This is a genomic window from Intestinimonas sp. MSJ-38 (assembly GCF_018917925.1).
Lineage (GTDB): Bacteria > Bacillota > Clostridia > Oscillospirales > Butyricicoccaceae > Pseudobutyricicoccus.
The window spans coordinates 1-46,990 of the sequence record NZ_JAHLPO010000019.1 but is presented as its reverse complement, the minus strand read 5'-3'; the positions used below and the strand labels follow the sequence as shown (position 1 = coordinate 46,990).

The 46,990-nt window shown below is 55.9% G+C and carries 32 protein-coding genes, 1 rRNA gene and 1 pseudogene; 29 read left to right on the top strand and 5 right to left on the bottom strand.

Annotation, left to right across the window (positions count from 1 at the left end):
• The coding region (locus tag KQI26_RS11455) for a helix-turn-helix domain-containing protein (protein WP_216504520.1) at window positions 1-248 on the bottom strand (248 nt) is incomplete at its 3' end.
• Window positions 249-490: 242 nt separating this feature from the next.
• Between KQI26_RS11455 and KQI26_RS11450 the strand changes: the two genes are divergently transcribed.
• Complete coding sequence (locus tag KQI26_RS11450) at window positions 491-682, top strand: hypothetical protein (RefSeq protein WP_216504519.1); 192 nt, start codon at window positions 491-493, stop codon at window positions 680-682.
• Window positions 683-743: 61 nt separating this feature from the next.
• On the opposite strand, the gene KQI26_RS11445 is transcribed toward KQI26_RS11450, so the two are convergent.
• On the bottom strand, window positions 744-1,301 hold the full coding sequence (locus KQI26_RS11445; RefSeq protein WP_216504518.1) for a hypothetical protein: 558 nt from the start codon (window positions 1,299-1,301) through the stop codon (window positions 744-746).
• A gap of 359 nt (window positions 1,302-1,660) precedes the next feature.
• Between KQI26_RS11445 and KQI26_RS11440 the strand changes: the two genes are divergently transcribed.
• The 14 genes and pseudogenes from KQI26_RS11440 to KQI26_RS11375 all read left to right on the top strand — a co-directional run bounded on the left by KQI26_RS11440 (window position 1,661) and on the right by KQI26_RS11375 (window position 27,121).
• Window positions 1,661-2,083 carry a hypothetical protein gene (locus tag KQI26_RS11440; protein WP_216504517.1) on the top strand — a complete coding sequence of 141 codons (423 nt, stop codon included), beginning with the start codon at window positions 1,661-1,663 and terminating at the stop codon, window positions 2,081-2,083.
• A 109-nt stretch (window positions 2,084-2,192) separates the two neighbouring features.
• Entirely contained in the window at window positions 2,193-2,576 is a 384-nt protein-coding gene (locus tag KQI26_RS11435; protein WP_216504516.1) for a helix-turn-helix transcriptional regulator, read from the top strand.
• 190 nt (window positions 2,577-2,766) lie between these two features.
• Window positions 2,767-3,411 carry a hypothetical protein gene (locus tag KQI26_RS11430; protein WP_216504515.1) on the top strand — a complete coding sequence of 215 codons (645 nt, stop codon included), beginning with the start codon at window positions 2,767-2,769 and terminating at the stop codon, window positions 3,409-3,411.
• Window positions 3,412-3,671: 260 nt separating this feature from the next.
• On the top strand, window positions 3,672-4,823 hold the full coding sequence (locus KQI26_RS11425) for a C40 family peptidase (protein WP_216504514.1): 1,152 nt from the start codon (window positions 3,672-3,674) through the stop codon (window positions 4,821-4,823).
• Window positions 4,824-4,895: 72 nt separating this feature from the next.
• Window positions 4,896-5,165 carry a hypothetical protein gene (locus KQI26_RS11420; protein WP_216504513.1) on the top strand — a complete coding sequence of 90 codons (270 nt, stop codon included), beginning with the start codon at window positions 4,896-4,898 and terminating at the stop codon, window positions 5,163-5,165.
• 348 nt (window positions 5,166-5,513) lie between these two features.
• Complete coding sequence (locus KQI26_RS11415; RefSeq protein WP_253292819.1) at window positions 5,514-6,953, top strand: LuxR C-terminal-related transcriptional regulator; 1,440 nt, start codon at window positions 5,514-5,516, stop codon at window positions 6,951-6,953.
• 180 nt (window positions 6,954-7,133) lie between these two features.
• Complete coding sequence (locus KQI26_RS11410; protein ID WP_216504511.1) at window positions 7,134-13,763, top strand: S-layer homology domain-containing protein; 6,630 nt, start codon at window positions 7,134-7,136, stop codon at window positions 13,761-13,763.
• A gap of 106 nt (window positions 13,764-13,869) precedes the next feature.
• Window positions 13,870-14,286 carry a site-specific integrase gene (locus KQI26_RS11405; protein ID WP_371744141.1) on the top strand — a complete coding sequence of 139 codons (417 nt, stop codon included), beginning with the start codon at window positions 13,870-13,872 and terminating at the stop codon, window positions 14,284-14,286.
• A gap of 343 nt (window positions 14,287-14,629) precedes the next feature.
• Complete coding sequence (locus tag KQI26_RS11400) at window positions 14,630-14,941, top strand: helix-turn-helix transcriptional regulator (protein WP_371744139.1); 312 nt, start codon at window positions 14,630-14,632, stop codon at window positions 14,939-14,941.
• 62 nt (window positions 14,942-15,003) lie between these two features.
• Window positions 15,004-22,206: an S-layer homology domain-containing protein gene (locus KQI26_RS11395; RefSeq protein WP_216504509.1), complete on the top strand. Its 7,203-nt coding sequence runs from the start codon at window positions 15,004-15,006 to the stop codon at window positions 22,204-22,206.
• Between the two features lie 563 nt (window positions 22,207-22,769).
• Window positions 22,770-22,982 (top strand): helix-turn-helix domain-containing protein, encoded by a 213-nt coding sequence (locus KQI26_RS11390; RefSeq protein WP_216504508.1) that lies wholly within the window; start codon window positions 22,770-22,772, stop codon window positions 22,980-22,982.
• 41 nt (window positions 22,983-23,023) lie between these two features.
• Window positions 23,024-23,526, top strand: a pseudogene (locus KQI26_RS11385) (tyrosine-type recombinase/integrase).
• A 401-nt stretch (window positions 23,527-23,927) separates the two neighbouring features.
• Window positions 23,928-26,231 (top strand): S-layer homology domain-containing protein, encoded by a 2,304-nt coding sequence (locus KQI26_RS11380; RefSeq protein WP_216504507.1) that lies wholly within the window; start codon window positions 23,928-23,930, stop codon window positions 26,229-26,231.
• A gap of 26 nt (window positions 26,232-26,257) precedes the next feature.
• Window positions 26,258-27,121: a patatin family protein gene (locus KQI26_RS11375; protein WP_216504506.1), complete on the top strand. Its 864-nt coding sequence runs from the start codon at window positions 26,258-26,260 to the stop codon at window positions 27,119-27,121.
• A 267-nt stretch (window positions 27,122-27,388) separates the two neighbouring features.
• Here the strand turns inward: KQI26_RS11375 and KQI26_RS11370 are convergent, their stop codons facing one another.
• The 3 genes from KQI26_RS11370 to KQI26_RS11360 all read right to left on the bottom strand — a co-directional run bounded on the left by KQI26_RS11370 (window position 27,389) and on the right by KQI26_RS11360 (window position 29,925).
• Window positions 27,389-28,810, bottom strand: coding sequence for a M20 family metallopeptidase (locus tag KQI26_RS11370; RefSeq protein ID WP_216504505.1), 1,422 nt, complete (start codon window positions 28,808-28,810; stop codon window positions 27,389-27,391).
• Window positions 28,811-28,865: 55 nt separating this feature from the next.
• The gene (locus KQI26_RS11365; protein WP_216504504.1) at window positions 28,866-29,048 is read right to left on the bottom strand and encodes a GHKL domain-containing protein; all 183 of its coding nucleotides are present in this window, start codon (window positions 29,046-29,048) and stop codon (window positions 28,866-28,868) included.
• 118 nt (window positions 29,049-29,166) lie between these two features.
• The gene (locus KQI26_RS11360; RefSeq protein WP_216504503.1) at window positions 29,167-29,925 is read right to left on the bottom strand and encodes a hypothetical protein; all 759 of its coding nucleotides are present in this window, start codon (window positions 29,923-29,925) and stop codon (window positions 29,167-29,169) included.
• A 96-nt stretch (window positions 29,926-30,021) separates the two neighbouring features.
• On the opposite strand from KQI26_RS11360, the gene KQI26_RS11355 reads away from it, so the two are divergent.
• The 14 genes from KQI26_RS11355 to KQI26_RS11290 form a co-directional block, all read left to right on the top strand.
• Complete coding sequence (locus tag KQI26_RS11355) at window positions 30,022-30,246, top strand: hypothetical protein (RefSeq protein ID WP_216504502.1); 225 nt, start codon at window positions 30,022-30,024, stop codon at window positions 30,244-30,246.
• A gap of 199 nt (window positions 30,247-30,445) precedes the next feature.
• Window positions 30,446-33,487, top strand: coding sequence for an S-layer homology domain-containing protein (locus KQI26_RS11350; protein WP_216504501.1), 3,042 nt, complete (start codon window positions 30,446-30,448; stop codon window positions 33,485-33,487).
• A gap of 245 nt (window positions 33,488-33,732) precedes the next feature.
• Entirely contained in the window at window positions 33,733-33,972 is a 240-nt protein-coding gene (locus KQI26_RS11345) for a hypothetical protein (protein ID WP_118747155.1), read from the top strand.
• A gap of 124 nt (window positions 33,973-34,096) precedes the next feature.
• Window positions 34,097-37,687 (top strand): chromosome segregation protein SMC, encoded by a 3,591-nt coding sequence (gene smc / locus KQI26_RS11340; protein WP_216504500.1) that lies wholly within the window; start codon window positions 34,097-34,099, stop codon window positions 37,685-37,687.
• A gap of 31 nt (window positions 37,688-37,718) precedes the next feature.
• The gene (gene ftsY / locus KQI26_RS11335) at window positions 37,719-38,624 is read left to right on the top strand and encodes a signal recognition particle-docking protein FtsY (RefSeq protein ID WP_118747153.1); all 906 of its coding nucleotides are present in this window, start codon (window positions 37,719-37,721) and stop codon (window positions 38,622-38,624) included.
• A gap of 17 nt (window positions 38,625-38,641) precedes the next feature.
• On the top strand, window positions 38,642-39,367 hold the full coding sequence (gene rph, locus KQI26_RS11330; RefSeq protein WP_118747152.1) for a ribonuclease PH: 726 nt from the start codon (window positions 38,642-38,644) through the stop codon (window positions 39,365-39,367).
• Window positions 39,364-39,972 carry an RdgB/HAM1 family non-canonical purine NTP pyrophosphatase gene (rdgB, locus tag KQI26_RS11325; protein ID WP_216504499.1) on the top strand — a complete coding sequence of 203 codons (609 nt, stop codon included), beginning with the start codon at window positions 39,364-39,366 and terminating at the stop codon, window positions 39,970-39,972. The genes rph and rdgB overlap by 4 nt, the downstream gene beginning before the upstream one ends.
• Window position 39,973: 1 nt before the next feature.
• Window positions 39,974-40,267, top strand: coding sequence for a YhbY family RNA-binding protein (locus KQI26_RS11320; protein WP_118427815.1), 294 nt, complete (start codon window positions 39,974-39,976; stop codon window positions 40,265-40,267).
• A complete protein-coding gene (gene nadD, locus KQI26_RS11315) occupies window positions 40,251-41,450 on the top strand; it encodes a nicotinate (nicotinamide) nucleotide adenylyltransferase (protein ID WP_216504498.1) in 1,200 nt (399 codons plus the stop codon). Before KQI26_RS11320 ends, nadD begins: the two co-directional genes overlap by 17 nt.
• On the top strand, window positions 41,447-43,132 hold the full coding sequence (locus KQI26_RS11310) for an LCP family protein (protein WP_216504497.1): 1,686 nt from the start codon (window positions 41,447-41,449) through the stop codon (window positions 43,130-43,132). Before nadD ends, KQI26_RS11310 begins: the two co-directional genes overlap by 4 nt.
• A gap of 35 nt (window positions 43,133-43,167) precedes the next feature.
• Window positions 43,168-43,542 carry a ribosome silencing factor gene (gene rsfS / locus KQI26_RS11305; protein ID WP_118427817.1) on the top strand — a complete coding sequence of 125 codons (375 nt, stop codon included), beginning with the start codon at window positions 43,168-43,170 and terminating at the stop codon, window positions 43,540-43,542.
• A complete protein-coding gene (leuS, locus tag KQI26_RS11300) occupies window positions 43,539-45,947 on the top strand; it encodes a leucine--tRNA ligase (protein ID WP_216504496.1) in 2,409 nt (802 codons plus the stop codon). Before rsfS ends, leuS begins: the two co-directional genes overlap by 4 nt.
• Window positions 45,948-46,041: 94 nt before the next feature.
• A complete protein-coding gene (gene rpsU, locus KQI26_RS11295) occupies window positions 46,042-46,224 on the top strand; it encodes a 30S ribosomal protein S21 (RefSeq protein ID WP_118427819.1) in 183 nt (60 codons plus the stop codon).
• Window positions 46,225-46,784: 560 nt separating this feature from the next.
• Window positions 46,785-46,990, top strand: a 16S ribosomal RNA gene (locus KQI26_RS11290); the annotation flags it as partial.

Here is a 46,990-nt window from a genome sequence, read left to right as displayed (position 1 = left end):
TCTTCTTCTACCTGCTTCGGCAACTGCTTTGGCGGACGACCCTTACTGCTGCGGCCACGCCGTTCGATGGCTAACCCTTCCGGCCCTTCTTCCAGGTAGATTCGCTCCCATGATTTGATCCGATCTCTGCTGTTTACCTCAAATCTACGACAGGTTTCGCTGTAACTCAATTTCTCTTCCTGCATGGTTTCAATCACCAGTTTTTTGAATTCTGGTGTATATCGTTTGTTTGGTACTCCTTTTGGCATAGCAAAACACCCCACTTGTTAGATAGTATATCATACTGTCTAACAAGTGGGGTGCAGTTCAAAATGACCTGCCGGAAACCTGTTTTTCTGTTCTGCCGTCCAGCGGTCAGCTTATTATCATCAAAAAAAGCGAGAGTGGCTACCATCCCTCCGAATGGGATACCGGTAACCGCGAGGAAAACCGTGACATCGCCAGCAGTCATAATGCGCGGCGCGGCATCACGGACATTCAGGAGGCCGCCATGCTGGCAGGTTCCATGTTCGGCTGGAACACACCGGGCGCAAACCCGCAATGGTATTTGGACAACGCAAGATATGTGAATTCCAACATCGTCCAAGGTCATATCAAAGACCCAATCATGAGCGTGTACTATCCCGTCAGCAGTTTCTTACTGTGCTATGAGATCATGGGCAACGGGGGCACAAAACTGTAAAGGGCGGTTTTGTGCCCTTTTTTGCTGTCCTAAAAAAAGAAACGGAGGAGCGGTATAGCCATCACTCCGAGGCGATGTCGAGTCCGGCGTCCCCGCCTCCGCCGGGGACGGGGGCGGAGATCTCCGCCTCGCCCGCGATCTCGCTGGCGGTCTTTTCTTCGCCGTTTTTTTCCTCCTCGTCCTCAAAGAGGGAGTCGTACTTCTCGCCGTCTCCCTCTTGCAGCATGGCCGCGGTCTTGGCAGCCATGTAAAGTTCGTGGTTGTATTCCATCAGCCGCTGTTCATCCTCCGGAGGGACTTGGCCGCCGGAGGCGATGCGGCGGTAGATCTCCAGCATCTTGCCCATCTCCTTTGCGGCCTTCGACAGAGCATTGCCCTGCTGCTTTGCAACCTCGGCGTTGTGGATGGCGGTCTCCCGCTCGATGATGCTCTCCATCACGCCCTGGGCCTCGTTGTATTGCGCGTCCACGGCGGACAGCTCACGGGAGATCTCCACACGATCCACATTGGGCGCGCCGCCCTGCTGGCAATTTTTGAGCGCCTGCGACAGGGCGCGTTTCCGTGTCCACAGCATATCCATCTGCGCGGCATATGCCTTCTTCGCATCTTGAATTTTCATTGCGGAACCTCCTGTCTAAATGTTTTTCATATCCTTATTATCGGCAGAAAAGGGTCCGGATTTAAGCCGGAGCACGGAAAACAGGGCAAAAGCTTAACTGATCGTGGGCAAGACCACTGCCGACCGCCCTTCCTCGACAAGACCTTGTGGGAACAAACGCTCCGGTTGAAACCGAGAAGGGGAGAGAACATCATGAAAAAAGTGATTGCTTTGCTGCTGATGTTTGCAACGCTGCTGTCCTTCGCGGACGCCAAGGAGGATCTGGCCGCTGAGGATCTCCATATCCCGGGCACCGGTGGAGGCTGATCCATCGCTGTCAGCGCTTTTATCTGCCCGTGGACAAACTGCCGCAAGAGTTGATGAGCCAAAGGTCGCAGTTCATCATGCTGCCGGATCTGGTGCGTGGAGTACCGGTCATGCCGGTGACAGCGACCTTTGCACAAAACGGGAGCTGCACCATCCAGTTAGAACACGGCAGCTATGTAGTGGGGAAAATGGTCAATCAGGAATACCACATCACCGCTCGCGTTCGCGTCGGCAGTGCCGAGTTTGTCATGGGCGAATGTGAAAAAGCCCCTGTCCCCTTCGTCACATGGCAGCGCAACTGCAAAAACGACGGGGACGGCCTACCCAATTTCTTTTGGGGGCATTACCGCTCTGACCGCAGCTCCTGCATCGAGGATTTCTGTGAACGGGCCGGAAATGAATACAAAAAGCAGATGGAGCGGCAGAGGTGTGTGCCGCATGAGCGAAACCTTGGGGAACATAAAGCCGAACGGTAATGAATGGCCGTAAGTGCGAGAAAAGTCGCATCACCGCTATTGACGCTAGGTCGGCACACCGATATAATGAAAGTATCGCAAGAACCCTTCAGAACAGGAGGCGAGGAAAATGGACTTGCAGACTTTGCTCAATGAGCGGAACCTTTCAAAATATCAGCTATCCAAGCTCAGCGGCGTTCCCAAGACGACGATCATGGATATATGCGCCGGAAGAAGCGATATGGAGCGGTGCAATGCAAAGACGGTGCAAAAGCTGGCGCAGGCGCTGAACTGCACGATGGAGGACATGATGAAATTGTCCTCCACCTATGACGGGAAGGGCCTCCCCAAAGACCGAAGCTATCTGGAATGCGGACTGCCGGAATTTTTGCAGGAGTCCATCCAAGCCATGGTGAAAGCGTGGCAGAAGGTGGACAATGGCGAGAACTATACACTTTGGGACTGCGATTACTGCAATCTGCAAAGCGACATCAACAGTGCGGAGGTCAACTAGATCATCAGCCCAGAGCAGGCGTGGTATCTCCGCGAGAAATATCTGAGAATGGAACGGGAAACGATTGAATGATGAGAACAAGCGAATCATCTGACGAACGGCACGGGAAACCGTGCCGTTTCGCTTTGCCGGGATTATTCTACGATGAATGTCCCGGCCTTATTTTTTAGAACGATAGAGGTGAAAGCGAATGACAGACCGTGAGCCGGTAAACATTATGGGCGTTATCGCCTTTCCAAACCCCAACAAGGATGAGCGCGTGATCCGCTTCATCGACAGCGAATACCACACGCTCTTTACCATCAAGGACGGGGAAAGCATCGTCATTACCCGCTTTGACGGTGAAAAGATGGTTTTCCCTTGCAAGTACATTGACGATTGCCATGTCTGCATCGGTAATTCTGCCTATCATATCTGCGAGTTTGCAGAAATGCAGGAATGTAACGGCAATACCTATGGTCCCAGCGCACCGAAAATCAGCGACGAGATCGGCACCTATGAAATCTATCAGATCCCCGCAACCGCTGATGTGGACTACTATTTCCGGTCTTACGCGGCGGCAAAGGGAAAACTCCAGAGCACTGATTATCAGCGTTCTTACGCCGGTATGTACGCAAAGTTTTCATCGACACACCGATGGAATATGCCTTTTCTCCGGTACAAACCGCTGCACGAAATGAAGTCGGAAACCGGACCATACCTCCGCAAAATTGCGGAGGTCCAAAAAGCGCAGATGCCGCCCCGCAGGAGCGTGGGCGGCAGAAAGCTGCGCAGGACGCGAAAGCCGCCTATCGGCGGAGCCTTGCCGAAAAAAGAACAGCGGAGCGGCACATAGTACCTCCACCGTCCGACCATGGAGGTACAACGGTCCCTCTGCATAAAAGCAATCAGGGCGCATCGGTCAAGGGTGCTCCTGCCCCAAAGAGCGGACAGCCTTCGCCCAAAGCTCCGCGAACCATGCGTATTCGGCGAACTTCCCATACTGCATCGTCCGATACGATCATCACGCGCCGCACAAGGGCGGCGGCGCAGCGCAAGGCACAGCAGACAGTGCTCCAGACATCCGCAAAGAACGGAGGCGGTGGGGCAAAAAAGATGGGCGGCGCAATGGTGCAGGCGGTACAGACGATTGGGAGAGGTATCGCGTCCGCCGCAAGTTCCATCGTGGCGGCGGGCGGCGGAGCGGTGGTGCTGGTGCTGCTCCTGACGGTGATCCTCGTGGCGGCAATCGTGGCGCCACCCTTCGGCATCCTTTTTTCCAACGAAAGCCGGGAGGCAGGCGTTGTGCCGCTCTCCGCTGCGGTGGCGCAGGTCAATTATGATTTCAATGAGCGGCTGGAAACCCTGCAAACGGCAGATGATTATGATTCCATCTCCGTTGACGGACAAGCCGCCGATTGGATAGAGGTGCTGGCAGTGTTCGCGGTAAAGGTTGCTGGAGCCGATGTAGACGCCGCGGACGTGGCCACCATGGATGCCGACCGCATTGCCCGCCTGAAAGCAGTCTTTTGGGACATGACCGCAATCAAAACGGAGGTGGAAACGATCAACCACCCCGGCAGCGGTGATGACGATGGCTGGACGGAGCGAAACCTCTATATCACCATTACCGCAAAAACGGCAGAGGAAATGAAAACCGCATATCACTTCAACCGAAATCAAATTGCGGCGCTGGAGGAGCTGCTGGAGCAGCGGGATCTCCTGCGGGAGCTGATCGAGGATGTGTACTCCGTCAGCGGGGACACGGCGGCGCTGCTCCGCGATCTGCCGGAAGATCTATCGCCGGAGCGCGAGGCGGTGGTACGCACCGCCTGTTCTCTTGTCGGCAAGGTGAATTATTTTTGGGGCGGCAAGAGCCTTGTGTTCGGTTGGGACGCCCGATGGGGCGAACTGCGGCAGGTCACGGCGGCAGGCAGCTCAACCACCGGTACCTATCGGCCCTACGGGCTGGATTGCAGTGGCTTTGTCGATTGGGTGTTCTACAACCAGTCTGGCGGACAGTACATCATCGGTCATGGCGGAGGAGCCACCGCACAGCACAGCTATTGCACCGATATTTTTTGGTCGGACACCCAGCCTGGTGACTTGGTGTTCTATCCGGATAATTCCCATGTGGGTATTGTCGGCGGATGGGACGCCAACGGAGAGCTGCTGATCATCCACTGCGCCAGCGGCTATAACAATGTAGTCATTACTGGTAAGGAGGGCTTTACATCTATCAGTAGACCGAGGTACTACGCAGAATAAAAAAGATTTACCTTTCCTTTGCCGGTCTGGTATGGTACAACACCCATCGTGTGTGATGGGAGAGAAATCGTGATGCAGAACTATACCGAGGAAGAAGCAGCCATTTTATGTGGATTTATTGGGCGATATGTTGACCGTGATTCCACCTATGATACGGTTCGCTCCGCTTATTCCCGGCTGTGCAAAGGACTGGAGCAGCATACTTTGACGTATCAGGACTACCTATGGGCAGAGCAGGTGCTTCAATTCCTGAAGCCCCAATGGTGGATGGAGCGGGAAGATCACCGTGCGCTGGCATCGCTCCTATTAAAAACGCAAACACTGATCAGAACAACAGGATGATTTCACGCGGGAGGATGGTTGTATCGCTGTCCTCCCGCCTTTTCTCTGCAAAATGCCATCTCCTCCGAAACCTATCTTAAAATTGAGATATGGAATGCGTTTTTGGCGGGGAATGCAAATAATATTCCAACCTTCGACCCAAACTGAGCGTGCCATTGTACCGCTTAGCAGTCTAATTGACGGAAAGTTTGGTTAAAAGTTTGGCTTTTGCACAACTAAAGTTTGCTATGCAAATGATTCAAAATGAATTATAATAAAAGCAGTACAGCGAGAACAGATAGGGTGAAAGCCATGGACGAAAGAGAAAACGTGATATATCCACGTCCTCAAAAAGAATTAGTCTGTGTGATGGAGAATGCGGAAGAAGAGGGACACCTGCTGGAAACCATCTTAGAAGAGTTTGCAGAGCACCCTTTTTCCATGCCCGCCTTGTGGGCCTGCAGGGGGTACTTTCATCAGCTTGATATAGAGGATTGCAGCAGCCATCCAGCGTTGCTGCCGATGCTTGCCCTGCTTTCGGCCATGGGGGGAGACCTGGATCAGGCAAAGGATTATGTGAGTATGCTGGGGAACATGCCACGGCACTGGAATCTGCAAGACTTTCATGAAAGAGATTATTATCGGATCAACACGGAACTGGTCATGCCTTATACAAGCGACGGAATGTTCCTGCGAATTATGTTCTTCCTGGTAAAGGCAGGTATGGTGCCGGTCAGATCGCTTACACTGTCCGCCTGTCGTCCCAGTATCTTGAATGGATTCCGGGACTTTACAAGATTTGGCCCACATCTGAAACGGTACAAAGATACGATAACCGAGATGGCTCATCAGTTATACGGCAGCGTGGGAAAGAATGTATATGAGATCCTGCTGGCGGAATGGTGCTATCAAAATAATGATTGCTTTAATGCACTAATCCTTGTGACCGGAACAATTCCGCTGATCGAGCGGGAGAGCGATATGCGCTGCTTGTTTGTGGCGCTGGCATTACAGATGAGGATCCTGCTCATGAACGGGCAGGCAGGATCGGCCAAGCCGCTGGTCGAAAAGATCCGGAACCGTATTCATGAAACGGGCTGGGAGGAACTGACCTCCAGCTTAAATGCCCTGGAATGTCTTGCGGCCTGTTATGATGGGCAGCAGGAGACGATCATCAAGTGGCTTGAAAAGACCGCCCCGGATGAAAACGGTGACATCTATATGATGGATATGTTTGCATGGCTGGTAAAAGTACGCTGTTACTTGCAGGTGGGGAAAAATATGGCCGCCTACGTTCTGGTCAAGCAGCTCATTGCCCTCCTGGAGCCTGGAAAGCGGCGTATGGATCTATGCGAGTGTCATATGCTTCTGGCCATCATCTACTATAAATCCGGCGATCAAGACCGCATGTGTGAGGAACTTGAAACAACCCTGACAATGGCGAAAAAATACCGGTATATCCGACTGCTGGCGGACGAGGGGATCTGCATGGTGCAGATGCTGCCCGTCTACCAGCGGGAAAAGGGTGCGGATGCCTTTACCAACCAGATCATGGAGCTGGCCGGAAGCGTGAGCCGGTACCTCCCCAATTATCTGAAAGGGCCATCGGAATACTATGAAACACTGACCGAAACAGAAAAAAAGCTGCTGCGGATGATGGCATTGGGAATGAGCAACGATGAGATCGCGGAAAAACTGGGCCGGAAAGTGGGCACGGTGAAGTTTCACAGCAATAGTATTTTCCGAAAACTCCAAGTACCAAATCGGCAGCAGGCAGTCAACCGTGGGAAAACGATCGGCCTGCTGTAGCATACGGCGGCTGTGAAATGAATATAAAATAGCTTGGCGAATGACTTATGATGAGGGGCGCGCCCCTCATCCCGTGGGTACCCACGGGATGATACCCTTCTGAAAACCTTGCGACTTTTGCCCGCTGTGGTCAGACGGGCATAAACAAAACCTGACCACTATGCAAAGGAGGATACACACATGAGAAAACGCATCACAAGCCTGTTTCTTGTGCTGGCGCTGTGCCTGACGCTGCTGCCCACAGCGGCACTGGCGGAGGAGGCAAGTTCCGCAGCGCAGGAAACACAGGACAGTACCGAGGTCGGTGATGGCTGCACCATCGGCGAAGATACCGCCGTGCAGACCGGAACCGGCGCGGCGGCGACCGGGGAGGTCGTTAAAATCTCGACCAGAGATGATTTGAAAGCGTTCCGCGAGCGGGTGAACAAGGGCGAAAGCAGCCTGAACGCCGTGCTGGTGAAAGATGTTTCATATACCAGCAGCACGAATGTTGCATGGGAAGCAATAAAAAACTACACCGGCACATTTGACGGAAACGGCCACATGATCACGCTTGGTTTAGGCAACCGGTATCAGTCTCTTTTCAACAGCATCGCCAGCGGCGGTACCGTGCAGGATCTGACCATCCAGATCAATAACTGGGGCGTGAGCGTATCCACTGAGACCGGCTCCATCGCGTACTCCAACAACGGCACCATCCAGCGCTGCCAGGCACTGGACTGGACCGGAGAAAAGAACATCGGCGGCATCGTCTATCAGAATGAGAGCACAGGCCTTGTCAAGGACTGCCGTGTGGGAACCCTGACGCTGAGAAAGAGCCGCGAAAATCTGGTGGGCGGCATTGCCTTTATCAACCATGGTCGTATTCAGGACTGCTATGTCTCCGGCAAGCTCCAGAGTACGGCTAGCGGTACCAGAACGGATCTTTCCTCCGCCACAGCTATTGTCCGCACCAACAGCGGCACCGTGGAAAACTGCTACTATTGGCAGTATGACAGTGAGTCCGCCGTGGCCGCCGTGGCCGGTACGCCGGTCACGGACAAAAGGGCGTTCGCCTCCGGCGAGGTGGCCTACAAGCTCAACGGTAAAAAGACGGAGCTGGACAGCGCCTGGCGGCAGAACCTCCCCGGGAATAAGGACGGCGCTGCCGTGGATGAGCTCCCCGTGACGGATGCCTCCCATGGCCGGGTCTATTATGACACCAGCTATTACAGCCTGGTTCCCCACCTGCACGGGGAAAAGGAGCTGACCGCGTGGCAGAAGACCGATTCCCTGCCGGACACTTCTGGCAGCTACTACCTGACCGGTGATGTGACGCTCGCCTCCGGGCAGACGCTGGGCAATAATGTGACCCTCTGCGTGAACGGGCACAGCGTTACCGGAGACATGACCGTGACGGGCAGCTTCACCCTGACCGACTGCGGCAGCGGCTCCGTTATCGGAAACGTGACCGTAAACGGGGGCGGCAGCTTTGCCCTGGAGGGCTGCGCCCTTTCCGGCGGGATCGAAAATAACGGTACGCTGACCGTCACCGACGGCACCGTTACCGCCGCTGGTGGTATCGGTGTTGACAATAAGGGTACATTCACCATGAACAGCGGCACCATCACCGCCGCCAGCGGCACCGGCGTGGCAAACAACGGCACGCTGACCATGAACGGCGGCACCGTCACCGGATGCGATAAGGGCATTGAAGGCAGCGGCGGCATAACAGTCTCCGGTAAGGTGAAGATTTCCGGAAACGCCAACGGAAACCTGATTCTGCCGGATGGAAAAACCGTCTCCGTCGGGACGCTGGACAGCATGGCCAATATCGGCATCACGGCGGAAAAGCAAAGTGAGCTGACGGCGGGCGGCTCGATCCGTCTGACCAGCGGCGGCGCGGCCTACACGACCCGCTTCTTTGCGGACAATGCGGCGGCCTACGCCATTTTCGCGAACGGCGAAGACCTTGTCATGCGGACGCTCGGCGAGCACACCCACTGCATCTGCGGCCATCCGGCGGACGGCGCCGGGAATATCGGGGATCACACGACCCACGCGGACGTGACATTCCAGCCCTGGACCAGCGGCAATTCGCTTCCCACCACGGGCAATTACTACCTGACGCAGAACGTGGTGGTCGATAAGATGACCGTGCTGACGGGGACGCTGTGTCTGAACGGGTACACGATCTCTGCAGAGGACGGCGGCTGTCCCGTTGAGGTATCCACCGGCGAGCTGAACCTGACGGACTGCGCAGCAGAGCTGGGGTCTGTCATCGCAGCGAAGAATCAGGCCATCGATGTTTACAGCAAGGCCAACATCTTTAACGGTGTGATCCGGGGCGGCAGTGGCGCCGGTATTTCTATCGGGCTCTATTCCGCACGCGCAAACGTGGCCATCTACGGCGGCAAGATCACCGGCAGCGGCACCGGTGCGGCGGTGAATAACGGCGAGATTCATATGTACGGCGGCGAGATCTTCAAAAACAGCCGTGGCGTGCAGGCCGGCGCCATAAATAGGGAGAAACGCAGCAGCAGCGGTTCGTTTTATCTCCATGGCGGCAAGATCACCGACAACCACGGCGACCAGGGCGGCGGTGTGTATGTCGAGCACAACTTTTACATGGACGGCGGCGAGGTTTCCAACAACAGTGCCACCGGAAACGGCGGCGGCATCTATATGCATACCGGCTCGATCTTTCTGTCCGGTGGAAAGGTGACCGGAAACCGTGCCGGTGGGGACGGCGGCGGCGTATGCACCAAAGCATACCGCGATGACAAGAGTTCTGTTGAGCTATCCGGAAATGCCGAGATCTCCGGCAACCACGCCGGCGGACGCGGCGGCGGTGTATATCTGGATGTATATAGCGACTTCGGAACCAACTACTTAGACCCCAGCAATAGCTGCAACCTTATCATGGACGGCGGCAGCATCACCGGCAATACCTCTGTGGGAGATGGCGGCGGCGTCTATGCAGCTGCAGAAGATAAACGTGATGCCAAGAGCTATGTAAATGTCAAGGGCAGTGCGCAGATCACCGGCAACAAAAAGGGCGAGGAGGACAACAACCTCTATTTGCCCAACTATAGCGGAGGCGTTACCATTGGCGGCGATCTGGACCAGACTGCCGATATCCGCGTGACCACGGAGAACAAGCCCGGCAAGAACTCCACCGTGACCATTGCGAAAAAAAGCTGGCAAGTCAGTAGCGTGACCGTCCCGAACGGTGTCTTCAAGGTCGATGGGGCAGACGGCAAAATCAGCGTGGACGATAACGGCACCGTGACGCTGGCACCCTGCTCCCACAGTTGGACGACGTATACCGCCAGCGGCGCGGTCATTACCGCTAAATGCAGTATCTGCTCCGCCAACGGCGGCAGCGTGACCATCAACAAGCCTGCACACACAACCTACGGCGACGGTAATGAAGCAGCCGCCACGGTGACAGGCTCCATTCCCGGTGTGACCGCACCCACCATCACCTACACAAAGGGCGGCACTCCCCTTGAGGCCGCCCCCACCGACGCCGGCACCTACACCGCCAGCATCACCCTGGGCGAGGGTGGAAATGCCAAGACTGCCAGCGTGGTGTATACCATTGCAAAGGCCACCCCGACGGCAAGCGACTTCACCTTTGCCGCGCCCGCTGGCCTGACCTACGACGGAAACGCCAAGACCGCCACGGTCACTTCCTCCAAGAGCGGCATGGGTGCTGTCACGGTCAAATACTATCAGGACGACAAGCCGGTGGAAAAACCCACGAACGCGGGCAAATACACTGTTAAAATCAGCGTGAAGGAGGGGACGAACTACAAGGCCGCAGCCGGCCTGACTGTTGGCACTTTGGTTATCAATAAAATCGACTACCCCGGCACCATGACTTTCGCCGAAACGGTGCGCAGCGGTAAAGTCACCAACAACAAGATCCTGACCCTGCCTCCCCTGCCTGACGGTGCAAACTACGGTTCCCCCACCGTGGCCGGTACCACACCGGCACTGATCAGCGCACAAAGCGTCAGCGGTACTACCCTGACTTACAGCACCACCGATCAGACGGACGGCACCGAGGCCACCATCACCATCCCGGTTACCGGTGCAACAAATTATAATGATTACAGCATTGTTGTTACCGTAACCGCCAAGGACAAAGAGGATGCAGGTGTAAGCATCACCACCCCGCCAACCAGCAAGACCTATGGCGAAGCGGACTTCACCCTGACTGCTACCAAGACCGCTCCCGATAGCGGAACTTGGAGCTGGGTCAGCTCTGACGACACCATTCTGGAGATTGTCTCCGGCGCGGCTACCGCGACGCCTACTATTAAGGTGAAGAAGGCGGATGTCAACGGCGCGACCTTGACGGTCACCTATGAAAGCGATACCCGCATGGGCTCCGCCAGCGCGACCATCACCGTCGCGCGGAAGGAAGTGACCATTTCCGGCATCACCGCCAATAACAAAGAATATGACGGCAACACCAGCGCCACGGTCAACGCCTCCGGCGCGACCATTACCGGCAAGGTGGACGGCGATGATCTGACGGTCAGTGTTGCCACTGGCTCCACCTTCGACAGAGCCGATGCGGGCAGCAGAACGGTCACACTCGGTACCCTGACGCTGAACGGTACCAGTGCTGGCAACTATACGCTGGCCACCAGCGGTAATCAGACCACGGCAGCAGCGAACATCACGGTGCGCGACCTGACGGTTAAGCCCAACAGCGGTCAGAGCAAAAGCTATGGCACCACCCCCGATCCTGTGTTGGCCTACACTTCTACCGGTACAGTCACTGGCGAGACTGCAGCTTTCGATGGTGCGTTGAGCAGAGAAGCGGGCGAGGATGTGGGTCAGTACGACATCACAAAGGGAAGCTTGGAACTCAAGGACAGCGGTACCTTTAAGGCCGCCAACTACAACCTGGTGCTGGACACGGAAGTGGTTACCTTTGAGATCACCAAGGTAACCTACGGCGGCTCCGCTCCCACCAAGACGGTGAATATTCTGAAGAACTATGCCGGTGTACAGACAGGTAGGCTGACGGCAGCCGATTTCTTCACCACCGCTCCTGCCGAGGCGAAGATCACAAATGCGGTTCCGAATTCTAACACCAGCAACATGATGAGTATCGCGGGCGCGGATCTTTCCGGCAATTTCACCTACGACAGCAAGACGAACATCACGGCTGCATCGGATGAGAGCTGGACCGTCACCATCAGCAGCAAAAACTATACGGACATCACCGGCACGCTGACCTTCAAGCTCGTGGATAAGACCGATGTCAGTGCCCAGATCACCTTCCCCAACGGCGCCCTGACCTACAACGGCGCGGGACAGAAATACGAGAAGGCCACCATCAGCGGCGTCAGCGGCGGCACATGGAATTACACCTATGCTGCCAACTCCGGTACCGGCGCCAGTCTGGACAGCGCGGGCCTCCCCAAGACCGCAGGCACCTACACCGTGACGGCCAAGTATGAGGATGACGCCCACATCGGCATCAAGTCCGCCACGCTGACCGTCAGCAAGGCAACGCCCACCGGTGCGCCCACCTGCACCAAGATCACCACCAGCGGCAAGACGCTGGCAGACGCGCCGCTGGCCATCGGCACCATCGCTCCCGCAGGCGGTACGCTTGCGTGGGATATGGCTGCTAACACAGTCGTTGCGGCGAACACCGCTTACGGCTGGACCTACACCCCGGCTGATACGGCCAACTACAAAGCTCTGACCGGCTCCCTTACGCCTTATGCGGTGTCCTCCGGCGGCGGTGGCGGCAGTGCGGCAACCCCGTCTGTTTCCGACAGGATAGCCAGGGAGCTGAAGAATGCCAAGGAAGGCTCCACCGTCACCATTGACATGAAAGGCGAAACCAAGATTCCTGCCAGCACTACCAAGGAAATCGCAGGCAAGGATGTCACCGTTGAGCTGGATATGGGCGGCGGCATGGTCTGGTCCTTCAACGGTCTGGATGTTCCGAAGGGCGGCGTGAGCCTTAACCTCGGCGTTAAGACCGGCACAAAGACCATTCCCGCCAAGGTCATCAACGCCCTGACCGGCGAGACGACGACAATTCAGCTTCAGCTTGACCACAACGGCCCCTTCGGTATGTCGTTGAAGCTCTCCGTTGACCTCGACAAGAAGCACGACGGTTTGTACGCCAACCTTTACTTCTACAATCTCAAGAGCGGCGAGCTGGAATTCCAAAGTGCTGGTTTGATCAGCGGCGGCAAGGCAAGCTGGGTATTTGACCATGCATCCGATTACGCCATCGTGATCGACAAGGAAAGCCATGAGCCGATGACCTTCACCGATGTGCCTGACACCGCCTATTATGCCGAAGCAGTCAATTGGGCAGTCGCCAAGAAGATCACGGGCGGCGTCGGCAACGACCTGTTCGCTCCCAATGCGCCCTGCACCCGCGCGCAGATCGTCACCTTCCTGTGGCGCGCCGCCGGCAGCCCGGGATCCAAGACCATGAGCGGTTTCTCCGATGTTCCTGCGGATAGCTATTATGCCAAGGCAGTCGCATGGGCTGTCGAAAACGGCATCACCGGCGGCACTGGCGACGGTAAGTTCAGCCCCAATGCTGCCTGCACCCGCGCACAGGCTGTGACCTTCCTCTATCGCGCATCCGGTGCGCCTGCTGTCAGCGGCAATGCAGCCTTCGGCGATGTGGCAGCCAACGCCTACTATGCGGCGGCAGTCAAGTGGGCGGAGAAGAACGGTATCACCGGCGGCATCGGCGGCGGTCTGTTCGGCTCTGACAACAACTGCACCCGCGCTCAGATCGTTACTTTCCTCTATCGTAGCTATCAGAGCAAGTAACCGTATACTGCCCCCGCAATAAGAACGGCGGCAAAGGATCACCATGTCCTTTGCCGCCGCCTTTTTATCTTTTGGAGCAAAAAAGAAGCAGGGTGTTTAATCCCCTATCTATAACCGCATCATTCAAAACCGCAAGGCGGGGAAATACACCCATGTCTACATCGACGCCTACTGCCTGTCCCTTTTGGCGGACGAACGCTCGGCGGGGACGATCTCGAAATACCGCTGTGACCTGACGGCCTTTGCTCGCTGGCTGGACGGCCGCGCCGTCACCAAGGAGTCCGCTACCGCTTGGAAAGCCTGCCTGCTGAACCGGGACTACGCGCCCCGCACCATCAACTCCATGCTGGCGGCGGTCAACGGCTTCTGCCGGTTTGCCGGTCTGCCGATCAAGTTCAAATTTTTGAGCATCCAGCGGCAGATCTTCCGGGACAGTGCCAAGGAGCTGACGAAGGAGGAGTACGACCGCCTCCTCGCCGCCGCGCGGGAGAGCGGGACGGGCCACCATCACCCTCAACTGTGATTCACCTGTGACGCGGCAAAAGAACAAGGCGCTATAAGTAAACACCGAATCGCACAGAGCAGGCATTTTGGTCTGATGCTGTGCGATTTTTTCACCGGGTAGAATGCCAATCTGCACAGGCGCTTACTATGCAGCGCCATTCTTAGCATCTGCGCATAGTGCATCGACAGGAACATAGCGCATCGCGTCTCATACTTTGGACGGATTTACATTTTTCAAGGGCTTTGCTACAATAAAACGAAAAGAAATTTATAGGGCAGAGGCTTATGACAGCGAGGGTACCCTCGCTGTCCCACGGGGTTCCCCGTGGGACAATTCCTCTCTGCCGCAGGGAGGGAAGTCCGTGACCGACAAAAGTGCCATCATCGTCAAGCCGTCTACCGCACAGGCGTTTGAGACCCTTTGGAAACGCGGCAGGGTGCTCTTTTTCAGCGTACCCTGCGGCTTCGGAAAGACAGTGCTGGCCGATACGCTGCTGGACGGGCGGCTGATCTGCGCGGACAAGAGCAACGCGGAGATCGGGGAGATCCTGAACATCCGGGTCTCCACGGTCAAGAGCCATGTGAGCAGCGTGCTCAGTAAGCTGGGTGTGAACCGCCGCAGCGAGGCCAGGACAGCCGCGAAAAAGCTGTGGCTCATTTCCAAGGACCAATAAAACAATGCCCGCACAGAGTGGGTTTCATATAGAGGTATACACATATTCCGAAGGAGGATCCTATGAAAAAGCGAGTTTTGAGCCTGTTTATGGCGCTGACGCTGTGCTTCTCCATGCTGCCCACGGCGGCGCTGGCGGAGGAAGCAGGCGCGGCACCGGGCGGCGGCGAAGTCGGAACGCATACCGCCCACTGTGTCTGCGGTAAGGACAGCAGTACAATGGTCAACGGTCATACCCATAGCACCAACACAGCATGGGAGGCAACCGATGCCCTGCCCAATTCTGCGGGCAGCTATTATCTGACGCAGTCTGTAACGGCAGACTGGACTGTGCCAACGGGCGAGGTCAACCTCTGCCTGAACGGGCAGACGATCAACGGCAAAATCACCGTCGGCAGCGGCGCGACGCTGACGCTGACCGACTGCAGCAGCGATAATTCAGGCAAGGTTCAAGGCGAAGTGCTCGTCAACGGCGGCAAATTTGAACTGTACAGCGGCACGATTACCGGCGGCGTCCAGGTCGGTCTGCATAGCAGACCTGCGACCGGCTCGTCCTTCACTATGTACGGCGGCACGATCTCTGGCAACACAGACACCGGCGGTGTGTTCCTTGTCGGCACGACGAATCATACCGACCCGCCAAACTTCACCATGCACGGCGGCACCATTTCCGATAACACCGCGGGTGCGTCTGACGGCGGTGGCGGCGGCGTATATGTGGGTGAGAATTGCAGCTTCACCATGGACGGCGGCACCATCACCGGCAACACGGCGACCGCAGGCAACGGCGGCGGCATTTATATCCACATGCTTGCAAACGTCACCATTTCCGGCGGAGAAATTACCAATAACAAGGCGCCCGCCACGGGGGATATAAGTCATGGCCACGGCGGCGGCATTTATTCGCAGAGCGGGGTGACCGTCAAGAATGTGACGATCACCGGAAACAACAGCAACTTCGAGGGCGGCGGCATCTATGGAAAAGGCACTATCAATCTCACCGATGCCACCGTTACCGGCAACAATCGATATGACGTTTACTACGACGGAGAGGAAAAAACAACTCCTAAGCTCACTGTTTCCGGCTCGGTGGAGGCCGGCTATTACGCCAATTATGATTGGAAGCTGCCCATTCGTGTATCAGGCGCATTGAGTGAGGATTCGGTCATCCATGTGGGCGTGCGTGAAAAGCCCGGTTACGGCTCAAAAGTGACCATCGCGGAACCGGCAAGCGGCGTGACGCTCAGCGCCAAGAATTTCAAGGCGGACGCCGCCGACTGCGTGACCAGTCTGGGCAGTGACGGCAAGGTCTATCTTGCGCGCTGTGCGCATGTGATGGATAGCACCGGCTATACCTGCGAAAAGTGCAAAACGCAATTCGACGCGCGCGTGGGCGAGAGCGCCTATTATCAGACACTTGCGGAGACGTTTCTGAAGGCGTGGAATGGCAGCACGATAACACTGCTGCGGGATGTGACGCTCACAGGAAATTGCTCTGCCTCCAATACTATACTGGATCTGAATGGAAAGACGATCACCAGCGGGGATAAGTTCTTCAATGTCAACGAAAAACTGACGGTCAAGGATTCCAGCGAGGGCGGCGGAACGCAGGCGCTCAATGTCAAGTTTTCGGTTAGCTCCAACGGAACGCTGGCGGTCGACAACTCCTACACCGGCGAGATTTCGCGCGTGGAGCTGCAGGCCGGCGGCGCGCTGGAAGCTTACACCGGTACGATTCAGGAACTGCTCCTGGGAAAGGGTAATGGAACCGGTTATAGCGTGAAGCTGTGGAAGGGCAACGCCCGCTGCTGCACCGTCAAAACAATTACGCTGGACAAGAAGGCTAACCAGGATCTTACCGTCGGCGGCCTGCTGAAAACCAACCATGCAAAGTGCGAGCTGTACGGCGAAGAGGACGGTACATGGAGCATCGTTCCCAAGACGGAGAAAATCTCCGAACTGACCGGCTATACAGCGTACAAGGTGCAGTTCCAGGAGTGCGTCCATCAGTGCGCCGATGATACGGTAGAAAAGCCTGTGTGCTCCAAATGCGGCAAGGCGCTGGTCGTTAAGATAACAGCCACTGCTTCCGATGACAAAACAAAAACGGCCTGGTTCCCGGCGGACAGCGGTATCGAAAACGGGGACGGCTATGTAGAGGCCATCCAGACCTTGAACGGCTGGAGCGCCGAAGGGTACACTGATGCGACCCTGATGCCGCTCTGTGATGTACACAATAACTCCGGCGGTATCGGCATTGCTAATGTCACCCTGACCGGAAAGCTTACCGTGGACGGCGGAAAGCATCTCATCTATTCTACGACCATCGCCTCCGATGCAGATGTGACCTTCAAAACCGGTCAATTCTATTATATCACCGTCAACGGCAAGGCGTCTTTCGTGGACGGCACCTACCTGGGCGGCGTGACTGCTTCCTCCGGCGCAGAGGCGGTCTTCAGCGGCGGTGCGTATCAACACCTGAAGGTCGAGGACGGCGGTACGGCAGTGGTGAAGAACTCAGCTGCGTTTGGTGAAGATGTTAAGGTGACTAAAGGTACGCTGACTGTGGAAGGCGGCAGCTTTAAAGCTGCGGTTGTCGTCGAGGGCGACGGAACAATGAATGTGAACGGCGGCCGCTTTACCGGAACCGGGATTGATAAAGTGAAATATGACAACGGTGCGAAGGGGACGGTCTCCGGCGGCTCCTTTGCCGATCTTTACTTATATAGCAGCGGCACAGCTTGGCTTGCCGGAGGCAGCTTTGCTAAGCTGAGCACAGCCGATTCCGGCGTGCTCAGCAGCCTGCTGGCGGATGGTGCGGCTTACTACGATCAGAGCGGTAACGCCATATCGGGCAGCACAGTTTCAGAGCTTAACAATGTGACTGTGAAGACCCATGCCCACACTGTGGATGAGCAAACCGGCATTTGCAGTGTCTGCGGCAAGCAGATGGCGGCGTCGCTGACCGTCGGCAATGAAACAAGCTGGTATTTGACCCTTGACGCGGCCATCAAGGCGGCCAATGAGGGAACCGGTGAAAAGACGCTCAAGCTGTATCAGGATGTTCCGACAACTGCTCCGTCCTATGAATTGACCCGTGGGCCGGTAACGCTGGACGTGAATGGCAAAAAAGCCTTTGGTTTGATAATCACTGTAAAAGGCATCCAGCTGACGGTCACCGGCGAAGGTACGATCGGGGGTGTGACGGCCAGTGGCAGCAGCGCTGTGGTGAAAAATTCCACGGTCGAGATCAAGTACATCACGGCCGAGAACGGCGGCAGGCTGGAGCTGGGCGGCGGCTTATACATGGGGCTGGCCGTAAAAAACGATGGCAGCAGCGCCAGCCTGAGCGGCGGCACATATAACAAGATTGAATGGGGTAAATCTTATGTTCCGGCGAATGAATATCTGGCGGATGGATATGGCTATAAAACAAGCGCCGGCACATGGGAGGATGGCGCTGCCAGCGTAAAAGATGTAACTGTCACGCCAGCGCCCATCAAAAGCACAAAGGTCTATCCGAACAGCGAGACGGGCTACTCCGGCAGTACCTTCGACGCAAAGGACAGCACCTCTGTGACGCTGACAGTGTCGGTCACATCCGATGAGAGTGCAAGCCTGAGCTATATCTGGTGCAGATCCATCAATGATGAGTGGCGTTGGCTTACGAATCCTTCTATTACGCAAGACTTGACTGAGAAATATACCGGTGCCGACAGCAAGACGCTCTCCATTACCGGATTGCCCGCAGGCCAGACCTTTTCGTATAAAGTCCGGATTGCAACGAGCGACGGCTATAAGTGCTACAGTGAGCCGTTCACCGTGACCCGGCATCAGCATAGCTGGACATACAGCGCCGAGGGTGCGGCCATCACGGCGAATTGTACGGCAGAGGGCTGCTATCTGGCCGGCGGAAACGGCGGCAGCGTGACCATCAAGGCCCCCGATGAAAGCACTTTGACCTATACCGGCAAAGGACATCCCGCCAAGCTTGATGGTCAGTTCACCACTGGTATTTCGACTCCTGCGATTACCTACATACAAACTGCACCGACGCAGCAGACGCTGGAAAACGGCGCGCTCCCCACCAACGCCGGCACCTACACCGCCAGCATCACCCTGGGCGGCGTGACCGCCAGCGTGGGGTATGAGATCACCAAGGTCGCACCGAAGATCGCTTCCTGGTCACCTTATACCATGGCGCTGCCCGCCTATAATGGTGAACAGGTCAAGAATCCGACCACCCTCCCCATGATGTTCGGCAAGTTTTCGGATATCACCGGGTTCAAGTGGTATCAGGCTACGAAGAACGAGGACAGTTCCTACACAAAGGGCAAGGAATTAAGCGCCCCGCCCACCGACGCGGGAGACTACTACATCGAGGCGATTTTCAAAGCGGGCACGAACACTACCGCTGGCATTGAGGGCACGGGACTGACCGTGAAGCCGATGCAGACGGAGAAGGTGGTCAACGCCAAGGAGTATCCGGTCTATGCCAACCGCGTCTATACCTACGAGATCGACCTGAACAGCTATCTGACGGATCTGAAACTCGGCACGGGCGTGACCTATACCAAAACGAATGGCGATTTACCCAGCTACTTCAAGGCGGGCGAGCTGAGCATCACTTCCGACGGCAAATTGACTGTTCCTGTCAAGAAAACCACCACAGCACCGCTTCCGAGCACGATCGCTACGATCGTTGTCTGGGTCAAGAGTTCTAACTATGACCGTATCACGCTGTCGGTGCCCATCCAGATGGTTGCCAAGAAGTCGGAGAATCTTGCCGTCGGCATGACCGGCTGGACCTACGGCGAGAGCGCAAACGGGCCGGAATTCTCCGCGCCGGAGGGCGTGACGGCAACGGTTACCTATGCCGTAAAGGGCAGCGGCGTTTTCAACGCAACCGTCCCCACCAACGCGGGCGAATACACCGTGAAGGTGCAGTATGAAACCAATGACAATATCTACACAGGCACGGCGGATTTCATCATCAAGCCGAAAAACATTTCCGGCGTGACCATCAACCTCGGCCAACAGGCGACCTATAACGGCAGCGAGCAGGATGTGGCCATCTCCTCTGTTATGGATGGTTCCTATTCTCTAATGGCCGGAGACCATGATTACGCCGTTGTCAGCGGCAACAAGGCGACCAATGTGGGCGAGAACACACTGGTTATCGAGGGTCAGGGCAACTACACCGGAACCGCCAGAAAAACCTGGTCGCTGGATGCCAAGGAAGTGACCCTCAATTGGGGAAATATTACAGATCGCAAATGGAATGACGGCAAGACTGTAACTGCCACGGTAAGCAACAAGGTCGGCAGTGATGAGGTCGATGTTACCGTCACCGGAGGCGATCAGACCGCTGTGGGCGGCCTCCATACCGCCACCGCCGCCGGCCTGACTGGCGCACAGGCAGACAACTACAAGCTGCCTGCTGACAAAGCGCGGACCTACTCCATCGGCAAGGCTGACGCTTGCAAACTTCTGGATATCACCGTCAGCCAGAAACAATCTGTGACCACCGAGCAGAGCAAGGACATTGGCCGTGCCGGTATGCCTGATGACGCAGGCAAGCTGACCTACGCTAAGGGTTCTGAAAGCAAGACCGGCACTGTGACGATTGACAGTTGGAGCGTGGACACCACCGGTAAGGTGACCTACAAGCTGTCCGGCGGTGCGACCAACGATACCGTCACCCTGCCCGTGACCATCGGCTCTGACAACTATGCGGATTCCACCGTCAATGTAGTCATCACCCTGACCGACAAGGATATTCCCACTGTCACCGCGAAGGACATCACCGTCACCTATGACGGCAACGCCATTCCTGACAGCAAGATCACCGGTACGGCTAATGTGGCCGGTACTTGGGAGTGGAAATCCGGTATGGCAGTCACCAATGTGGTGGACAGCGGCAACAAGACCGTGGTGTTCAAGCCCACTGACAGCGCAAACTATGTGGAAGTGGAGAAAAACATCAAGGTAACCATCAACAAGGCGACTCCCACCGGCGAACCCGCTTACACCAAGATCACTACCGGCGGCAAGAAACTGAGCGATGCAGCGTTGGCCATCGGCACCATCACTCCCGCGGGCGGCACGATTACTTGGGATAAGGCCGGTACTACGGAAGTTACCGCCAACACCGCTTACGGCTGGACCTACACCCCGACGGATGCTGCCAACTACAACAAGCTGACCGGCAGCATCACGCCTTATGTGGTGTCCTCCTCCGGCGGCGGTTTCTCCTCCGGCAGCACCGTCAAGACCGACACCGTCACGAACCCGGACGGCTCCGTCACCAAGACCGAGACCAAGTCTGACGGCACGGTGGTGGAGACCACCACCGGCAAGGATGGCAGCGTCTCCAAGACCACCACCAACCCCAACGGCAGCTCCGTCACCGAATCCAAGGACGCCGCCGGTTCCACCGGTACCGTCAAGACCGACAAAAACGGCCAGACCACGGCGGAAACCACCCTGAGCGGCAAAGCCGTTGAGGACGCAAAGAAAAACGGCGAGCCGGTCACGGCTCCTGTTGAGGTGGAGGCCACCCGCAATTCCAACACCGCCCCCACCGTCAAGGTGGAACTGCCCAGAAACTCCGGCGACACCAAGGTCGAGATCCCCGTTTCCAATGTGAAACCCGGCACGGTGGCAGTCCTCGTCCACGCGGACGGCACGGAGGAGATCGTCAAAAACTCCGTTCCCACGGCGGACGGCATCCAGCTGACGGTCAACGGCGGCGCGACGGTCAAAATCGTTGATAATTCTAAGGATTTCATCGACACGCAAGACCACTGGGCCAAGGACGCCATCGACTTCGTCAGCGCCCGGGGCCTGGTCAACGGCATGAGCGCCACGATCTACGCCCCCGACGCCTCCACCACCCGCGCCCAGCTGTGGACGATCCTCGCCCGCCAGAACAACGCGGATCTGAATGGCGGCGCGACTTGGTTCGAGAACGCTCAGAATTGGGCCAAGGAGAAGGGCATTTCCGACGGCACGAACCCCAACGGCACCATCAGCCGCGCCCAGATGGTCACCATGCTGTGGCGTGCGGCCGGTTCCCCCGCCCAGAAGGCGACGACCCGCCGCTTCAGCGACATCATGGACGACAGCTATTACGCGGACGCCGTGGCTTGGGCCGTGGAGAACGGCATTACTGCCGGTGTTGGCAATGGTCGTTTCGACCCCAACTCCACCTGCACCCGCGGCCAGATCGCAACATTCCTGTATCGGCTGTATCTCAGCAGATAAGAAACCGGGCGGTAGAGAGCCGTCAGCAAAGTGTATATAAAATGGAAACCGCAGGGCGGCTCCTTCCCGGAGCTGCCCTGCGGTTTTTCTGTCGGCTTGTTTCTTTCATAAAAGTTGCAGAAATCGACATTTTCGGGCAATAACCGGCGGATATGTGTAGAGCATTGCAGAACGATTCCATGACATAAATCGCTATAAATCGTGTATGATTGACTCAGGGAGGATATATGCACCTTGACAATGCGCTTTGCGCTGCATAGGCAAACGGATAACATTCCGAACCGGACGAGCCGGCAGACGGCGCGCCATGATCCGCACGGAAAGAAGGGTTTGGGCGAGCGATTCAGCCGGTCTGCAACCGTGCGTGGCAGCACGGCGGCCATGACCTCCGTTCAGCTAACGATACTCCCGCGTTGAACGCCCTCAAAGCATTGCGCGGCGCACCCATCAGCATGGGCCGGGGTGAGATTCCCGTGGGCGGCCGCCAGCCGCCGTCCGGTTTGCTACTATTTATAGTGTGATAATAACAACCTATAATTTTTACTATTTTGGGAGGTATCCCCATGACAGATAAAATCGGCTTAACGATTGAAGAAGCCGCCGACTATACAGGCATTGGCAGAAACACCATGCGGAAGCTCGTGGAATGGGAGAAGATTCCCGTACTGCGGATCGGGCGCAGATACATCATCCGCATAGATGTCATTCATAAGTCCATGGAAGCCAACCAGGGTGTAGATCTTCTGGTGCGGGAACAGATCCGTGCGGTCAGATGAAGGACAGGACAGTGCGGAGCTGTTATGAGAGGAGAAGCACTATGGCAAAAGGTTCTGTAAGAAAAAGGGGAAGAAGTGGTACTATCGGTTCTATGTAGAGGATGCCAGCGGCAACAGCGTCCAGAGGGAGTTTCCCGGTTCTCTGAGCAACGGCACGGTGGCCGCCTACATCGATACAGCCAGACGCATCAAGAAGCACCCCATCGCCGACCGTAAGCTGAAGAAGATCACACCGGATCATCTGCAAAGTTATCTGGACCTGCTGAGCCTTGGCGGTGAATGGCCGGACGGCAGGTATGAGTCTCCGGCAACGGTTTCCAATATGTGCCGGACAGCGAAGAAAAGAGTGGACGGTATGGAGAGCTTTCAGTTCCACCAGCTTCGTCACACCTTCACCAGCAATCTGCTGTCCTACGGCGCAGCGCCGAAGGACATGCAGGAGCTTCTTGGTCATTCGGATGTGACGACCACAATGAATATTTACGCACACGCCAGTAAGGAAGCCAAGCGAGACGCCGCGAAACTGCTGGACAAGGTGCAATAAGAATTTCCCTTGTTCTTTCCCGGCAAGGGAAAAAACAAGGGAAATTGAGAGCAGAGAAACATCCAGATGCCTTGAAAAGCAAGCAATTTCAGCACTTCCAAGAAAAATGATTTATAAATTTCGGTTTGGGGCATTTTTTTTTTGGAAAATAGAATTGAAAGAGTGATATATAACAGGTAATATATGATATGATAAAGCTATCCTTTGCAGATGGAACGGCAAAGCGATGCAAAAATGCGGATAGGTAAAGAGAAAGAGAAAAAGAAAGAGGGATCGAGATGAAACGATGGGGCAAAAGATTATGGGCTTGCGCATTGATTTTTTGTATCCTGCCATGGCCTTTTCCAGTCCATGGTCAGCCAAAGGCGCAAACGGCAGAGCCTGGGGAGCCGAAAGAAACGGTGTTCACCCTGCTGGAAAGTGGCGGAGAGGATCGCCCTATCACCAGAGCAGAGGCTGCGGCCGTAGTGGTGCGGGCCTTTGGGGCCACAGAAGAAGCCAGGATGCAGGACTATGTGGATGTGCCCAGGGATAGTTGGTATCGCCAGGATATGGCGCGGGTGGTGGCCATGGGCGTGATGCAAGGCTATGGAGGTTATCTGCGTCCTCAGGAAACATTGACCCATGAAGAAGCGGCTTTGATTTTCAAGAGGTTGTTCTGTCTGGATTGGCTTCCGGAGGGGGAAAAGGCGGAACATGAGCCGATCACAAGAGGGGAATTTGTTCAGATGGGAGCCCGTCTGGCGCCGCAGCGCTTGACCGCCGGGAGCCAGGGATGGCAAATGGAAGGAACCACATTGATCACTCAAAAGGGAAATTACTCTCAGCTTGTGGTGATGGGGGATCTGATCCTCACCGAAGGAGCCTGTGGACGGGTGTGTCTTGAGGATGTGGTGGTATATGGACGGCTGGTGGTGCGGGGCAGTGGACAGGTGACCATGAAGAGCGCCTCCTGGGCCGATCAGGTTGTTTTGTCCGCGGTCGCCGGCAGCGTCCACTTGAAGGCAGAGATGGGATGCGTCACAAAGCTGAAAGTGTTGACGCCCATGGCGACTTTATCCGGTTTCTTCACCCAGGTGGACCTGGAGAGCGACAGCGTGCGGCTGCTTCTCAGCAGCGCATGGGTGGAGAATGTGCGCCTGCTGGCCGATCACAATGTGGTGATGGCATCTCCTGGGAGTTTTGTGCGGTACATGGAAAGCTGGGGCGATCAGGGAGCCATTATGGGCACAGGACAAGTGGAGCAGGTGCGGGCTTATGGAAAAGTACTGTATGTGGAGACACCAGGCACTCAGGTGATTGCTTTGCCGGGAAGTGACGATGTCTGGGTCGGCGGGGTTCTGCTGGGAGGAGGCAGTCTGGTGACACCGGGAGAAGGGCAAGGTCCCTCTGGCTGGCCGGAAGAAAAGCCGGAAGAACCAGAGAAGCTGGATGACGGGGATTCTGGCTCTTCGGGAGGCGGGCCGGTGATACCGCCCGATGAGACGGAAAAGTGGCCCATGGATCAAATTTCGTTGGAGAGTGCCCATACCAGTTCGCCCATTTCCGGTGTGACCGCAGAAGAAGATGGGGACACACGGAAGCTGAAGCTGGAAATGGAAAAGGAAGAAAAGCTGGTGTGGGGATATCCTTCCCAGGAGACCCGGGAAACTTTTGAAGACAGAGATCCCCATACGCCTTTTGGCATGGTGGGACTGAATATTCAGCCGGGCGGAGAACTGAAAGAAGACGGCACCACCACGGTGAGCTGGAACAGCAAAACATTGCTGGCCATGGGCTTTTCCCAGGAGGATTCCGGGGATGATGTGACCTACAAGCAGGAAAATCAGGGACTGACCCGTCAGTGGACGGTGAAAAACAGTGAGCTGGAGCAAGGGCTCAGAGTGTTCGTGCCCATCAGTGCATTGGAAGAGCAGATCCCCATCACCATCCGCTGGAACGACGAAGAAGAGGTGACTTACCAGCTTTGTGTGGGCACGCCGGAGTTTCAGTGGATGACGCCGCCGGAACTGACGGTGGAAAGCACATCCAGAGGCCCGCAGATCACGCTGTCCTATCAGCGGGGCGGAACGGTGGAGAGCAGTGTGCTTCGTCTGGTTTCGGTCCAGGAGCCTCAGCAGGAATACGGCCGCTGGGAAAGCAGCCATCTGGAAGCGGGTGAGGTGTCGTTCCAGTGGATTTTGACCGGGGAGAATTGCCCGCCCTTTGGGGAAGAACTGATCCTGATGCTGGAAGAGACCTGCGGGGCGGAACATAAGACATGGGAGAAAGAACTGTCTTTCACCGGCGAAGAGTTGGGAGAACTGCTGCCCGAGGAAGAGGGTGTGCTGGCTTCTGTGGCACAAAACGACAGCTTGACTGCGGAGCAGACGCAAGTGCTGGAGGGGATGTGGAGCCAAGGGGGAGAAACACCCTTTGCCGGACTGCTGTCTTTTGAAGGCCAGACATTGAAGGTGGATACCAGCAAGGACCAGGGCCTGGGAGATTGGTGCCAGGAAAACCTGGGGCGTCGGGAATTGCCGGTGGCCGTATACAGCACCGTGCTGTTGCCGGGAGTGGACACCGGATTTGAGTGGGTCACCCCGGTACTGTGGTTGGATGCCGATGAGCTGGCGCAGGAGGGACTGGGCTGTGTGGCTGCCGAAGAAGGCCCGGCCTTGTTTATTCTGCGTTATGGGAATACAATAGAGGGAGGAACCAATTGATTTGTGAAAAGAAAAAAGGAGTACATATGAAAGAAGAAAAAATCGGGCTTGTGGTGGAAGGGGGAGGCATGAAATGCGCATACAGCGCAGGGATTCTGGATGCTTTCCTGGATGAGGGGATCTCTTTTCCCTATTGCATCGGTGTTTCGGCCGGTTCAGGCAATCTGGCCTCCTATCTGGCAGGACAGAAGGGAAGAAATCTTCGCTTTTTCACCGATCACATCCATTCCCCTGAGTATTTCGGAATCAAAAGCGTGGTAAAGACCGGCGAGCTGTTTGGAATGCAGTACATCTATGGGAAATTGAGCTGTGCCGCAGGAGAAGACCCTCTGAACTACCCGGCCCTGCTGGAAAATCCCGCAGAATACCAGGTGGTGGTTACCAATGCGAAAACGGGGCAGCCGGAATATTTTGGCAAAGAGATGGTGAAGCAGGATGATTATCGTCTCATTATGGCCTCCAGCGCCATTCCGGTGGCCTGCCATCCGGTGAAACTGGGGGGCGTGCCCTATTTTGACGGCGGCCTCACCGATGCCATTCCCGTCCGGCACGCCTTGGAAGAGGGATGCAGCCGGTTGGTGGTCATTTTGTCCAAGAGCCGGGATTATGTGAAAAAGCCTCAGAATATGCGCCTTCTGTATCGGACGGCCTGCCGCAAATATCCCAACATCGTCAACGCCATCCGCCGGCGCCATCGGGTGTACAATGAAAACTTCAAAGAGGTTTTCGCCCGGGAAAAGGAGGGCAAGGCTTTTGTGTTTGCTCCCAGTCAGCCCAGCTCGGTGGGCACCTACTCCATGGATGAAAAGGCCGAGCAGGCCCTGTACGATCTGGGATTGAAGGATTTTCACGAGAGAAAAGAAGAATTGCTGGAGTTTCTGAGAAAATAAATCACAAGGCCGGAGCAGTCTTGCGCCGGGGATTCCAGACTGTCGAAAAACCTATATAACGAAAAGGGTCGTCCGCCCTACCCTATCAATCCGCAAAAAGCCGCGACCTGTGCGTGGCTTTTTGCACTTCTCAAGGGGCAAGTGTGCGCCAAAGGCGTGCATGCAGCCCCTTGCAAAAACTCGAAAAAGTGGCTTAGGCCACTTTTTCGACACGCTCACCCCTACTGCCATGGCAGCAGGGGTGTTTTGCTATAAAAATTGTTGGATTTACAGAGTGGGCATGATCTCTGGGGGCATGGGGCAGCGATAACCGCCGCCGTTTTGCTGCAGCAGTTCTTCCTTGGCCTTCTTCAGAAGCTCCGGATCTTCCAGAGCATAGAGGCCGGAGAGTGCCATCACCTGGGCAGCCTTGATGGTGCCCTTGTGGGCGATGGAGGAGCAGGACTGGGCTGTCACCTGCCAGGTATGGCCGGGGGTGCCCATGGCCTCGGTACACATATTGATCTGGGCCGTGGGAGCGCAGTAGCTGGCGTCGCCCACATCGGTGGAGCCGCCCATGGGGGAGCTTTCCGGGATGAAGGGCAGTACCACATCGCACAGACCGGCGTTCTGCTGGATCAGCTGCTGCATTTCAGGCACACCGGCATATTTCTCGGCGTAGCTCTTCAGCTGGTCGGGGGAGAAAGTCTCCCGGATGGCAGACGCCAGCTTCCGGTCCTCTTCGTCAAACTGAGGAGCGCCTACTTCGGTGAGAGCCTGGTACATCAGCTTGGTGAGAGAGGGGTTGGGGATGTAGTCGCTCAGGCCTTCGTGGATCTGGATCTCCAGCTGGGTGCCGGTCATCAGAGCGGCGCCCCGGGCCACATCGCATACCCGCTCATAGATCTCCATCATCTGGTGCACCCGGGGAGCGCGGATGAAGTAATGGACGGCGGCGTGATCCTGCACCACATTGGGAGCGATGCCGCCCACATCCACATAGGCGTAGTGAACCCGGGCTTCGGGGATGATATGCTCCCGCAGATAGTTGACGCCCATGCTCATCAGCTCGCAGGCGTCCAGAGCGGAACGGCCCAGGAAGGGGGTGGAGGCGGCGTGGGAAGTGCGGCCCTTGAAGCGGAAAAAGACGCTGATGTTGGCCAGGCTGCTGCACAGCCACACATTGTTGGTGGTGCCGGGATGCCAGGTGAAGCAGGCGTCCACATCGTCAAACAGGCCATCCCGGGCCATGAAGGCCTTGGCGCTGCCGTATTCCTCACCGGGGCAGCCGTAATAGCGGACTGTGCCCGAAAGGTGATTTTTCTCCATGAACTCTTTGGCGGCCCAGGCGGCGGCCAGAGCAGCGGTGCCCAGGCAGTTGTGGCCGCAGCCGTGGCCATAGGCCCCGGGGGAGAGCTCGTCTTTCACCGGGCAGGCGGCCTTCTGGCTCAGGCCGGGGAGAGCGTCGTATTCGCCCAGATAGGCGATCACCGGTTTGCCGCTGCCCCAGGAAGCCACGAAGGCAGTGGGAATGCCGGAAAGACCGGTTTCCACCGAAAAGCCCAACTCACGGGCGGCCTTTTCTAGACATTCCGCCGATTGGTATTCTTTCATGCCCGCTTCGGCATAGCCCCAGACTTCATCGCTGACAGCGTTGAAAAACTGCTGTTTTTCCTCGATGGCCTGGCAGACGAACTCTTTTTTGTTCATGTTGGATCGCTCCTTTATATTGTATAGTGTGGAAAAGCAGAACAGATGGACTGGTTTACAGCACCAGCTTCAAACAAAAGCGGCCTTCAGCGGCTTCAAACTGGCAGACAGCACCATGTTTTTTGCAGAAGGCCGCGATGGATTGCACACCGAAGCCGTGTCCCTCCTTTGAGGATACCGGCAAACCCTGGTCATTGAATGTTACCGGTGTGGTATAGAAATTGGAAATCTCTACCATTTGTCATAAGGGTGATAAGATAGGTGCGGCAAATGAGAAAAACCAGTTGTGACATGGCACGCACCTCCCTTTTTATGACGGCTTTTTGTTCCTGCTTCATGTATGGGAAGCAGATGGGTCAATAAACCAAATGGAGCAAACGGGGATTCATGGGAACATCGGTATCCCGCAGGCGGCGGGCGATGCGCAAAGCAGCTTCTTTGTGGTTTTCCAGGTTCTGATTCAGCACAAAGCTGCGGGTGGCCGTATCAAAGATATAGCTTTCTTCTGTGCCATCCTGGCCAGGGATGGCTTCGGCCAGGCGGAAATCCTCCCAAGGCATGTAGTGGGAAGCGATACCGTCGCAGAAAATAACGCCTTTTTCTCCCAATTCAAAAAAGGAGCGGCGGCACACGCCCAGCAGGCGGAAATAATAAGAAAAGAAATAAAGCAACACAAAAAGGGCCATGGCGCAAAAAAGAGTTCCCGCCCAGTTGAACAGGGAAAAATCCTGCAAAGTGGCCCGCAGCATATGGATCAGCAGAGGAAGAACACAGAGAGCACCGATTCCCTGGATGAAGAGCACACGACTGATCCGATCCCGAACAAAGGCCCGGGTGAAGTGATAGCGTTTCCCATCTCCGGGAAAGGGAGTGGAAGGGGGCTGGACATAAGGAGAAAAGGGACCATCGGTGCTGTGATAAGTCCGGCAGATCGGACAATAATAGGCCGTTTCAGCCTGAGGATCGCCTAAGTTGAGATAGGGGAACGCATCGGTTCCCTGGGGTTTTAAGCAGACAGCCAGACGGCTGCCGCACTGGGGGCAGGCTCTGTCCCGAAAAAGGATATCATTTTTTTCAGCCATTTGCCGCAGTTTATCCCGATTTTTTGCCGCCATAAAAAACCCTCCCTTTTTGTAAAATGATCCAATAGTATTGTAGCAGACGGGGCGGCCTGTGGCAAGAAGCAGGGAAAGAACGAAGGGGAAAACTGTGTGGTGTGGTGGGTATACATTATATATAATAAAGCCGCTTGCCCATGGGAAATGGCTCCTCTTTTTGATTTGAAAAAGGCATCGCTGCAAATTGATACACGCCGGTATAAAAATGTTCCGATTTTGTCAATTCATCCAATATATCCATACAGCTGTGGGAGAATTGAGGGGGAAAAGATTAAAAATGGGAAAAAGAAAAAAGTTTTAGAACAGATTGGTACATAAAATCCCTTTTTGAAAAAAGAGAAGATATAATGGCTTTTAGGTATCTTGGGTCGTGTGTCCCGGGATGTCAAATACATCACAATAGGGGGAAACACCTATGAAAAAGCAAGTGTTGTCTTTGGCCCTCAGTGCCACCATGCTGGCGTCGATGCTGCCAAAACCGGCTTTTGCCGCAGATAACACCAGTACCTTCCCTGATATGCCCAGCGACTGGTCCACTCAGGCGCTGCAGAACGCCGTCAACAATGGACTGCTCAACGGCATCGACGGGAAAATCGCCGCGGGCGAGAATCTGACCCGGGCGCAGATGGCTGCCATTGTGACCCGTGCTTTCGGCACCAATGGCAAGGCCAATATTTCCTCTTTCGGGGATGTGAATGCTGGCGATTGGTTCTATGATGCCATGGCTTCTTCCGTGCTGATGGGGGCATTCCAGGGCGATGGCGTGAACCTCAACCCCAATGCAAATATCACTCGTCAGGAAGCTTTCACCGTTCTGGCCCGTCTGTTCACCCTGAGCGGCGGCGATCAGAGCGTGCTGAGCAGCTACACCGATGGGGCCCAGGTGGCCGATTGGGCCAAGGACTCCATGGCTTCCATGGTGGCTGCCGGCTATGTGAAGGGCTCCGATAATATGCTGAATCCCCTGAGCAGCATCACTCGTGCTGAGTTTGCTCAGGTGATGGACAACCTGGTCAAGACCTATTTTGCCGACAGCCGGTTGAATGTGAATGCCAACGGCAATGCGGTCCTGAACAAGGCCGGCACTCTGGAAGGCGCCACCATTTCCGGTGACCTGATCATCGGCGACGGCGCGGCCGAAGGCGATGTCGTGCTGAAGGATGTGACCGTTTCCGGTCGTCTGCTGGTTCGCGGCGGCGGTACAAGCACTGTCACACTGGAAGGCAATACCACAGCGGACAGCATTGGGGTAAATAAGCCCACCGGTGCTGTGCGTGTGAAAAACAACACGCAGAAGACTGTAAATGTGAATGCGCTCAGCGACAATGTGGTGCTCACCGGTGACTTCAATGAAGTCAATGCCAACGCTTCTCAGGGCACTGTTACCCTGACCGGCGCTGATGTGGCCACCATGAATGTGGCTGGCACAAGTGCCAAGGTCGTTGTGAGCGAGAAGTCCACTGTGGAGACCATGAATGTGCAGGGAAGCGCTTCCGGCGCAGCGGTTTCCGTCCAGAGCGGTACCACTGTGAATACAATGAACACAGCTGCTTCCAAAGCTGTTGTCACCGTCAATGGCACTGTCAACACTATGAGTGTGGCTGGTTCTGATACCACTGTCAAGGCCGAAGAAGGCGCCAAGATCGAGAAGATCACTACCTCTGCTGCCAAGACCACTGTGTCTGGTAAGGGTTCTGTTGCAAACTTTGAAGCGGCCAAGGGCTCCAGCGGTGCAGATATCACCACCGACGGCACCAAAGTTGTGAACAACGGCACCGGCAATGTGACCACTGGCAATGACAAGGTGATTGCTTCCGGCTCCACTGGCGCCAGCAAGAGCGACAGCACCACTCCTGGCGGCGGCGGTTCCACCGGCGGCGGGGATGAAGGTACTCCCATTCTGCCTGTGAGCGGCGTAGGTGTTGCCAATCTGGTAGACAAAGATGGAGCAGTAACCAATATTGCTACTAATTATTCTGTGAACGCCACACGGACTGTTGGTCAGGATTATGTCAATGTGGCTATCACTGCTAGCAATGTGAAATATCACACCAATGCTAATAACATGGACGGCTACTGGGTTGGTTTCTCTGTAGTTGCTCCGAAAGACGCTGCCAAGTTTAAGGTTGGTTTTGCTGATACACAGGAGGGCGCAGAAGGTGCACTGGCCAATGATGCAGATGGTACTGACTTGATGCTTAATATTGACGGTACTGCAACTGGTGGTGGGGAAGGTAAAAAAGGTATTGCCGTTTACTCTTCTGCTACAGCGGACAGCCCCAAGACCTGGGTTAAGCTGCAGTGGGTCAATAAAGAAGGCGTCAATGTAGGCGATGCCACATTGTACAAGATGGATCTGAGCAATGTCACTGTTGCTCCGATTGGTAATTTTGAAGACCTCAAGTCTGTATTGACTAAGGGTGAGAAGAATTACAATATCAGCAATGTAACATTGGCAGGCGGAGTTGCACTGAGCGAAGCGATTTCTGTTCCCCCAAGTAAGACTCTGACCGTTGCCAAAGACAGCACTTTGACTGGCAATGAAACCCACAAACTGACTGTTGATCCAGATGCTACTGTGGTTGTGAACGGCACTGTTACTGGCACCATCGAAGGCACCAGCCATACATCTAAGCTGGTTATTAGCGAAGGCGGAAGCTACAATAACTTGCCTGTTGGAACATATATTTGCAAGGGCACTTGGGTGAATGTCGAAGACCTGAAACTGCAGTCGGTGAAAACTAATTTTGGTGAAGGTGTGAAAGCTGAGGTTAGTGGGGATGGCATGTCCGTTGTTCTCAGCGGGACTGTGCCTGTAGATAAACTGACCTATGGCCGCAAGAAGATCTTTACCAACGAAACGATCAAACTCACTGTCAACGGAGACGAAAAGAAAACAGCTGAGTTTGATTTGACCTATACTGCCGAAACAGGTGAATTTTCCACCATGAGTAATACATTTGAGGTGGACGGAACAACTTACAATGTTTCTGTCAACAATCTGTTTATTGCTAAAACAGATGTGACTCCGAAAGCCCGTGAGAATGGCCCGGCAGCACCGATTAGCGACAATAACTACAATTATAAAGCTGCTTACGGAAAAGCTGGCGTCACATTCTCCGGAGGAATCAATGCAATTAGCTATACAGTAGATGCAGCTAAGCTGGCTGGATTCTGTGTTCCTGGGTATGAAAATGACATTAAGGCGCTGACCCACAAAATCGGGGAAACGAATTATTTGTTTGTGGGTATTCAGTTTGATACACCGGATATTGCAAAGAATGCTACCCAGGCGATGCGCTATATCGATGGTAAAGCCTCCACTGAGGAAGCTTTTGACTTGAGTGTAGATGGAGAAAATGCTTATAAGAAGAACCCCATGGAATACTTTACTTTTGGCAGTTATACTGTGCAGGAAGGTGACGCCACTACCTATGCTCCTGTAGCATCGACTGCCAAGACGTATGAGGTTATCACTTATTGGATGGATAATGGTGGTAACATTTTGGCTGTCAACTTCTCCACAGTGAACCGCACTGCTCCCACCAACAATAACTAATAGCTAGTTATTGGGAATAAGATTTCGGATTACGAGATATCTGAAAGAGGGGCCGCCCTTCGGGGCGGCTCCCTCTTTTTTCTTTTATCTGCAACTAAAAAAAATACATTTTTCCTTGACATTGCTATTGCCCCCTTCTATAATAGAATCAGAAGTTATTGGTTACACTGATAATTGAAAGGCGGTACTCTTTTATGCGTAAAATTATTTTGTATGGCAGCCCCCTTTGAAAGACCTGCCCCCCGGTGAAAGAGGTTCTTTCCCAGAACAATGTACGCTTTGTCTATATCGACATTACCTCCAGCATGGGCTATCTCCGCCAGTTCCTGAAGGTGCGGGACAATTATCCCGCCTTTGAGGAGGTCCGCAAGGAGAGCCGTGTGGGTCTGCCCACGCTGTTTGTGGACGATACCCCCTATCTGGTGGATGGCCCCGAACATGTCCTCCGGCTCATCGATGAGCTGAAACTCACAGAACAGAACTAAAATGTCTCCATGGCCGGAACGCTTTTTTGCGATCCGGCTTTTTTCTTTCTTCAGAATGTTGAAAAGTTCCCCAGGAGTTGATACAATAAATTGAATATGGAAGAATTTCTGCGGGGGTGTGGCATTGTATCTGAAATCCCTTGAGATCCAGGGCTTTAAATCCTTTCCCGATAAGACGCGGCTGGATTTCAGCAGCGGGATCACCGCTATTGTGGGACCCAATGGCTCGGGCAAGTCCAACCTGGTGGACGCCATCCGCTGGGTGCTGGGCGAACAGTCCACCCGTAACCTGCGGGGCAGCCGGATGGAGGATGTGGTTTTCGGCGGCACCCAGCGCCGCCGTCCCCTGGGCTATTGTGAGGTGACCCTCACCGTGGACAATGGAGACCACAGCCTTCCTCTGGATTATGATGAGGTGGCCGTGACCCGCCGCTATTACCGCTCTGGGGAAAGTGAGTTTTTCATCAACAAAAAACCGGTGCGGCTGAAGGATGTGCACGAACTCCTGATGGATACCGGCCTGGGCCGGGAGGGTTACTCCATCATTGGCCAGGGCCGTATCGACGAGATCCTAGCTGTCAAAAGCGGTGAGCGTCGGGAGATCTTCGAGGAAGCCGCCGGCATCACCCGTTACCGCTATAAACGCAATGAAGCCCAGCGCCGCCTCAGCGCCGCCGAGGACAATCTGGTGCGCATCCGGGACATTATCACCGAGCTCCACAGTCAGGTAGGACCGCTGGAGAAACAGGCCCAGGACGCCCGGCAATTTCTGCTGCTGCGGGATGAGCTGCGGGTGCTGGAGGTCTCCCTTTGGATGGATTCCCTTGCCAAACTGGGAGAGAACCGGCAAAAAACCAAAGTGGATCTGGACAATGCCCAGCGGATGCTTTCCGCCCGGGGGCGGGAGCTGGAAGAGCTGTACGCAGAAGGGGAACGCCTCCTTCAGAGCATGCGGGACAAGGAACTGGAGACCGAGCAGAGCCGGGTGGAGCTGCGGAATATTGAAGGCCAGATCCATTCCTTGGAAAGCGATATCGCTGTGTTGGGCGCCCAGCGGGAAAATGGCCGGCAGAACGCCCGGCGTCTGGAGCGGGAGCTGGAACTGCACGCCACCCGCCAGGATGGCCTTGTGGAACAGAAAACTGCTCAGGAACAGCAGCGGGAGGAAAGCCGCAAGATCCTTGCCGCCAAAGAACAGGAATTGGCGAAAATCGCCCATCGGCAGCAGGAGTTGGCAGAGCATCAGCAGGAGCAGACCCAGCGGGAAGAGGCGGCCCGGGAGGGACTCGATCAAAGCAGCCAGCAGCTTCATCAGCTGGAGATCGTAAGAGCTGCTTTGGAAAGCGGCGGCCAGGAGATGGAAAGCCGGGGCAAAAACCTAGAATCGGAACTTTCCCGGGCCAAAGAACGGTTGGAAAAAGAAGAAGGGGAAGCCAAAAATCTGGAGACCCTTCTGGAGCAGGGCCGGGAGCAGGCGGAAAGTGCCGGGAATATGCTGGAGGGCTTTTTGCTCCGGGTCAGAAAACGGCGGGAAAAGGCCCAGAAGCTGCTGGAAACATATCAGGAGGAAAAGCGTGCTCTGGGCACCCTTTCCGATCGATCGGAACTGCTCCAGGCCCTGGAGCGGGATTACGAAGGCTTTGGCCGGGCAGTGCGTCAGACCCTGGAAGCTGCCCGGAAGGGGGTGCTTTCCGGCATCCATGGCCCGGTATCCCAGCTGATCTCCGTGGGGGACGAACACGCTGTGGCCATTGAGATCGCCTTGGGCGCAGCCATGAGCAACATCGTCACAAAGGACGAGGAAAGCGCCAAGCAGGCCATCGGTTTTTTGAAAAGCCGGGACCTGGGACGGGCCACCTTTTTGCCGGTATCGGCTATGGCCCCCCGAAAGACAGATGGCCGCCCGTTGGAGAGCGAGCCCGGATTTGTGGGTATGGCCGATACGCTGGTACAGCGGGAGCCTATTTACGACAATGTGGTGCGCAGCCTTCTGGGAGGCACTGCGGTGGTGGAAGACCTGGACAGCGCCATTCGCCTGTCCCGCCGCTATCCTCACCGGTATCGGATGGTCACTTTGGACGGCCAGTTGATGAGCAATTCCGGCGCCATGACCGGCGGCAGCCTGAACAAAAACACCGGTATCCTCTCACGGAAAAATGAAATCGCCCGACTGCGTCAGGCATTGGAGGAAAAAAGCGGCGATTTGAAGGAGCTGGCCGGACAGGTTCAGAAGGCCCAGGGTGAATGGAAGAAGGCAGAGAATGACGCCCAGGCCGCCCAGGAGGAGAAGAACCAGGCGCAAGCGGCCCTGCAATCCCTGGAGGCCCGGCAAAGCCAGCACGCTTTGTTGCTGGGAAGCCTGCGCCAGGCTCTGGAAGGATTGCTGGAGGAGCAGGGAAGCGCCCAAGAGCGCCGCAGGACATTGGAGACACGGCTTGCGGAAAACAAGCAGGCCCAGGAGGAAGCAGCGGAAAAACGGGAAGAAGCGGCCCGCCATTTGGAAGCGCTGCAGGCGGAAAGCCAGGAACTCCTGCAGCGCCGCCGGACTTCGGAAGAGCAGCTGCTGGAAAAACGGGCGGAAAAAGCCCAGGAGGACAGCCGTCTTGGGGCACTGGAGCAGAGCCTCTGTCAGCTGGAAGAGCTGCTTCATTCCCTTTCCGGGGACCGGGAAGAGCGCCAGCGGGAGCTGGAGGAGCTTTCCGCAGAGGAAACGGTGCTTTCCAGGCAGATGGAAGAAAAGGAAGCGGTGAAAACGGAATACGCCGCTTTGCGGGAGAAAAAGCAGAGCCAGCTGGAAACGCTGGCAGAGGAAAAACTGTGTATTGAGGGCCAGCGCACCCAGAATGGGCGGCAGGCCCAGGAGAAAAACGACGAGATTCTGCGTATGGAGCGGGAAAAGGCCCGGCTGGAAGGCAAGGCCAGCCAGCTCCAGCTGGAGGAAAAGCAGGTTCTGGATAAAATGTGGGAAAGCTATGAGTTGACTCCCACTGCGGCCCAGCAGATCCAGAAGCCCATGGAAAGCCGCAGCGAAGCCCAGCGTCGGCTGGGACAACTGCGGGGAGAAATCAAAAAGCTGGGGCCGGTGAACATCGGGGCCATCGAGGAATACCAGAAGGTCCATGAGCGATACCAGTTCCTGGAGGAACAGAGACGGGATCTGGAAAAAGCCAAAGGCAATCTTTTGGACATCATCGGAGATCTCACCCAGAATATGCGGGAGATCTTCGGCCGGGAATTTGTACGCATCGATAAGCACTTCGGCGAAACCTTCCAGGAGTTGTTCGGCGGGGGAAAGGCCTGGCTTCAGCTGGAGGAAGGGGAAGATATCCTGGAGTGCGGCATAGACATCCATGTGGAACTGCCGGGAAAAAGCCAGCGGGCCATGTCCCTGCTGTCCGGCGGGGAAAAGGCGCTGGTGGCCATTGTGCTCTATTTCGCCATTCTGAAAGTGCGGCCCACGCCCTTCTGTGTGCTGGATGAGATCGAGGCCGCCTTGGACGATGTGAATGTGCTGCGGTATGTGGGGTATATGCGCCGCCTGTGCCAAAGCACCCAGTTCATCCTCATCACCCACCGCCGGGGCACCATGGAGGGCTCGGATATCCTCTATGGCGTCACCATGCAGGAGCAGGGGGTGACCAAGCTGCTGCGGCTACAGCTGAGCCAGGTGGAAGAAAAACTGGGCGTTTCCCTTCAGGAGAAGATGGAAGAATAGATGGAGTAATCAATCAGGAGGAAAGAGAAACATGGGATTTTTTGATAAGATCCGCAGCGGTCTGCAAAAGACCAAAGAGAACATCAGTGAGACGCTGGATTCGGTGCTGTCGGTGTTCCGCAAGGTGGATGAAGAGACGCTGGAAGAGCTGGAGGATGCGCTGATTCTGTCGGACATCGGGGCTCAGACCGCCGCCGAGACCATCGACGAGCTGCGGGAGCGGGCCAAGCGCCAGAGCATTGAGACCAAGGAAGAACTGGTGGAAGCCCTGTGCCAGATCCTCACCGAAAAGATGACCCCCAACGATGGGCTCCATCTCAATACCCATCCTTCGGTGATTCTGGTCATCGGGGTCAATGGCGTGGGCAAGACCACCACCATCGGTAAGCTGGGCCAGAAGCTGACGGCCCAGGGGAAAAAGGTGCTCTTTGCCGCGGCCGATACCTTCCGGGCTGCCGCGGCCGATCAGCTGACGGTGTGGGCCGACCGGTGCGGCGCCGATATCGTGCGCCACAGCGAAGGCGCCGATCCAGCGGCGGTGGTGTTTGACGCCATCTCCGCGGCCAAAGCCAGAGGGGTGGATGTGGTCATCTGCGATACCGCCGGACGGCTGCATAACAAGACCAACCTGATGAATGAGCTGGCCAAGATCAACCGGGTCATCGACCGGGAGCTGCCCCAGGCCGACAAGGAGACCTTGTTGGTGCTGGATGCCGTCACCGGCCAGAACGCCCTGAGCCAGGCAGAGCAATTTAATCAGGCGGCGACCCTCACCGGACTGGTGCTCACCAAGCTGGACGGCACCGCCAAGGGCGGCATTGCTATCAATATTTCTGCCCGGCTGGGCGTGCCGGTGAAGTTCATCGGCGTGGGCGAAACCGCCGACGATCTGCTGGAATTTGACGCAGGCCAGTTTGTGCAGGCCTTTTTTGAATAAAGAAGGAGGAAGGACCCATGAGACGCTATGATGGACGGCAGCCGGAGGAAATGCGGCCGGTGACCATTACCAAAGATTTCATCAAATACCCGGAGGGATCGGTGCTCATTGAGTGCGGCGACACCAAGGTGATCTGCAACGCCACTGTGGAAGAGGGCGTGCCGCCTTTCAAAAAGGGAAGCGGCAGCGGCTGGGTGACGGCGGAATACTCCATGCTGCCCCGGGCCACCAACACCCGGGGACGGCGGGATGTGAGCAAGCTGAAGCTCTCCCCACGCTCGGCGGAGATCCAGCGCCTGGTGGGACGGGCCCTTCGCTCGGTCACCGATATGGACGCTCTGGGCGAACGGACCATCACCATCGACTGTGATGTGATCCAGGCCGACGGCGGCACCCGCTGCGCCTCCATCACCGGTGGTTTTGTGGCTCTGGTGCTGGCTCTGGACAAGCTGCGCCAGGAGGGCATTTTCAAAAAGCTGCCCCTGCGGGGCTATGTGGCGGCGGTGAGCTGCGGCATGGTGAATGATAACCCCCTGCTGGATCTTTGCTATGTGGAAGACAGCGGCGCCCAGGTGGATTTCAATTTCATCATGGACGACAAGGGCAATATCATCGAACTCCAGGGCACCGGAGAGGAGCGGCCCTTCTCCAAAAAGGAGATGGATGCCATGTACGCCCTGGCGGAAAAGGGCATCGGTGAGCTGATCGCCGCCCAGAAAGAAACCATAGGTGATCTGCTGTGAGATTTGTACTGGCATCCAACAACCAAAAGAAAAAAGGGGAGATGAGCGCCATCCTCCAGGGATTGGGCATTGAGATTTTGTCCATGGAGGAAGCGGGCGTGCACACCCAGCCGGAAGAAGATGGGGATACTTTTGAGGAAAACGCCCTGATCAAAGCCCGGGCGGCCTGCAAGGCCTCCGGCCTTCCGGCCCTGGCCGACGACTCCGGCCTGGCGGTGGACGCTCTGGGAGGTGCACCGGGAATCCACTCGGCCCGCTATTGTCCGGGCAGCGACTGGGACCGGCTCCAGTTTTTGCTCCACAATATGAAGGACATTCCCCGGGAGAAGCGGGGCGCCAGATTTGTTTCGGCGGTGGCCTGCGTCTTTCCCGATGGCACCGAACGGGTGTGGCGGGACGAGTGTCCCGGCCTGGTGTTGGAAGAGCCCCAGGGCGAAGGGGGCTTCGGCTATGACCCGGTGTTTTACCTGCCGGAATATAAAATGACCTTTGCCCAGATGCCCGGGGAGGAAAAGAACAAGATTTCCCATCGGGCCCGGGCCATGGCAAAGTGCGCCGCCGGACTGGCGGAAGAAATGAAAGGCAAAGAAGAGGAGAAAAAATAACATGATCACATCCAAGCAAAGAGCAACTCTGCGCTCCCTGGCCAATCGTCTGGACACCGTCATGCAGATCGGCAAGGGCGGCATCACCGAAAGCGTCATTACCCAGGCCCAGCAGGCCATCTCCAATAAAGAAATGATCAAGGTGCGGGTGCTGGAGAGCGCCCTGCTCACCACCCGGGAGGCCTGCGAAGTCTTGGCGGAGGCCATCGATGCCGAACCGGTGCAGTGCATCGGTTCCCGGTTCGTTCTCTATAAAAAGAACGAGAAGAACCCGGTGATTGATCTTGGAAAATAAGGGAGAAAAGGTCCGGATCGGTTTGTTCGGCGGCACATTCAACCCGCCCCACCTGGGACACCAGCGGGCGGCGGCGGCCTGTGTCCGGCAGCTGGAACTGACCCGGCTGCTGCTCATTCCCGCCTTTGTGCCGCCCCACAAGTTTATGCCGGCGGGCAGCGCCACGCCCCGGCAGCGGCTGGAGATGACGGAGATCATCGCCCGGAAGATCCCCCGGGCCCAGGTGTGTGATCTGGAGCTGTCCCGCCTGGGGCCCAGCTATACCTGCGATACGGTAGAGCAGCTGGCTGGAGAATATCCGGGGGCGGATTTCTGGCTGATCATGGGAACCGATATGTTCCTTTCCTTCCACAAATGGCGCCAGCCGGAGAAGATCGCCCGCTATTGCCGTCTGGCCGTGGTGGCCCGGGAGGAGCAGGAAAAAGAAAAGATCCAGCGGCAGCAGATCTTTCTCAAAGAGACGCTGGGAGTGGAAAGCGATGTGGTGTCCTGCCCGGTCACCGTCCTCAGCTCCACCCAGGTGCGTCAGGATGTGATGGACGGCGGCGGAGAAAGTGAGCTGGATGAAGATGTGGCCCGGTATATCCAGAGTCACGGCCTGTATCAGCCATCCTCCCGGCTGGAAGAGCTGGGGAAAGCGGTACGGGAGCATCTGACCGAAAAACGCTGGCGGCACACCCTGGGCGTGGAAGAGGTGGCGGCCTCTCTGGCCCGGCAATATGGGGTGCCGGAGGAAGAAGCACGGGAAGCGGCTTTGCTTCACGATGCCACCAAGTGCCTGGATATCCAGGAGCAGTTGAAATTGTGCCGCCAGTACGATATAATTTTTGACTATGGTGAACAGAATACTGCCCTGCTCCACGGGAAGACGGCCGCAGCGTTGGCGCAGGACAAATTCGGCTCCAGTCCCCAGGTGGTGCAGGCCATCGCCCGCCATACCACGGGGGACCGGGATATGACCACCCTGGACAAGATCGTTTACCTGGCCGATTGCATCGAGCCGGGCCGGGATTATCCTGGAGTGGATCGATTGCGGAGCTTGTGCCGGCAGGATCTGGATCAGGCCATGATACAGGCGCTGAGCGACACCATAGAGCATGTGCGTCAGAAGGGCGGAGAGCCTGACCGGCGCTCACAGGAAGCATTGGACGATCTGCGGTCAAAGAAAGAGAATGGGAAATGAAGATATTTGGTGGAAATCACGGCAGAAAACCTTCTGCCAGCCATGACGAAACGGCCCCTCTTCCCCAGGTGGAAAAGCTGGAGAAACAGGCGGGGACCCCTTCTCAAGAGAAGGTGAAAAAAACAGAAGGCACGCCCAGACCGGCATCCTCTTCGGAAAAGAAGGGGCCGGAAAACGCGTCCAAGTCTCAGGCCAAGGGCAAAGAGGCGGGAGGAGTGCCTTCTCAGCCGGGGAAAGTTCCTGGAAAGCCTCTTGGGAATGGCGAAAGCAAGATCCAGGCCGAGCAGAGCGGAAAGAAGAAAAAGAAGCGGCGGCTCAAAGCCCGGTATATCCCGTTGATCGTTCTGGGAATATTGCTGGTGCTGGGAGTGGGGGTCTATGCCTTCCTCAAGGTCTTTGCCAAGCCCCCCGATGTGTCGGTAAAAGAACCGGAGGTCACTTTGGGCGAGGGAGAAGACGATCCCTACGCCGATCTGGTGGAGCCCTTTATCGAAGATGGCGACCGGGAACGGAAGAATGATTACTATACCTTCATGTTCTGCGGCACCGACGATGGCGGTGCCCGTACCGATACCATCATCGTGGCATCCTATAATGTAAAGACCCAGCAGGTGAACATGGTCAACATCCCCCGGGATACCATGTCCAATGTGAAGCGGAAGATCAAGAAGATCAACGGCGGCTTCGGCGGCGGGCCGGAGCAGCTGGAAAAAGAGCTGGAAATGCTGCTGGGCATTCCCATTGACCGGTATGTGGTGGTCAGCTTTGAAGGTTTTGAAGAACTGATCGACCTGATCGGCGGTGTGGACTTCAATGTGCCCACCTATATGGTGTGGGACGATCCCTCCCAGGATCTCCACATCTATCTGGAACCGGGAATGCAGCATCTGGACGGCGAAAAGGCCATTCAGCTGGTGCGCTTCCGTCAGAACAACCCGGGTGTGGCCGGCGGTTATGCAGAAGGGGACATCGGCCGCATCAAGATGCAGCAGGAATTCCTGCGCACCGTGGCCAAGCAGATCCTCAGCCCTGAGAATCTGCTCAATCTGGGGGACATGACCAAAGCCGTGCTGGACAACACCGAGACCAACCTGACTCTCAGCGAGCTGACCTGGTTCGGAATGCAGGCGCTGAAGATGGACTTCAACAACATTGATATGACCACTCTGCCCGGTCACGCAGCCTACCTCTACGAGGCGGACTACGGCCATATGCAGTCCTATTTTGTGCCCGAAGAGAAAGAGATTCTGGAGATGGTCAATGAGCTGCTCAATCCGTATAAGGACGATGTGACCAAGCTCAACCTGATCGATGTCAGCAAATATTCCACATCGGCCCCGGCCGGTTCCGGTTCTTCTTCCAGCAGCTCTTCGGAAGGGAAGGATGACGATCCGCCGGCCCAGAACTCCGGTTCCAGCTCCAGCTCGTCCGGTTCTTCCAGCTCCTCAGGGAGTAAGCCCAGCGGCGGCGGTTCCACCACCCAGCCTGGCGGCGAGACCAGCAAGCCCACGGAGCCGGAAGGCGGCGGAAACGAAACGGTGACGCCGGAGCCTGAGCCAGAACCTACACCGGAACCGGAACCCGAGCCAGAACCTGAGCCTGAGCCGGAACCTACACCGGATCCCATCACCCCGGAGACGGGAGACACCGATCCGGGCATTCAGCGGCCAACCACGCCATAAGCGTGAACCTATCACGAACAATCGGAGGAAAGTATATGACACCTGAACAGACACTGGAGGCCATTGTCCGGGCGGCGGACAGCAAGAAGGCCCGGGACATCACAGCCATCCGGGTTTTTGAGCAGACTACCCTCACCGACTATTTTGTGGTGATGACCGGTACCTCCACCACCCATATCCGGGCCCTCAGCGAAGAGATCGAACTGAAACTGAAGCGGGAGCATGAAGTGGTGCCCCATCACATCGAAGGGGTCACATCCAACTGGATCCTGATGGATTACACCAGCGTTGTGGTCCATATTTTCCTGGAGGAAGCCCGGGAACTGTATGCTATTGAGCGGCTCTGGTCCGATGCCCAGAAAGTGGATGTGGAGCCCTATCTTGTAAAGAAGGAAGAGGAAGCAAAATGAAGTATGATTACACGGCCATAGAACACAAATGGCAGGATAAGTGGGAGGAGGCCCAGGCCTTCCGGGCGGAAAACAAATACGACAAGCCCAAGTATTACGCTCTGGTGGAGTTCCCCTATCCTTCGGGCCAGGGTCTCCATGTAGGCCATCCCCGGCCCTATACCGCCATGGACATCGTGGCCCGGAAGCGGCGGATGGAAGGCTATAATGTGCTCTTCCCCATGGGCTGGGACGCCTTCGGCCTGCCCACAGAGAACTATGCCATCAAAAACCATGTGCATCCGGAAGAAGTGACCCGGCAGAATGTGGCCCGGTTCAAAGGCCAGCTGCGTTCTCTGGGCCTGTCCTTTGACTGGTCCCGGGAGGTCAACACCACCGATCCTTCCTATTATAAGTGGACCCAGTGGATCTTCCTCCAGCTGTTCAAAAAGGGTCTGGCCTATAAGACCACCATGCCCGTCAACTGGTGCACATCCTGCAAATGCGTGCTGGCCAACGAAGAAGTGGTCAACGGCGTGTGCGAGCGGTGCGGAAGCCCGGTCATCCGCAAGGAAAAGAGCCAGTGGATGCTGAAGATCACCGAGTATGCCCAGCGCCTGCTGGACGATCTGGACCAGGTGGACTATATCGAGCGGGTCAAGACCCAGCAGCGCAACTGGATCGGCCGTTCCACCGGCGCCCAGGTGCGTTTTGACACCACCGAGGGCGATGTGCTGGAGATCTATACTACCCGGCCGGATACCCTGTTCGGCGCCACTTATATGGTTATTTCTCCCGAGCATCCCTATATTGAAAAATGGGCTGGAAAGATCCAGAACATGGACGCTGTCCGGGAGTATCAGGAGCAGTCTGCCCGGAAGTCCGACTTTGAACGCACCGAGCTGGTGAAGGAAAAGACCGGCGTACGCATTGAAGGTGTCCGGGGCATCAATCCGGTGAACAACCAGGAGATCCCCATTTTTGTTTCCGACTATGTGCTTATGTCCTATGGTACCGGCGCCATCATGGCCGTGCCGGCCCACGATACCCGTGACTGGGAGTTTGCCAAAAAGTTTGAGCTGCCCATCATCGAAGTGGTCAAGGGCGGCGATGTGGAGAAAGAAGCCTTCACCGACTGCGATACCGGCATTATGGTCAATTCTGGCTTCCTGGACGGCCTGAGCGTAGAAGAAGCCAAGGTCAAGATCGTGGAATGGCTGGAAAAAGAGAAGAAGGGCGAAACCAAGGTCAACTATAAGCTCCGTGACTGGGTCTTCTCCCGTCAGCGGTATTGGGGCGAGCCCATTCCTCTGGTTTATTGCGAAAAATGCGGCTGGGTCCCGGTGCCGGAAGACCAGCTGCCCCTGCGCCTGCCCGCAGTGGATTCCTATGAGCCTACCGACGACGGCGAATCTCCCCTGGCCAAGATGACCGACTGGGTCAATACCACCTGCCCCCACTGCGGCGCTCCCGCCAAGCGGGAAACCGACACCATGCCCCAGTGGGCCGGTTCCAGCTGGTATTTCCTCCGTTATTGCGATCCTCACAACGACAAGGAGCTGGCCTCCAAGGAAGCTTTGGAATACTGGATGCCGGTAGACTGGTACAACGGCGGCATGGAGCATACCACTCTCCATCTGCTCTATTCCCGTTTCTGGCATAAGTTCCTCTATGACATCGGTGTTGTACCCCAGCCCGAACCCTATCAGAAGCGCACCAGCCACGGTATGATTCTGGGCGAAGGCGGCGAGAAGATGTCCAAGAGCCGTGGTAATGTGATTAACCCGGACGACATCGTGCGGGACTATGGCGCCGACACCATGCGCCTGTATGAGATGTTCCTGGGCGACTTTGAAAAGGCCGCTCCCTGGTCTCAGAACGCCGTCAAGGGCTGCCGTCGCTTCCTGGAGCGTGTATGGGCCCTGTTTGACCAGGTGCAGCCTGGGGACAGCTATAGCCAAAAGAACGAAGGGGAAATGCACAAGACCATCAAAAAGGTCACCGAGGACATTGAGAACCTGAAGTTCAATACCGCCATTGCTGCCCTGATGAGCCTGCTCAATACCTTTGGGGACAATGGAGTCAATCAGGCCGAGTATAAGAACTTTATTCTGCTGCTTTCTCCCTTTGCGCCCCATATCTGCGAGGAGCTCAACGAGCGCATGGGCGGCAAGGAGATGCTGGTGCATGCTCCCTGGCCCAAATATGACGAAAGTAAGACAGTGGACGACACCCTGGAGATCGGTGTGCAGATCAACGGCAAGGTGAAGGGCACTGTATGGATCGGCGCCCAGGATACCAAGGAGCAGATCCAGGAGAAGGCCATGGCCGAGCCCAAAGTGGCGGCGGCTCTGGAAGGGATGCAAGTGGTGAAAGTCATTGTCATTCCCGGCAGAATCGTCAATATAGTTGTAAAACCCGCATGATTTACAGTTGACAAACCCCCCTTGCCTGCGTATAATATAGGAGTGTTTAAATCTGCCTATACTGATTGGTTATAACACGGGGGGAGGGAATGAAATGTCAGAGATCCGCGTAAAAGATAATGAATCTTTGGACAGCGCACTGAGACGCTTTAAGCGTTCCTGTGCAAAGTCGGGCGTGCTTTCCGAGCTCCGTAAGAGAGAACATTATGAAAGCCCCAGCGTCAAGCGCCGCAAGAAGTCCGAAGCGGCCCGCGCCAAGAAGAAGTCTTATCGGTAAAAAAGAAACCCCTCCAGCATCGGCTGGAGGGGTTTTTCTATCCTTGCTACCCCTCTGGAATGGCTGCGGTATAGGGCCTTTTCAGGCTACGCAAAAAGAAAAGCAAAAAAGATGGAGAAAAGTGTTGACAAAAGGGGAAAAAAGCGATATACTAACCAAGCTGTCCCGTGAGGGACGGTGAGGATCGGAAAACTGGTCAAGAGCTTCGAAAAAAGTTCTTGACAAAGGGATTCAGATCTGATAGAATTATCAAGCTGCACTTCGCAGGACGCTAACGAAATCAACGGTTCTCGGTTGAATCCGAAAGAAACCTTGAAAAAAGTAGTTGACAAACGCGAGTGAGTGTGGTAAGATAATCAGGCACCACGGCGAGGGACACGATCCTGAGCGAAGGGTGCAAGACAAATTAGCACATTGTAAATTAAACAACGCCAAAAGAGACAAGGACCCTGAGAGATTTATTTGAGTTTCGAAAGTGAGTACTTTTGAAACAACAAGGTTTTAAGCTGAGATAAACAGCTCTAAAAAGGCATGAGGCACTTCAGTGCTTGATGAATGATTTTTTAGAGAGTTTGATCCTGGCTCAGGATGAACGCTGGCGGCATGCCTAACACATGCAAGTCGAACGGAGCACCCCTGACAGAGACTTCGGTCAATGGATGGGAATGCTTAGTGGCGGACGGGTGAGTAACGCGTGAGGAACCTGCCTTTCAGTGGGGGATAACACATCGAAAGATGTGCTAATACCGCATAACATAGCGATGGG

Coding starts and splice junctions, on each gene's coding strand:
- KQI26_RS11320 (WP_118427815.1), top strand. CDS start 39,974: ATGATCACATCCAAGCAAAGAGCAACTCTGCGCTCCCTGGCCAATCGT.
- KQI26_RS11420 (WP_216504513.1), top strand. CDS start 4,896: ATGCAGAACTATACCGAGGAAGAAGCAGCCATTTTATGTGGATTTATT.
- leuS (WP_216504496.1), top strand. CDS start 43,539: ATGAAGTATGATTACACGGCCATAGAACACAAATGGCAGGATAAGTGG.
- KQI26_RS11450 (WP_216504519.1), top strand. CDS start 491: ATGCTGGCAGGTTCCATGTTCGGCTGGAACACACCGGGCGCAAACCCG.
- KQI26_RS11415 (WP_253292819.1), top strand. CDS start 5,514: ATGGAGAATGCGGAAGAAGAGGGACACCTGCTGGAAACCATCTTAGAA.
- ftsY (WP_118747153.1), top strand. CDS start 37,719: ATGGGATTTTTTGATAAGATCCGCAGCGGTCTGCAAAAGACCAAAGAG.
- KQI26_RS11395 (WP_216504509.1), top strand. CDS start 15,004: ATGAAAAAGCGAGTTTTGAGCCTGTTTATGGCGCTGACGCTGTGCTTC.
- KQI26_RS11425 (WP_216504514.1), top strand. CDS start 3,672: ATGGGCGGCGCAATGGTGCAGGCGGTACAGACGATTGGGAGAGGTATC.
- KQI26_RS11430 (WP_216504515.1), top strand. CDS start 2,767: ATGACAGACCGTGAGCCGGTAAACATTATGGGCGTTATCGCCTTTCCA.
- KQI26_RS11350 (WP_216504501.1), top strand. CDS start 30,446: ATGCCCAGCGACTGGTCCACTCAGGCGCTGCAGAACGCCGTCAACAAT.
- KQI26_RS11435 (WP_216504516.1), top strand. CDS start 2,193: ATGGACTTGCAGACTTTGCTCAATGAGCGGAACCTTTCAAAATATCAG.
- KQI26_RS11310 (WP_216504497.1), top strand. CDS start 41,447: ATGAAGATATTTGGTGGAAATCACGGCAGAAAACCTTCTGCCAGCCAT.
- KQI26_RS11410 (WP_216504511.1), top strand. CDS start 7,134: ATGAGAAAACGCATCACAAGCCTGTTTCTTGTGCTGGCGCTGTGCCTG.
- KQI26_RS11445 (WP_216504518.1), bottom strand. CDS start 1,301: ATGAAAATTCAAGATGCGAAGAAGGCATATGCCGCGCAGATGGATATG.
- KQI26_RS11370 (WP_216504505.1), bottom strand. CDS start 28,810: ATGAACAAAAAAGAGTTCGTCTGCCAGGCCATCGAGGAAAAACAGCAG.
- rpsU (WP_118427819.1), top strand. CDS start 46,042: ATGTCAGAGATCCGCGTAAAAGATAATGAATCTTTGGACAGCGCACTG.
- KQI26_RS11390 (WP_216504508.1), top strand. CDS start 22,770: ATGACAGATAAAATCGGCTTAACGATTGAAGAAGCCGCCGACTATACA.
- KQI26_RS11440 (WP_216504517.1), top strand. CDS start 1,661: ATGAGCCAAAGGTCGCAGTTCATCATGCTGCCGGATCTGGTGCGTGGA.
- KQI26_RS11360 (WP_216504503.1), bottom strand. CDS start 29,925: ATGGCGGCAAAAAATCGGGATAAACTGCGGCAAATGGCTGAAAAAAAT.
- KQI26_RS11375 (WP_216504506.1), top strand. CDS start 26,258: ATGAAAGAAGAAAAAATCGGGCTTGTGGTGGAAGGGGGAGGCATGAAA.
- rsfS (WP_118427817.1), top strand. CDS start 43,168: ATGACACCTGAACAGACACTGGAGGCCATTGTCCGGGCGGCGGACAGC.
- KQI26_RS11365 (WP_216504504.1), bottom strand. CDS start 29,048: ATGGTAGAGATTTCCAATTTCTATACCACACCGGTAACATTCAATGAC.
- rph (WP_118747152.1), top strand. CDS start 38,642: ATGAGACGCTATGATGGACGGCAGCCGGAGGAAATGCGGCCGGTGACC.